41 protein-coding genes and 3 pseudogenes (1 of these 44 cut by a window edge) are annotated in these 40,540 nt (G+C 63.6%); 20 read left to right on the plus strand and 24 right to left on the minus strand.

The features are described from left to right. Both bchE and X744_RS147260 read right to left on the minus strand, forming a co-directional pair. Positions 1–681, minus strand: partial view of a magnesium-protoporphyrin IX monomethyl ester anaerobic oxidative cyclase gene (gene bchE, locus X744_RS147265; protein WP_023761372.1) — the 5' end (the start) only. 867 nt of this gene lie to the left of the window's left edge; 681 of the gene's 1,548 nt are visible here — the first part of the coding sequence; its start codon is at positions 679–681; the stop codon falls past the left edge of the window. A gap of 114 nt (positions 682–795) precedes the next feature. Beyond that, positions 796–1,272 carry an Lrp/AsnC family transcriptional regulator gene (locus tag X744_RS147260; RefSeq protein WP_023761373.1) on the minus strand — a complete coding sequence of 159 codons (477 nt, stop codon included), beginning with the start codon at positions 1,270–1,272 and terminating at the stop codon, positions 796–798. A 138-nt stretch (positions 1,273–1,410) separates the two neighbouring features. On the opposite strand from X744_RS147260, the gene phhA reads away from it, so the two are divergent. Further along, positions 1,411–2,247, plus strand: a complete 837-nt coding sequence (phhA, locus tag X744_RS147255; RefSeq protein WP_023761374.1) for a phenylalanine 4-monooxygenase — start codon at positions 1,411–1,413, stop codon at positions 2,245–2,247. Positions 2,248–2,353: 106 nt separating this feature from the next. Here phhA and X744_RS147250 read toward each other — a convergent pair whose 3' ends face one another. After that, complete coding sequence (locus X744_RS147250; RefSeq protein ID WP_023761375.1) at positions 2,354–3,115, minus strand: GGDEF domain-containing protein; 762 nt, start codon at positions 3,113–3,115, stop codon at positions 2,354–2,356. A gap of 160 nt (positions 3,116–3,275) precedes the next feature. Here X744_RS147250 and X744_RS147245 point away from each other — a divergent pair, with 160 nt between their 5' ends. Then, entirely contained in the window at positions 3,276–3,983 is a 708-nt protein-coding gene (locus X744_RS147245) for a pyrimidine 5'-nucleotidase (protein WP_023761376.1), read from the plus strand. A gap of 19 nt (positions 3,984–4,002) precedes the next feature. Here the strand turns inward: X744_RS147245 and X744_RS147240 are convergent, their stop codons facing one another. Further along, positions 4,003–4,842, minus strand: coding sequence for an LOG family protein (locus X744_RS147240; protein ID WP_023761377.1), 840 nt, complete (start codon positions 4,840–4,842; stop codon positions 4,003–4,005). 228 nt (positions 4,843–5,070) lie between these two features. On the opposite strand from X744_RS147240, the gene dapD reads away from it, so the two are divergent. The 4 genes from dapD (at position 5,071) to X744_RS147220 (ending at position 7,520) form a co-directional block, all read left to right on the plus strand. Next, the gene (gene dapD / locus X744_RS147235; RefSeq protein WP_023761378.1) at positions 5,071–5,925 is read left to right on the plus strand and encodes a 2,3,4,5-tetrahydropyridine-2,6-dicarboxylate N-succinyltransferase; all 855 of its coding nucleotides are present in this window, start codon (positions 5,071–5,073) and stop codon (positions 5,923–5,925) included. A 72-nt stretch (positions 5,926–5,997) separates the two neighbouring features. Beyond that, positions 5,998–6,360, plus strand: coding sequence for a DUF805 domain-containing protein (locus X744_RS147230; RefSeq protein ID WP_023761379.1), 363 nt, complete (start codon positions 5,998–6,000; stop codon positions 6,358–6,360). Further along, the gene (locus X744_RS147225) at positions 6,353–6,730 is read left to right on the plus strand and encodes a DUF805 domain-containing protein (RefSeq protein ID WP_023761380.1); all 378 of its coding nucleotides are present in this window, start codon (positions 6,353–6,355) and stop codon (positions 6,728–6,730) included. The genes X744_RS147230 and X744_RS147225 overlap by 8 nt, the downstream gene beginning before the upstream one ends. Before the next feature lie 13 nt (positions 6,731–6,743). Beyond that, a complete protein-coding gene (locus tag X744_RS147220) occupies positions 6,744–7,520 on the plus strand; it encodes a hypothetical protein (RefSeq protein ID WP_023761381.1) in 777 nt (258 codons plus the stop codon). Here X744_RS147220 and X744_RS1000000172470 read toward each other — a convergent pair. Then, positions 7,420–8,508, minus strand: a complete 1,089-nt coding sequence (locus X744_RS1000000172470; protein ID WP_348626175.1) for a 2-dehydropantoate 2-reductase — start codon at positions 8,506–8,508, stop codon at positions 7,420–7,422. The two genes, X744_RS147220 and X744_RS1000000172470, sit on opposite strands and share 101 nt — an antisense overlap. Before the next feature lie 59 nt (positions 8,509–8,567). Here X744_RS1000000172470 and dapE point away from each other — a divergent pair, with 59 nt between their 5' ends. From dapE to X744_RS01000000170105, 3 genes and pseudogenes are all read left to right on the plus strand, one after another. Continuing rightward, positions 8,568–9,761, plus strand: coding sequence for a succinyl-diaminopimelate desuccinylase (dapE, locus tag X744_RS147215; RefSeq protein WP_023761383.1), 1,194 nt, complete (start codon positions 8,568–8,570; stop codon positions 9,759–9,761). A 3-nt stretch (positions 9,762–9,764) separates the two neighbouring features. Continuing rightward, a pseudogene (locus tag X744_RS1000000175400) lies at positions 9,765–9,952 on the plus strand (transporter); the annotation flags it as partial. 2 nt (positions 9,953–9,954) lie between these two features. Further along, positions 9,955–10,473, plus strand: a pseudogene (locus X744_RS01000000170105) (transporter); the annotation flags it as partial. 56 nt (positions 10,474–10,529) lie between these two features. Here the strand turns inward: X744_RS01000000170105 and truA are convergent. The 4 genes from truA to def form a co-directional block, all read right to left on the minus strand. After that, positions 10,530–11,294: a tRNA pseudouridine(38-40) synthase TruA gene (gene truA, locus X744_RS147210; RefSeq protein ID WP_023761384.1), complete on the minus strand. Its 765-nt coding sequence runs from the start codon at positions 11,292–11,294 to the stop codon at positions 10,530–10,532. Positions 11,295–11,424: 130 nt separating this feature from the next. Beyond that, positions 11,425–11,934: an N-acetyltransferase gene (locus X744_RS147205; protein ID WP_023761385.1), complete on the minus strand. Its 510-nt coding sequence runs from the start codon at positions 11,932–11,934 to the stop codon at positions 11,425–11,427. Next, positions 11,931–12,884, minus strand: a complete 954-nt coding sequence (gene fmt, locus X744_RS147200; RefSeq protein WP_023761386.1) for a methionyl-tRNA formyltransferase — start codon at positions 12,882–12,884, stop codon at positions 11,931–11,933. The genes X744_RS147205 and fmt overlap by 4 nt, the downstream gene beginning before the upstream one ends. Positions 12,885–12,889: 5 nt before the next feature. After that, positions 12,890–13,420: a peptide deformylase gene (gene def, locus X744_RS147195; protein ID WP_023761387.1), complete on the minus strand. Its 531-nt coding sequence runs from the start codon at positions 13,418–13,420 to the stop codon at positions 12,890–12,892. Positions 13,421–13,523: 103 nt separating this feature from the next. Here def and X744_RS147190 point away from each other — a divergent pair, with 103 nt between their 5' ends. Next, positions 13,524–14,795 (plus strand): DNA recombination protein RmuC, encoded by a 1,272-nt coding sequence (locus tag X744_RS147190; RefSeq protein WP_023761388.1) that lies wholly within the window; start codon positions 13,524–13,526, stop codon positions 14,793–14,795. Between the two features lie 6 nt (positions 14,796–14,801). On the opposite strand, the gene X744_RS147185 is transcribed toward X744_RS147190, so the two are convergent. The 3 genes and pseudogenes from X744_RS147185 to X744_RS147180 all read right to left on the minus strand — a co-directional run bounded on the left by X744_RS147185 (position 14,802) and on the right by X744_RS147180 (position 17,118). Then, positions 14,802–15,206, minus strand: coding sequence for a GFA family protein (locus X744_RS147185; protein ID WP_023761389.1), 405 nt, complete (start codon positions 15,204–15,206; stop codon positions 14,802–14,804). Between the two features lie 62 nt (positions 15,207–15,268). Further along, positions 15,269–16,165: pseudogene (locus X744_RS01000000170110) on the minus strand (cation diffusion facilitator family transporter). A gap of 143 nt (positions 16,166–16,308) precedes the next feature. Continuing rightward, positions 16,309–17,118 (minus strand): transglutaminase family protein, encoded by an 810-nt coding sequence (locus X744_RS147180; protein WP_023761390.1) that lies wholly within the window; start codon positions 17,116–17,118, stop codon positions 16,309–16,311. Between the two features lie 211 nt (positions 17,119–17,329). Here X744_RS147180 and X744_RS1000000176055 point away from each other — a divergent pair, with 211 nt between their 5' ends. Both X744_RS1000000176055 and sugE read left to right on the plus strand, forming a co-directional pair. Next, positions 17,330–17,455, plus strand: a complete 126-nt coding sequence (locus X744_RS1000000176055) for a hypothetical protein (protein ID WP_013528464.1) — start codon at positions 17,330–17,332, stop codon at positions 17,453–17,455. A gap of 211 nt (positions 17,456–17,666) precedes the next feature. After that, positions 17,667–17,981 carry a quaternary ammonium compound efflux SMR transporter SugE gene (gene sugE, locus X744_RS147175; protein ID WP_023761391.1) on the plus strand — a complete coding sequence of 105 codons (315 nt, stop codon included), beginning with the start codon at positions 17,667–17,669 and terminating at the stop codon, positions 17,979–17,981. An 81-nt stretch (positions 17,982–18,062) separates the two neighbouring features. On the opposite strand, the gene X744_RS147170 is transcribed toward sugE, so the two are convergent. Further along, entirely contained in the window at positions 18,063–18,491 is a 429-nt protein-coding gene (locus X744_RS147170) for a DUF6481 family protein (protein ID WP_023761392.1), read from the minus strand. Positions 18,492–18,804: 313 nt separating this feature from the next. Here X744_RS147170 and X744_RS147165 point away from each other — a divergent pair, with 313 nt between their 5' ends. From X744_RS147165 to X744_RS147155, 3 genes are all read left to right on the plus strand, one after another. After that, a complete protein-coding gene (locus X744_RS147165; RefSeq protein WP_023761393.1) occupies positions 18,805–19,869 on the plus strand; it encodes an LLM class flavin-dependent oxidoreductase in 1,065 nt (354 codons plus the stop codon). Positions 19,870–20,122: 253 nt separating this feature from the next. Beyond that, positions 20,123–21,292: an AI-2E family transporter gene (locus X744_RS147160; protein ID WP_023761394.1), complete on the plus strand. Its 1,170-nt coding sequence runs from the start codon at positions 20,123–20,125 to the stop codon at positions 21,290–21,292. Positions 21,293–21,359: 67 nt separating this feature from the next. Then, positions 21,360–22,361, plus strand: coding sequence for an LLM class flavin-dependent oxidoreductase (locus tag X744_RS147155; protein ID WP_023761395.1), 1,002 nt, complete (start codon positions 21,360–21,362; stop codon positions 22,359–22,361). Positions 22,362–22,426: 65 nt separating this feature from the next. Here X744_RS147155 and X744_RS147150 read toward each other — a convergent pair whose 3' ends face one another. Further along, entirely contained in the window at positions 22,427–23,446 is a 1,020-nt protein-coding gene (locus X744_RS147150) for a LacI family DNA-binding transcriptional regulator (RefSeq protein ID WP_023761396.1), read from the minus strand. A gap of 221 nt (positions 23,447–23,667) precedes the next feature. Here X744_RS147150 and X744_RS147145 point away from each other — a divergent pair, with 221 nt between their 5' ends. From X744_RS147145 to X744_RS147135, 3 genes are read left to right on the plus strand one after another with little or no spacing between them, the layout of a single operon-like run. Beyond that, on the plus strand, positions 23,668–25,251 hold the full coding sequence (locus X744_RS147145; protein ID WP_023761397.1) for a sugar ABC transporter ATP-binding protein: 1,584 nt from the start codon (positions 23,668–23,670) through the stop codon (positions 25,249–25,251). Next, positions 25,248–26,564 carry an ABC transporter permease gene (locus tag X744_RS147140; RefSeq protein WP_023761398.1) on the plus strand — a complete coding sequence of 439 codons (1,317 nt, stop codon included), beginning with the start codon at positions 25,248–25,250 and terminating at the stop codon, positions 26,562–26,564. The genes X744_RS147145 and X744_RS147140 overlap by 4 nt, the downstream gene beginning before the upstream one ends. Further along, entirely contained in the window at positions 26,561–27,529 is a 969-nt protein-coding gene (locus X744_RS147135; protein ID WP_023761399.1) for a substrate-binding domain-containing protein, read from the plus strand. Before X744_RS147140 ends, X744_RS147135 begins: the two co-directional genes overlap by 4 nt. A gap of 42 nt (positions 27,530–27,571) precedes the next feature. Here the strand turns inward: X744_RS147135 and X744_RS147130 are convergent, their stop codons facing one another. From X744_RS147130 to X744_RS147105, 6 genes are read right to left on the minus strand one after another with little or no spacing between them, the layout of a single operon-like run. Then, positions 27,572–28,033, minus strand: a complete 462-nt coding sequence (locus tag X744_RS147130) for a MarR family transcriptional regulator (protein WP_023761400.1) — start codon at positions 28,031–28,033, stop codon at positions 27,572–27,574. Further along, a complete protein-coding gene (locus tag X744_RS147125; RefSeq protein ID WP_023761401.1) occupies positions 28,030–28,614 on the minus strand; it encodes an amino acid synthesis family protein in 585 nt (194 codons plus the stop codon). Before X744_RS147125 ends, X744_RS147130 begins: the two co-directional genes overlap by 4 nt. Further along, positions 28,607–29,488: a thiamine biosynthesis protein ApbE gene (locus X744_RS147120; RefSeq protein WP_023761402.1), complete on the minus strand. Its 882-nt coding sequence runs from the start codon at positions 29,486–29,488 to the stop codon at positions 28,607–28,609. The genes X744_RS147125 and X744_RS147120 overlap by 8 nt, the downstream gene beginning before the upstream one ends. Next, entirely contained in the window at positions 29,488–31,029 is a 1,542-nt protein-coding gene (locus tag X744_RS147115) for a hypothetical protein (RefSeq protein ID WP_023761403.1), read from the minus strand. The genes X744_RS147120 and X744_RS147115 overlap by 1 nt, the downstream gene beginning before the upstream one ends. Beyond that, positions 31,026–33,821: a molybdopterin-dependent oxidoreductase gene (locus X744_RS147110; RefSeq protein ID WP_050589577.1), complete on the minus strand. Its 2,796-nt coding sequence runs from the start codon at positions 33,819–33,821 to the stop codon at positions 31,026–31,028. The genes X744_RS147115 and X744_RS147110 overlap by 4 nt, the downstream gene beginning before the upstream one ends. Before the next feature lie 17 nt (positions 33,822–33,838). Further along, entirely contained in the window at positions 33,839–34,699 is an 861-nt protein-coding gene (locus X744_RS147105) for a xanthine dehydrogenase family protein subunit M (protein ID WP_023761405.1), read from the minus strand. A gap of 260 nt (positions 34,700–34,959) precedes the next feature. Between X744_RS147105 and pncA the strand changes: the two genes are divergently transcribed. Next, positions 34,960–35,574 (plus strand): bifunctional nicotinamidase/pyrazinamidase, encoded by a 615-nt coding sequence (gene pncA, locus X744_RS147100; protein WP_023761406.1) that lies wholly within the window; start codon positions 34,960–34,962, stop codon positions 35,572–35,574. A 49-nt stretch (positions 35,575–35,623) separates the two neighbouring features. Then, a complete protein-coding gene (locus X744_RS147095) occupies positions 35,624–37,033 on the plus strand; it encodes a sodium:proton antiporter (RefSeq protein ID WP_023761407.1) in 1,410 nt (469 codons plus the stop codon). Here the strand turns inward: X744_RS147095 and X744_RS147090 are convergent, their stop codons facing one another. The 4 genes from X744_RS147090 to X744_RS147075 are packed head-to-tail and all read right to left on the minus strand — an operon-like array spanning position 37,034 to position 40,312. Next, positions 37,034–37,753 (minus strand): ABC transporter ATP-binding protein, encoded by a 720-nt coding sequence (locus X744_RS147090; RefSeq protein ID WP_023761408.1) that lies wholly within the window; start codon positions 37,751–37,753, stop codon positions 37,034–37,036. Continuing rightward, positions 37,750–38,475 carry an ABC transporter ATP-binding protein gene (locus X744_RS147085; RefSeq protein WP_023761409.1) on the minus strand — a complete coding sequence of 242 codons (726 nt, stop codon included), beginning with the start codon at positions 38,473–38,475 and terminating at the stop codon, positions 37,750–37,752. Before X744_RS147085 ends, X744_RS147090 begins: the two co-directional genes overlap by 4 nt. Beyond that, complete coding sequence (locus tag X744_RS147080; RefSeq protein WP_023761410.1) at positions 38,472–39,434, minus strand: branched-chain amino acid ABC transporter permease; 963 nt, start codon at positions 39,432–39,434, stop codon at positions 38,472–38,474. The genes X744_RS147085 and X744_RS147080 overlap by 4 nt, the downstream gene beginning before the upstream one ends. Then, on the minus strand, positions 39,431–40,312 hold the full coding sequence (locus tag X744_RS147075) for a branched-chain amino acid ABC transporter permease (protein ID WP_023761411.1): 882 nt from the start codon (positions 40,310–40,312) through the stop codon (positions 39,431–39,433). The genes X744_RS147080 and X744_RS147075 overlap by 4 nt, the downstream gene beginning before the upstream one ends. Positions 40,313–40,540 lie beyond the last annotated feature (228 nt).

The following is a 40,540-nucleotide window of genomic DNA, read 5'->3' on the forward strand; positions in this document are numbered from 1 at the left end:
GAATTTAACCGGGTCGCGATGCCGCCAGCGGGTCCAGAAGCCGCGCTGGCCGCAATAGTTGCACAGATGCGGGCAGCCGCGCGAAAACTGCATGACCACGGCACGCTTGCCGCCCCAATAGCTGTAGCGCCCGTGATCGATCAGCTCCCAGCCGACACGGTAGGCGTCGAGTTCTGCGATGGTCATGGCCGGCTGCGTGGCGAAGGGACGGCGCAGATCGTCGCGATAAGCGATGCCGGCCACGCTCCCCGGCGGCTGGTGCATTTCAAGCGCCTCGACCAGCGCCACCACGGTCGCCTCGCCCTCGCCGCGCACGACGAAGTCGAAGACGTCCGTTTCAGCCAGTATGTCACGCCAGTGATAGGTCGGAAAAACGCCGCCATAGATGATGATGGTCGCCGGCTCGCGCTGCTTGATCATCTTGGCGAGTAGCAGGGCGGTCGGGTGCGCCGAGGTCGAGCCGGAATGGCCGATCAGGACGAAGTCGGGGCGATCCGTGAGCGCGTTGCGCACGACGATATCAAGTGGCATCGGTCCGAATTCGGCGTCGACAAGGCGCACCTCATGGCCGGCATCGATCAGCGGGCCGCCGAGCGCCAAAAGGCCGAGCGGCGGCAGGTGGTCGTCGGGCACGCGACTGCCGATGGCGGTGTGCGGCGGATTGATCAGGACGATGTTCATGGCGGACCTCCGGCTGTTGGTCCGCGCAAGCTGGCCGGCGATGTGGACACGGGCTTGGCCCGCTTCAGCAGTTTGCGTGCAGCTTTCCCGCAGGAATACTGAAGGCAGGCATTGTCATCGCCTCAGGTGGGCGAGCGGCACGTGGCCAGGCCCCTTGATGTTCTGCAGCACGAGTTGGGTATGAACGTCGCGCACGCCGTCGAGCCGCATCAGCCGGTGCATGACGAAGGCGTTGAGCTCGTCGACCGATGGCACCATGACATGCAGCAGGAAATCGTGGTCGCCGGTCATTGTCCAGCACGCAGACACCTCGTCCATGCGCTGGACCGCGGCGATGAAACTTTCGGGCGAGCCGTCGCTGTGGCTGACAAGGCGCACCTGGATGAACACCTCGACCATCAGCCCGACCGCGCGGCGGCCGATCACCGCGGCAAAACCCTTGATGATACCGGTCTCCTGCAGCGCCTCGAAACGCCGTGCGCAAGGCGTCGTCGACAGGCCGATCTCTTGTGCCAGCTCGGAGACAGGCTTACGCCCGTCGCGCTGCAGGACATCGAGCATCCTGATCTCGAAATCATCGAATTGAGGCATCTTCACTCCTCCAAAAGGGCTTCTGAGTAAATCTTACCTCGATTTCTCTCGTTGAGCCATCATCAAAACCGATTTACCTCGGCAAATCCGGTTATCTTTAACACGTCAGCCATCCATGATCTGTGAGGAGAAAAAGTCATGACGACGATGACAGTTGCGGAATACGCCCGCGATTGCGCGGCGCAAGGGTTGCGCGGCAACTATTCGGTCTGCCGTGCCGATTTCACCGTGGCGCAGGGTTACGACTACAGCGACGAAGAGCAGGCAGTGTGGCGCACGCTGTGCGACCGCCAGACCGAACTGACGCGCAAGCTCGCACACCACTCCTATCTAGACGGCGTCGAGAAGCTCGGCCTGCTCGACCGCATCCCTGATTTCGACGAGGTCAGCGCCAAGCTGCGCAAGCTGACCGGCTGGGAGATCGTTGCCGTGCCAGGTCTCATTCCCGCGGCTCCCTTCTTCGACCATCTCGCCAATCGCCGATTCCCGGTCACCAACTGGCTACGGACCAGGCAGGAGCTCGACTACATCGTCGAGCCGGACATGTTCCATGACTTCTTCGGCCACGTCCCGGTGTTGTCGCAGCCGGTGTTTGCCGATTTCATGCAAATGTATGGCCGCAAGGCCGGCGACATCATTGCGCTGGGCGGCGACGAGATGATCACCAGGCTCTACTGGTATACGGCAGAATACGGCCTGATGCAGGAGGCCGGCCAGCCGCTGAAGGCCTTTGGCGCCGGCCTGATGTCCTCGTTCACGGAATTGCAGTTCGCCGTCGACGGCAAGGATGCCCACCACGCGCCTTTCCACCTGGAGACGGTGATGCGGACCGGCTACGAGATCGACAAGTTCCAGCGCGTCTATTTCGTGCTGCCGTCGTTTGACGCCTTGCGCGATGCCTTCCGGACCGCCGACTTCGAGGCGATAGTCGCCCGCCGCAAGGGCCAGCCGGCACTCGACCCGGCGACGGTCTGACGCCTCAGTCGGTCTCGCTGGCCGCAGCCGCGGTGCTGGTGCGCATCGCCGTCTACGGCCTTTGAGCCATGCCCTGCATCTGCCGGCGCCCGCATCAGCGCCTTGATCAGGCCGCTTCGGAAATGTCCGTGCCGAGGATCGTCAGGTTGCGGCCCTGATGCTTGGCCTGGTAGAGGCGCCGGTCGGCGGCGCGCATCAGGTCCGACACGCTCATATCTTCGCCGCAGACGGTGCCGCCGATGCTGACGGTGAGTGGAATGGTCCGCTCGTCGACGGGCCGGAAGCGGATCAGCTCGACTTCGCGGCGAATGCGCTCGGCGACGCGCTTGGCCTCCTGCTCGGTGGCGCCGGTCAGGAAGGCGCCGAACTCCTCGCCGCCGATGCGGCCGAGCACATCGCCGCTGCGCACGCCGCGCTGAATCGCGCTGGCGATCAAACGCAGCGCGTCATCGCCGGTCAGGTGGCCAAAATTGTCGTTGATCCTCTTGAAGTGGTCAGCGTCGATGATCAGTAGCGCGCCGCGATCGGACTTGCGGCGCGAACCCTCCAGCGCGGCAAAGAAGCTTTCCCGGTTGAGCATGCCGGTCATGTCGTCGCGGCTTGCCTTTTCCGCCAGGCGGCGATGCGCGGCAGCGAGTTGGGCATGCGCGCGAGCGAGGTCGCGATGCGCGTTTTTCAGCCTGTCGCTTTGCCAGAAAGTACTTGCGCTGGCGGCCCATGTCAGCACCAGCGGACAGAGCGTTGAGGTCAGCCAGATCGTGCGGTTGACCGGAAATCCCATCGCCGGAACGATGATCAGCGTCAAAACGAGCGATGCCGCGACAGACGCGAAAGCGACGACGGCGGATCTCAGAATTATGCTGTTCATCGCTTGCTCCCACAAGACTGTCTCTGTGCCAGCAAGCCCTGAAGGGCACCTTTCCCGGATGACTAAAATTTGAACGGTGAGGTCATTTCTGCAATCATAGCGAGTAGAAGGTGTGGATAAAGTCTCTTTCAGGCCGCCCGTTTCATGCCATAAGGAGCAGATGACCACGCTCCCTGACCCCGCCCGCTTCGCCCATGTCACCGATTGGGTGTTCGACCTCGACAACACGCTCTATCCGCATCATTCGAATCTGTTCTCTCAGATCGACGTCAAGATGACCGCCTATGTCGGCGAACTCCTGGCGCTGCCGCGCGACGACGCGCGCAAATTGCAGAAGGAGCTCTACCGCGAATATGGCACGACGCTGAACGGGCTGATGACGCGCCACGGCATCGACCCCGACGATTTCCTCGAGAAGGTCCATGACATCGATTACTCATGGCTAGTGCCCGATCCCGTCCTCGGCACGGCCATCCGCCAGCTTCCGGGCCGCAAGTTCATCTTCACCAATGGCGACCGCAGGCATGCCGAACGCACCGCGCGCCAGCTCGGCATTCTCGAACATTTCGACGCTATCTTCGATATCGTCGCCGCAGGGCTCAATCCCAAGCCGGCGCGCCAGACCTATGAGAAGTTCGCCGAACTCCACTCCGTTATTGGCCACAATGCAGTGATGTTCGAAGACCTTGCCCGCAACCTTTCGGTGCCGAAGTCGCTGGGCATGACCACGGTGCTTGTCGTGCCGCGCAATTTCGAACCGACCTTTTCCGAGATCTGGGAGCGCGATCCAGCCAACGAGGATGACGTCGATTTCGTCACCGACGACCTTGCCAGCTTCCTGACGGCGGTAGTCGAGGTAACGGCCTGAAGCGTCCTGCCCGCCAGGTTCACAGACTGTAGAAGCGGCTGATGATCCCCCAGGCCTCGTCGGCGGTGTCGACGAAATCGATGATATCCTGGTCGCCGGGGCTGATCGTGCCCTGCTCGGCGAGGAAATCGAGATCGATCGCCCGTTTCCAGAAGGATTTGCCGAACAGGATCACCGGCACGCGCTCCATGCGCCCGGTCTGGATCAGGGTCAGCGTTTCGAAGAACTCGTCCATTGTTCCGAAGCCGCCGGGAAACACCGCGACGGCCTTGGCGCGCATGACGAAATGCATCTTGCGGATGGCGAAATAGTGGAAGTTGAAGCAGAGCTCCGGTGTCACATAGCTGTTCGGCGCCTGCTCGTGCGGCAGGACGATGTTGAGGCCGATCGACGGCGCGCCGACATCGTCGGCGCCGCGGTTTCCCGCTTCCATCACGCCGGGTCCGCCACCGGTCACCACGACATATTCGCGGTAGTATGACGTGGCCGACTGCTGCGAGCAGAGGCGGGCGAATTTGCGCGCCTCCTCGTAGTATTTGCTGTTTTTCTCGAGGTTCTTCTTCTGCGTCTCGTTCTTGGCCGCCCAGGCCTCGCCGCCGGGCTCGGGCAGGCGTGCGCCACCAAACAGGATGACCGTCGAACGGATGCCGCGTTCGGCCAGGATCATTTCAGGCTTCAAGAGTTCGAGCTGCAGCCTGACCGCGCGCAATTCGCGACGCGTCATGAAGTCGGGATCGTTCCAGGCCAGCCGATAGGTCTCGGCACGCGTCTGCGGCGTGTCCGGCACACTCTTCGACCGCTCCAGATCCTCGTCCGAATGCGGCAGCGGCGTCCACCCCGCCTTTTCCATAGGAGTCATAATTGCGCTACCCGTCCAAATTCTTCAGTTGCGCCGTCCCATGGCGCGGCCGCGATTGACCCTCACTGAGCCTTAACATAAGCAGGTTCCGCAAAAGTGTCCGACGGTTTTGCGACAAGAACCTGCTACATGCAAAGACCCAGGAAGGCAAAGCCTGCCAGCGGTCCGCGCGACTTTCAAAACAGGTTAAGGCGCAGCCCCTTAACAGCTTGGTAATGGAGCGAATTCATGTCGAAGCCAGATCTGGCGAGCCTCGAAAAGACCATTGAGAAGGCCTTCGAGGAACGCGACACGATTTCGACGATGACACGCGGCGAGACGCGCGACGCCATCCAGTCGGCACTCGACCTGCTCGACCGCGGCACCGCCCGTGTCGCCGAGCGGCAGGCGGACGGCAAATGGCATGTCAACCAGTGGCTGAAGAAAGCCGTGCTGTTGTCGTTCCGGCTCAATCCGATGGAGATCATCAAGGGCGGCCCGGGCCAGGCGGTGTGGTGGGACAAGGTGCCGTCGAAGTTCGATGGCTGGAGCGCCGTCGATTTCGAGAAGGCGGGATTCCGCGCCGTGCCGTCATCGATCGTGCGCCGTTCGGCGTATGTCGCGCCGGGCGCCGTGCTGATGCCGTCCTTCGTCAATGTCGGCGCCTATGTCGATACCGGCACCATGGTCGACACCTGGGCCTCGGTCGGCTCCTGTGCCCAGATAGGCAAGAACGTGCACCTGTCGGGCGGTGTCGGCATTGGCGGCGTGCTGGAGCCGATGCAGGCCGGCCCGACCATCATCGAGGACAATTGCTTCATCGGCGCGCGCTCGGAAGTGGTCGAGGGCTGCATCGTGCGCGAAGGCTCGGTGCTCGGCATGGGCGTCTTCATCGGCCAGTCGACGAAGATCGTCGACCGCGCCACCGGCGACATTTTCTATGGCGAGGTGCCCTCGAATTCCGTCGTCGTCGCCGGCTCGCTGCCTGGCAAGCCGTTGCCGAACGGCGAGCCGGGCCCAAGCCTCTACTGCGCCGTCATCGTCAAGCGCGTCGATGCCAAGACCCGGTCCAAGACCTCGATCAACGAATTGCTGCGCGATTGATCTTTGCGCAAAGCGGGCGCACCTTCCGCCGGCGCGACGATCGGTCGCGCTGGTTCAACATGGAGGGATGACATGGACTGGAAGTATCTTCTCACAAGTTTCGATGGCCGCATCAACCGTGGCAAGTTCTGGGCCGGCATCGGCGTATTCATCGTTATCGGCATCGTTGCTTTCATCCTCGACGCGATTCTGGGCACGCGATTCACCACGGCCAGCGGCGCCCAGGTCGGCATCATCGGCATCCTGTTCGCGCTGGCGTCGATCTATTTCGCCATTGCCCTCTATGCCAAACGCTGGCACGACCGCAACAAGTCGGGCTGGTGGACGCTGATCGGCCTCGTACCCATCATCGGCGGCATCTGGCTGCTGGTCGAGCTCGGCATCCTCGAAGGCTCCAGGGGTGCCAATCAATATGGACCGGACCCGCTTGCCTGACAAATCAGATCTCACCTGGCTTTTCTTCAAAACATCGGGCCGCGTCAGTCGCGCGGCCTATTTCCTTGGTGGATTGCTCGTCGCCATCATCCAGGCCTTCCCTCTCTATCGCTTCACGCTGGTGCCCGAGGGCTCGCCCGAGAGCAACATGTGGTCGTTCATCTTCTTTATCGCTTTCATCGCCTCGCTGTGGTCGAACATCGTGCTGACGGTGAAGCGGCTGCACGACTTGGACAAGCCGGGCATTGCCGCACTGATCCTGTTCGTCCCGGTGGTCTCGATTGTCGCCTTCCTTGTGTTGTGCCTGTTTCCAGGGCAGCCTGGGCCCAATCGCTATGGCCGGCGCACCAACGAGCCGGCACAATCCTGAGGGTCGATCGGACATGCGCTACCGCACGCTTGATCCGAAACTGATCGTCGACACCGCCGAGCGGCTCGAAGAGCGGATCGCCGACCGTTTTCCCGAAGCGGGATTGCGTGGCGTCGCCGCCGAACTGGTCTCGCTGTCGCGCGATTTGGCCAAGGCCGCCAAGGCGCTCGAGGCGCCGATCTGGTGGCTGCGCGGGCTCATCATTGCCGCCGTCGTCGCCGGCGCGCTGGTGTTCCTGTTCGTCGGCACCATCCTGCCGCTCATTCATATCTCACAGGCCGACGATGCGGTTCAGTCGGTGCAAGGTATCGAAGCCACGATCAACATGATGATCCTTGCCGTGCTTGGCTTCCTGGCGTTGACCCGAACCGAGGAGCGTATCAAGCGCAAACAGGTGTTCCGTCAATTGCACGGCCTGCGCTCGCTGATCCATGTCATCGACATGCATCAGCTGACCAAGGATCCGGCAGCTCTTTCGGCCGATTTCAGGCCGACCACGCATTCGCCTGCCCGCATCACCAATGCCGCCGACCTGGCGCGCTATCTCGACTATTGCTCCGAAATGCTGTCGATCACCGGCAAGATCGCAGCGCTGTTCGCGCAGTCGGTCAATGACGATGTCGTCATCGATGGCGTCAACGACATCGAGAACCTGGCGTCCAACCTGTCGCGGAAAATCTGGCAGAAGATCACGTTGATCGACGGCCGGCCGGCGCCGCAGCGATCTGCCCCGGCGACAGGCCCGGCGAGCCAACCCGCTCCGCTTCCGCCGCGCGCACCAGCGCAGTGATCCGCTGGACCATCGGCGCCGGCGTGCCGGCCTTATCCGCCAGCCGCAGGATGGCGCCCTGCAAGTCGTCGATTTCCGTCGGTCGGCCGCGCTGCAAATCGTCCCACATCGACGAGCGCGCTTGCGGGTCGATCGCCAGCATGCGCCGGGCCAGCAGTTTGAACAGGCAGTCGGGCATCCTGAGCACCTTCGACAGCAGGGATGGCCGCAGGCCGGCAATCCGCGCCGGCTCAATGCCGGACGCTTTCATCGCCGTGAGCGCCTCGTCGATCTGACCGGCCAGAATCAGCCGCCAGCGCCGATCGGCCAATTCGGTTGCCAGGGGCAGGTCCGACAGCGCCACCAGCGCGTTGTTCAAATTCATCAGCAGCTTGCCCCACAGCACGGCCTTCATGTCGCCACGGGCCTCGACCGCAAAACCTTCGACACCAAGCAGATGGATCAGGCCGGAATTGCCGTCTTCGACCATCACCTTGCTGTCGCTGGCGCGGTGAACGCGCAGCGGCAGTTCGCCATCCGGGGACTGCACGACATTGAACGGCACCATGCCGGCCAGCACTGTTTGCCCGGTAAGCCCGGCGCGCAGCCTTTCTGCATTTTCGATGCCATTCTGCAGGCTCACCACAACCGCATCCGGGCGGGCATGGACCTTGATGAGGCCTGCCATATCCTGCGTCGCGCCGCTCTTGACCGTGACCAGGATCACATCCGCCTCCGGCAGGGCGGCGGCCGGATCGGTGGTGACTGCAAGCGCCTCCGGCTTGATCGAGCGATCGCAGCCTTCAAGATCGGTAACCCGCAATCCGCCCTGCCGCAACGCCGCATCGATACGCGGCCGGGCCAGCAGAATCACCCGGCGCCCGGCGAGCGCCAGGCAGCCGCCGGCATAGCAATGACGATTCTTCTTTCCCGGTCTGCCATCCTGTCGCCCGCGCGGGTCGCAGCTATACGACATGAAAACCATAATATCGGCGGTATCGCCAGCCATGAGGCTGGCCCCCATGTCTGGCCGTGACAGGCCTTCCGCTTTCGACTATCGCTTTTGCCATGACGCTGCCGACCGATCCCGCCGAAAACCTCGCTGCCCTTATCCGCTGTGCATCCGTGACGCCCGCTGAGGGCGGCGCGTTGGGCGCGCTGGAGACGATGCTGAAGCCGCTCGACTTCCTGGTCGATCGGCCGGTGTTTTCCGAAAACGGCACGCCCGATATCGAGAACCTCTATGCGCGACGGTCCGGCAACGGCCCGCACCTGATGTTTGCGGGCCATACCGACGTGGTGCCGGTCGGTGACGAAGCCGCCTGGACGCATCCGCCCTTCGCTGCCGAGATTGCCAATGGCGAGATGTATGGCCGCGGCGCGGTCGACATGAAGGGCGGCATCGCCTGTTTCATCGCCGCCGTGGCACGCCATGTCGAGACCAAGGGCGGCCCGAAAGGGTCGGTCTCGCTGCTGATCACAGGCGACGAGGAAGGGCCGGCCATCAACGGCACGGTCAAGCTGCTCGAATGGGCGGCTGCCAGGGGTGAGAAATGGGATGCCTCCCTTGTCGGCGAGCCGACCAACCCCGATACGCTCGGCGACATGATCAAGATCGGCCGGCGCGGCTCGATGTCCGGAGCCATAACGGTCAATGGCCGTCAGGGCCATGTCGCCTATCCTCAGCTTGCCGATAATCCGGTGCGTGGGCTGATGAGCCTGGTCGACGCCTTGATGCACCCGGACTTCGACAAGGGCACCAGGGATTTCCAGCCGACCAATCTGGAGATCACCTCCATCGATGTCGGCAATCCGGCCACCAATGTCATCGCGGCCAAGGCGACCGCGACCTTCAACATCCGCTTCAACGACAGCTGGACGGCCGAGACCCTGCAGGCCGAGATCCACAACCGGCTCGACCAGGCGGCAAGACGCAAGAAGTACCGGCAGGCCAAGAAGACGCCGGTCGACTATGAGCTCGTCTGGCGCGACCGGCCGAGCCATGTCTTCCTGACCCGCGATGACAGACTGGTCGAGACGCTTCGCGGCTCGATCAAGTCGACGGTCGGCAAGGAGCCGACGCTGTCGACTTCCGGCGGCACGTCCGACGCGCGTTTCATCAAGGACTATTGCCCGGTGGTCGAGTTCGGGCTTGTCGGCAAGACCATGCATATGGTCGACGAGCGTGTCGCCATTGCCGATCTCGAAACGCTGACGCAAATCTATCAACGCTTCATCGAAGACTGGTTCGGGCAGGGCTAGGGCATGCTTTCGGCTGATGAAACCCAAGCTTCGCTGACGGGCGCCTGGCGGCTCATGCTCGGCAAGGCTGACGGCTTGCGCCTGCTCGACCTGTCGGCCGACGGCTTCTGGAATTCCTTTTTCGCCATTGTCGTTGCAGCACCGGCCCTGATAGTCGGCTGGGTCGGCATCGCCAACGAGATCGGCGATCCNCTTTTTCGCCATTGTCGTTGCAGCACCGGCCCTGATAGTCGGCTGGGTCGGCATCGCCAACGAGATCGGCGATCCAGACGCTTTCGCGGGGCGCTTCAGCATGCTGGTGCGTCTGGCGACCGTCGACATCGGCTCCTGGGTGCTGCCGCTGGTCGTTCTGGCCCTGGTCGCGCCGCGCGCCGGCATTGGCGGCCGCTTCGTCCACTATGTCGTCGCCAGCAACTGGGCCTCGGCCATTACTGCCTGGCTGATGCTGCCCTCGGCGCTGATCCGGCTTTTTCTATCGTCAGCGAGCCAGGTTTCAAGCCTTGTGTCGCTGTTGTTGTTTGCCCTGTCGATGGTGCTGACCTGGCGAATGACCAACGCCACAATTGGCAAGGGGCCCGCCATTGGCACCGCCGTTTTCGTCGGTATGTTCCTCGCGTCGCTGTTGGTGCTGTTCGGCCTGCAGACGCTACTCGGCATCGCCGTGCCGGATGATGTCGGGTCCCAGAGCCTTTCCGGGTTCGTCCCCGGGTAGAGCCTTCCGGACTCTACCCCAGACAGAGCCCTTCGGGCCTCTATCCCGGAGAGCCCCTATCCTGCATAGTCGATCTCAGGATAATCGACACCCACCAGAAACAGCCCGTCGGGCGGCGCCACCTGGCCGCAGGCGGCGCGGTCGTGCGCCTCGAGCGCTGTTTTCAGGTCGGCCGCGGTCCAGCTGCCTTCGCCGACTCGCTTGAGGGAACCGACCATCGAACGCACCTGATTGTGCAGGAAGGAGCGCGCCGAAGCCCTTACCTCGATCACGTCATCTTGCCTGCTCACGTCGAGCCGCTCCAGCGTCCTGATCGGGCTGTTGGCCTGGCACTGGGTCGAGCGGAAGGTGGTGAAGTCATGCCGTCCGACCAGGACCTTTGCCGCTTCGTGCATGGCGCCCGCGTCAAGCCGTTTCGGCACCCACCACACTTTGCCCTTGTCGAGTGCGGCCGGCGCGCGGCGGTTGAGGATACGGTAGAGGTAGTGGCGGCCGGTGGCCGAGAATCGCGCGTCGAAGCTGTCGGAGACGACCGTTGCCTTGAGCACGGCGACGCGCGCGCCGGCCGCCTGCAGATGGGCGTTGACGGCATCGCGCACCTTGTCGTTGGGCCACGCCTTGACGAGGTCGACATGCGCAACCTGGGCGGTGGCATGCACGCCGGCATCGGTGCGGCCGGCGGCGCGCAGCCGGGCCGCTTCGCCGCAGAATTTTTCGATCGCCTGCTCGATCGCCTGCTGCACCGAAGGCTGGTCCGCCTGGTGCTGCCAGCCGGCAAACAGGCTGCCGTCATATTCGATGTCGAGGCGAAAACGCGGCATGCTAGGGCAAGACGCCGAAAAGTGTGAAGCGGTTTTCGGACGACATCATGCTCGATCTCTTGGATTAGAGACGGATTCAGATTTCAGGTGGATTCGACCTGAAATCATCCGGCTCTAGGGCTGTTGCCGCCTACGCGGCGAGTGCCGAGCCGAAGGCCGACGCGTAGACCAGTTTGCCGGCTTCCGGAGCATCGCCCCAGGCCAATGCCTGCAGAGCCTCGCTTTGATACTCGCTCTCGAACTTTTCGGCGCGGGCGTGACTGTAGCCGAAACGGCTGTAATAGGCCGGATCGCCCAACACCACGGCCAGTGTCTCGCCGGTGTCCTTGAGGCGGATATGCGCCTCGCGGATCAGCGCGCCGCCGATACCGCTGCCATGGAACGAAGGCTCCACCGCCAACGGCGCCAGCGCCACGGCCGCGAAGTTCTTGCCGCCGCTTTCGACGAACAGCCGGGAAAACAGGATGTGGCCGACCACCTGGCCGTCTTCTTCCGCCACCAGTTCGGCGACGACGTCGCCGCCGGTCACCAGCGCGTCGACCAGCCCGGCCTCCGCCTGCTGGCCAAAAGCGTGCTCTTCGACGAGGCGAATGGCCTCGCGATCCCGCGGCGTCGCCGCGCGTATCGACATCATGCTCATGAGAATTTCATTCCTTTTTCGATCTTGGCCCCGCGCAGGAACTCCTGCGCGGCAGCAGGCCTTCCGCCCGCCCGTTGAACTTCGACCAGCCTGATCGCGCCTGCCCCGCAGGCGACAGTCAGCCGGTCATCGAGAATTCCTCCCGACTCGCCCAAATCTTCCGAAAGCGACAGGCCTTGCGATAGCGTCGAGCGAAGCAGTTTCAGCCGTTCCGGGCGGCCGCCAATTTCTATCTCCGACCAGGCGCCGGGAAAGGGCGACAAGCCACGAATATGATTGTGGACCTCGCTCGCCGGGCGAGTCCAGTCCACGCGCGTCTCGGATTTATCGACTTTCTTGGCGTAGGTCACCCCTTCCACCGCCTGGTCGGCAAATGTCAGCGTGTTCCTTTCCAGTCGGGCCAGCGCTTCCACCATCAGGGTTGCGCCGACGCTCATCAATCGATCGTGCAGATCGCCGGCTGTCATATCGGGCTCGATGGCGCATTTTTCAACCAATCCGACCGGACCGGTGTCCAGACCCTCTTCCATGCGCATCACCATCATGCCGGTTTCGCTGTCGCCGGACATGATGGCGCGCTGGATTGGTGCAGCCCCCCGCCAGCGCGGCAAAAGCGAGGCATGGCCGTTGATGCAGCCAAGCCGGGGCGCCTCCAGAACCGCCTTCGGCAGCAGCAGGCCGTAGGCGACCACCACGGCTACATCGGCCCGCAAGGCCCGGAAAGCGGCCTGCTCGGCCTCACCTTTGAGCGAAGTCGGTGTACGCGCCTCGATGCCCAGCCGCTCCGCTTCGCGCTGCACCGGCGACGGCGTCAGTTCCAGCCCGCGCCGTCCGGCGGCGCGCGGCGGCTGGGTGTAGACGGCTGCGACTTCATGTCCGGCCTCGGCGATGGCGCGCAACGTCGGCACCGAAAACTCCGGCGTGCCCATGAAGATGACGCGAAGGGGCATTTCCCCTATCCCACCAGCTTGCCCGGCGCCTTGTCTCTGGCGAGCTTCTTGAATTTCTTCACAACCATGTCGCGCTTCAGCTTCGAGATATGGTCGATAAACAAGACACCATTGAGGTGGTCGATCTCATGCTGCAGGCAGGTCGCCATCAGGCCCTCGGCCTCCATCTCCTGCAATTTGCCGTCACGGTCGAGATACTTGACCCGCACGGCGGCCGGGCGCTCGACCTCGGCATAATAGTCCGGGATCGACAGGCAGCCTTCCTCGTAGACGGACCGCGCATCGGCGCTCTCCAGGATTTCCGGGTTGATGAAGACGTGCGGCGCCGGCTCCTCGTCTTCCTTGGCGAGATCGATCACCAGCATGCGCAGCGGCTCGCCGATCTGGATTGCGGCCAGCCCGATGCCGGGCGCGTCATACATGGTCGCCAGCATGTCGTCGGCTAAATTGCGCAAAGGCGCGTCGACACGCTCCACCGGCTTGGAAACCTGGCGCAGGATGGGATCGGGAAGGATGATGAGCGGCTTGATCGGCATGGCGCTCCACCTAAGACCTCCAGCGAAAAGCGTCAACCGTTGCGCGCGAAGCTCGTTCACGTTTTGATCTGTGCGATCAGGGCGAATCGTTTATGCTGTCCACATGAATGATCTGAGCACCATCCTTTCGGAACCTGTCGCCCGGCTTGGCGCCACCACGATCACACTCGGCCATGCGCTGGCCTTCGGCGCCTTGCTGGTTCTCGGCCTGTTCGTGGCGCTCGTTGTCGCGCTGTGGCGGTCGGCCAAAGCGCGCGCAGTCGCTGCCGCCGAAGCCGCCGATCATGCCCGCGACGCCGAGGCGCGAATGGCCGGCATTCTGCAAAGCCAGGCCGAGATGCAGGGCCGCATGGGCGCCATCGCCGAAGTGTTCGGGGCGCGGCAAGCGGAATTGACGCAGTCGATCGGCCAGCGTCTCGATGCCATGACCGGCAGGCTCGGCCAGACCATGACCGAGCAGACGAAATCGACGCATGAAAGCCTGGCCAAATTGCAGGAGCGGCTGGCGATCATCGATGTCGCGCAAGGTAACATCCAGTCGCTCGCCGGCCAGGTCGTGCAGTTGCAGGCGATACTCTCCAACAAGCAGACGCGCGGCGCCTTCGGTCAGTCGCGCATGGAGGCGATCGTCGCCGACGGCCTGCCGCACGGCGCCTACGAATTCCAGGCGACGCTGTCGAACGGCAGCCGGCCCGACTGCCTGGTGAAGATGCCGAACGGCGCGCCGTCGCTTGCCATCGACGCCAAGTTTCCGCTGGAAGCCTGGAACGCCATCCGCGCCGCCGATGGCGCCGACCTGCAGAAGGTCGCCTCGCAGGCATTCCGCCGCGACATCGAGATCCATGTCCGCGATATCTCGGAAAAATACCTGATCCAGGGCGAGACCCAGGACACCGCCTTCATGTTCGTGCCTTCGGAATCGGTGTTCGCCGAGATCCATGAGAATTTCGAGGCGATCGTCCACAAGGCGCATCGCGCCCGTGTCGTCATCGTCTCGCCGTCGCTGCTGATGCTGTCGATCCAGGTTATTCAGGCGATCCTCAAGGACGCCCGCATGCGCGAACAGGCGCACCTGATCCAGGGCGAGGTCATCCGGCTGATGGAGGATGTTGCGCGTGTCGATGAGCGGGTGCGCAAGCTGCAGGTCCATTTCGGCCAGTCCGCCAAGGACATCGACGACATCCTGGTTTCTACTTCGAAGGTCACCAAGCGCGGCCAGAAGATCGAGGCGCTGGAGTTCGGCGCGCAGGCCGACGGCGAAGCCGCGGCGGACGCCGCGTCGCGGCCTCCCGCTGCAAAGGCTGACACGGGCGCTCGCGTTGCCGATTCGAAGACCGGGCAGCTCAGGCTGAGGGTCGTCGAAGGCGACGATTGAACAGCGCTACTGCTCCTCGACGGTGGTCATGTCCTGAAATTCCGGCAGCCAGTGCAATGCCGAGCGGTGCCAGTATTGCATCCGGGGAACCAGTTCATCGCGCTGCCTCGCCGTGCCGACCCGGATGCCATAGACTTTCGGCCCGTCGCCAACCGATGTGGCGTATAGATGCGAGCCGCACTCGCCGCAAAAGGCCTGCGCGCGCTTGGCGCCGCTCGATCCTGTCTTGATGTAGATTTTCGGCGTACCCTTGGTGATGCGGTAGTTGCTTTCGAGCGCCGGAACCGTCACGCGAAAAGCCGTGCCGGTCAGTTGCTGGCAGTCCGTGCAGTGGCAGATGTTCGTCTTTTCAGGATCGACCTCCGCCTCGTAGGTGATGGCGCCACAATGGCAGCCGCCGTCGATTTTCATCTTCGTTCCTCCAAAGTGTTGTTAATCTTAGCGAGGCAAGACCGTGAGGCAATGGCGCAACGCTAATCCGGCGCCGGATTGGATGCGGTCTCGATCAGCTTGCGCCGCTTTTCCCAGGTGCCGGTGGTCTGCGGCTTGACGAACNAGACGTGTGCTCTTCCGATCTACTCGATGCTCAGCCCGGCAACGATCTCTGCCGGCCCCATATGGACGGTCAGAACGCCGTTCGCCCGCTGCACCGCCGGATCTTGTTGGGCGATCGCCAGCACCTGTCTCTGCACCTCGGGCGAGGCCGGCTCCCCGATCAGTAGGCCCTTGCTTTCGCGGGCCAGGAAAATTGCCGTCGCGCCAAGGATCAGCCCAATGCCGATCGAGGCGGCGCCGTCGAGTTCCGGCATCCCCAGCAGTTCCGCCGCCAGGATGCCGGCGAAGGCGACGATCAGGCCGAGAAGGGCCGCACTGTCCTCGAACAGCACGGTGTAGACGCTCGGATCCTTGCTCGACTGCACGGCCCGCAGCCAGCCTTCCTTGCCCTTCTGATTGCGGAACTCCTTCAGCGCCACCAGCCAGGAGCTGCCTTCGAACAGGAAGGAAAGGCCCAGGACGAGATAGTTCACCTTGACGTTGGCGACCGGTTCCGGCGCCATGATGTGGATCACGCCCTCGTAGAACGATACCCCGGCGCCCACGGCAAAGACGAGAAGTGCGACGATGAAACTCCAGAAATACAGTTCGCGGCCGTGACCGAGCGGATGCGTGTGGTCAGCCGGACGGGCGGCGCGATGCATGCCGTAGAGCAGCAGGCTGCCATTGCCGGTATCGACCAGCGAGTGCACGCCTTCCGACAGCATCGCCGAACTGCCGGTGAAGAAGGCGGCGGCGAACTTGGTCAGCGCGATGGCGAGATTGCCGGCCAGCGCCGTGTAGATCACCCGTTTTGAGCCGCCATGCGCAGCCATGGTGTGTGGTCCCGTTAGATGCGCACCCAGCCTAAGGCCAGAGGCAGAAGCTCCACAGACATCACAATGCACGAACCGCAGGCTCGTTCAAAGCTGGCGTGCGTCAAAGACAGTGCTGGACAGATTGGCCGGCAGGAAGCGGGCTAGTCGACGATCTCGCTGGTCCACACCTTGAACCCGGCGAGCGTGCCCGGCCCGAAAATATGGGTCAGCGGCACATCGGCGGCGTCACGGCCGGAGGCGATCAGGATGCGGCCGATGCGCGGTGCGTTGTTGCGCGGATCGAAGGCATGCCAACGGCCGCCGAGATAGACTTCCATCCAGGCGCAGAAATCCATGCTCGCCCATGGCTTTGGCATGCCGATGTCGCTGATGTAGCCGGTGCAGTAGCGCGTCGGGATGTTGAGTGCCCGGCAGAATGTGACGGCGAGATGCGCATAGTCTCGGCAGACACCGCTCTGTTCGCGGTAGGCCTCCGCAGCGCTACGTGTCGGCCGAGCATTGCCGTAGTTGAAGACGAGATGATTGTGGACGAAGTCGCAGACCGCCTGGACGCGTGGAACGCCGAGCGGCGTTTGCCCAAACAGCCGCCACGCTTCATCAGCCAGAAGGTCGCTCTCGCAAAATCGGCTGGGCAGCAGGAACAGCAGCGTGTCCGCCGGCAGGTCGCGCACCTCGTGCTGCCAGGCCATCAGGTCGCCCTTCTCGAAGGTGCCGGGATCGCGGATCACCGCGTCTGTGCCGAAGGTGAAACGCCCAGGCGGCGCGACGAACCGGTTGCACCAGTTGCCGAAACTGTCGCGGTAGCTCTGGATAGGCACCGGCGGGTTGGAGACCAGGAAATCCGGCCGCTCGAGATCGGAGGCACGGGAATAGTGGACATTCAGCATCGCGATGAGCGGCGTTTCCTGCGGAAAGTCGAAGCTCATTTCGCAGCCGATGTGGATTCGCATTTTCGTCCTGACCGGCCTGCCTGACGATCACCCGGCGACGGCACGGTTGATGCTGCAGTGCGAAAATAACCATGGCACGGACGGCCAGGGTTTACGAGCAAATTAGAAACCGGTTGAAAGCGATCCGCTGACGGCGGCAGCAGTCGCTAACCCCTTGCAGTCGGGCGGTTCTCTTGTTTCACTTCGCTTCCCGCAATCGGAGGAACGAATCATGGCTAAAGGTGCGATGAAGGCAGGCAAGGAAGCCCGCAAGCCGAAGAAGGACGCCAAGAAACCCGCTCCCGCTCCGGCCCTGAAGGCGCCGCCTGTCAAGGCGATGAAGCTTAAGGACAAGTAGGTCCGGGCCATCCGCATTGGAATAGGATTACGATCGGCAACGCCGTTGCCGATCGTTGGTGATCGAGCGCCCGAAATTCCAATGTTGGCACGGCGGGGACGACCTCGCGCTTCCCCAAATCCGGACGGGACGACCCGTCATTGCTTGATTGATTGATCGTCGGGCACCCGAAGATCACTTTTCGGTCCGATGCTCTGATGGAGCGTTGTCGATGTCTTGGATTCTTCTCTTTGTTGCCGGCCTGTTCGAGATCGGCTGGGCAATCGGCCTCAAATACACTGATGGCTTTTCGAAGCTGGTGCCGACCATGCTGACCGTTGCCTCGATGATCGTCAGCCTCGCCTTGCTCGGCCTGGCGCTGAAGACGCTGCCGGTGGGTACCGCCTATGCGGTGTGGACCGGCATCGGCACCGTCGGTACGGCACTGCTCGGCGGCTGGCTGCTCGGCGAGCCGGCCACGGCGATCAGGCTGGCCTTCATCGCGCTCATCGTCTGCGGCATCATGGGACTGAAGTTCGCCGCCTGACCGCAACGGCGGACAAACGCGTTCAGGGTCGCTGCAAGGCGACCCTGATTCTTGAAGCTGATTGCTTCGGCAGTTTTGAGGCTAGCGGGCGGAGAAGCCCGGAGGCGTCCTGCCGGTACGCTGCTTGCGCGCCGCATAACGCGCGTCGCGCTTGGCCTTGCGTTCGGCTTCGTCGGCCAGAAAACGGGCGATGCGCTCGTTCTCTTCGGATTCCCGAATCTTGGCCTCGGCCTGTGCGGCTTCCTCGGCGGCGATACGTGCTGCCTCGGCTGCTGCCTCGCGCTCGGCCTTCTCAACCGCTTCGCGTGCCAGCTTTTCCTGCTTCAGCCGGGCCTTTTCAGCCTCGCGGATTTCGCGGGCCGCTAGGATCGCCTTGCGTTCGGCCTGCCGCGCCAGCACTGCGGGATCATCCGCAGCCGGCTTTGCCTTGAAGCGCTCGAGGAGCGCCTTCTTTGCCTCGTTTGCGGCGTTGCGCCGCTCGAAAACGTCTTTTTCCCTGTAGATAGCCAAGTCCACTTCCCTGGAGTCAATTCGCGACGCTTACATACGCGCGAAAACCGAGAGTTCAAGCGCCAAAACGGCATGGCAGCCATGAAATTATTGGCTGTTGCAGCCGGGAGACGTCTTTTCGGCCGAAACCGGCATGCACTGTTCACCGTCCGCCCCTCTGGCGGCGCGGCGGGTCGGTCGCTACGTCTAGAGCGATTCACCAGAAACGGTGAACCGCGCTTTATCTCTGTGTTGACGCAATTCCGGGCGGAAATCCGCCTCACACTTTTCCTGGGATTGCTACGCGACCAACCCAACAGCAGGATGACACTTAATGGAACTCGGTCTCTACACCTTCGCCGACGTCAGCCCGCAGCCGGGTCCGGGCGCCATCGGCCCGCATGAGCGGCTGCGCAACCTGATCGAGGAGGTCGAACTGGCCGATCAGGTCGGTCTCGACGTCTTTGGCCTCGGCGAGCACCACCGGCCCGATTATGCGGCCTCAGCGCCGGTCGTAGCCCTGGCCGCAGCCGCCGAGCGCTCGAAGCGTATCAAGCTGACCAGCGCGGTCACCGTCCTGTCTTCCGATGACCCGGTGCGCGTCTTCCAGCAGTTCGCCACGCTCGATCTTCTGTCGGGCGGCCGCGCCGAGATCATGGCCGGACGCGGCTCGTTCATCGAATCCTTCCCGCTGTTCGGCTACAACCTCGAGGACTATGACGAGCTGTTCGCCGAAAAGCTCGACCTGCTGCTCGCCATCCGCGATAGCGTGAAGGTCACCTGGTCCGGCAATCTGCGCGCGTCGATCAACGATCGCGGCGTTTATCCCCGGCCCTTCCAGGACAGGCTGCCGGTCTGGATCGCCATTGGTGGGACGCCACAGTCTGCCGCCCGCGCTGGCGCACTCGGCCTGCCGCTGGCGCTCGCCATCATTGGCGGCGAGCCGGCACGGTTCGCGCCGCTGTTCGATCTCTACCACGAGGCCGCCAGGCGCGCCGGCAGCGAATCGGCTGATCTCGCCACCAGCATCAACGTGCATGGCTTTATCGGCGAAACGACCGAGCAGGCGGCCGACGATTTCTATGGACCCCAGGCGGAAGTGATGAACCGCATCGGCCGCGAGCGCGGCTGGGGTCCGACATCGCGGGCGCATTTCGACCAGTCGCGCGGTCCCAACGGCGCACTGTTCGTCGGCAGCCCCGAGCAGGTGGCCGAGAAGATCGTCGCCCAGCACAAGATCTTCGGCAACGACCGTTTCCTGCTGCAGATGGCGATCGGCACCATGCCGCATGCCAAGATCATGAAGGCGATCGAACTCTACGGCACCAGGGTGGCGCCGATCGTGCGCAAGGAAACGGCGAAATCCGCGCCGGCGCTGGCGGTGCCCGTCGAAAAGTAGGTCGGCCCCGATCTCCCCTGACGAAACCAGGTGGAATGGCGGGCATGAAGCCGATCGCCACGGGGTACGTTCCAATATCCATGACCATGGCCGGAAACGGCTCGTGCTGTCGCGACATGCGCTTAAAGGCAATGGTCATACCAGCCATCTCGGTGGAGCCCGGTTCACCTAACCCTGGAACCTGACCCCGTCACTCTGCGTTTCATGCAGGCAATCGCCGATCGCCGAGGGGCGCCCGGCTCAAGGGGCGAGCATGAAGACCGAACCCACTGCCTTGGGCGCAGGCGTTGCCGATGAACTGGATTCGCGCGTCGCGGCTCGTGCCGACATGCATCTGACGCGCTCGCTGCTCGTCGGCATCTTCCTATTCATGGCCATCTATGCGCTCTACTTCGCCCGCGCGTTCTTCATGCCGGTCATCCTGGCTTTTCTGCTGACGCTGACGCTGACGCCGATCGTCCGGCTGCTGCGCAAGCGCGGCATCCCCGACGTGGTTTCGGCAACCGTGCTGGTGCTGCTGTCGCTTTTCGTTTTCGCCAGTGCCGGCTATCTGCTCAGCGGTCCAGTCATCGAACTCATCAACAACACCTCGTCGATCGGCCAGCGGCTCACCGAACGGCTGGCGCAATTGCGGCGTCCGCTCGAGAAGATCATGCAGATTTCGCATCAGATCGAACAGCTGACCGAGACCTCGCAGGAGCCGGGCGTCCAGAAGGTGGCGGTGGCGCAATCCGGCATTCTGTCTGCAGCGGCCAGCAACATCCTGTCGGCGGGAACAAGCCTCACCATAATCTTCGTACTGTCGCTGTTCCTGCTCGCCTCCGGCACGATGTTCTACGAGAAGATCATCCAGTCCTTCGCGCGTCTCAGCGAAAAGAAGCGGGCGCTGCGCGTCGTCTATGACGTGGAGCGGGAAATCTCGCACTATCTGCTCACTGTCACCATCATCAATGCCGGTCTCGGCGCCGTCATCGGCCTTGGCCTGTGGGCACTCGGCGTGCCCAACCCGCAAGTCTGGGGCATCACTGCCGCCATGCTCAACTTCCTGCCCTATGTCGGCGCGCTGTTGACCATCATGCTTGTCACGATCATGTCGCTGATCAGCTTCGACACCGTCTCCTACGCGCTACTGGCTCCGGCCTTCGTGTTGTTGTGCGATATCATCGAAGGCCAGTTCGTGACCCCGACGGTGGTCGGCCGCCGCCTCGAGATCAATGCCGTGGCGATCCTCATCGCCATCGCCTTCTGGTCGTGGCTGTGGGGCTTCGTCGGTGCCTTGATGGCGGTGCCGCTGCTGGTCGTCATCAAAGTGTTCTGCGATCATTTCGACGGCCTCAGCCATGTCGGCAATTTTCTCGCCGCACAACACACGGCTGTCATCGAGGACGAGGACGTCGCCGACACTGAAATTGCAAAAGGCTGATCAATATTTTTGAATTTGCAGGTCGCAGGGCGCTTCCTACATGCGGTCCTGACACAGGAAACCGTTCATGACCGACCTTTCCGTTCTCGACCTGTCGCCGATCGTCGAAGGCAGCGATGCCTCGCAATCGCTGGCCAATTCGCTTGATCTTGCCCGTCATGCCGAGCGGCTGGGCTACAAGCGCTTCTGGCTGGCCGAGCATCACAACATGCCAGGCATCGCCAGTGCGGCAACCGCGGTCGTCATTGCCCATGTTGCCGGCGGCACCAAGGCCATTCGTGTCGGCGCCGGCGGCATCATGCTGCCCAACCACGCGCCGCTGGTGATTGCCGAGCAGTTTGGCACGCTGGCCGCTTTGCATCCGGGCCGCATCGACCTCGGCCTCGGCCGGGCGCCCGGCACCGACATGGCCACGGCCCGCGCCTTGCGCCGCAATCTCGAGGCCGGGGTCGACAATTTCCCGCAGGATGTCATCGAGCTGATGCGCTATTTCCAGCCGGCCGAGGAAGGTCAGCGCATCCGCGCCGTGCCTGGCGAGGGCCAGAACGTGCCAGTCTGGATCCTCGGATCCAGCCTCTATGGTGCGCAGCTCGCTGCCATGCTCGGCCTGCCCTATGCCTTCGCCTCGCATTTCGCGCCGGCGGAACTCGATCACGCGCTGGACGTCTACCGCTCGCGCTTCCAGCCATCGGAGCAGCTCGACAAGCCGCATGTCATGCTTGGCCTCAACGTCTTTGCCGCGCCCACCGACGCCGAGGCATGGTTGCTGTTCACGTCATTGCAACAGGCCTTTGTCAACCTGCGCACCGGTCGGGCCGGCCGACTGCCGCCACCTGTCGAGAACTATGAGCGCGATCTCGAGCCGATGGCCAGGACCATGCTCGGCCAGGCTTTGTCCTGCGCCGTCGTCGGCTCCCCGGATACGGTCCGGCAAGGCATCGACGCCTTCGTGCGCCGCACCGGTGCCGACGAGCTGATGGTCACCGCGCAGATCTTCGATCATGCGTCGCGAGTGCGGTCGTTCGAGATCCTGGCCGAGGCGCATAAATCGCTATCGCAAGCTGCCTGACAGTCCGGCTCGGCTAAAGGCGGCACACCTTTCGCAACGTCGAGCGCCCGCCGACGCGCGAAAAACTAAGCGCTCACGCTCTGCGCCATCGCTCCCAGCGGGCGGCATGAATTGCGGATCATCAGCCGGCCTTTGAGCACCAGCTTGCGCGGCGGCGCGTCCCTGTTGCCGGCGAGACGGTCGAGCAAGAGGTTGGCCGCCTGTTCGCCGATCGCCTGGACCGGCTGCGCCACCGTGGTCAGCTGCGGCTGGAACACATCGGACCATGGAAAATCGTCGAAACAGGCGACCGAAATGTCTTCAGGGCAGGACAGGCCGATGTCGCGGATCGCCTTCATGGTGCCGATCACCATCGGGTTGTTGGCCGAGAAGATCGCGCTTGGCCGATCATGCGAGGAAAGCATCTGCATGGTGGCATTGTAGCCGTCGATCTCGTGGAAATTGCCGAAACGGATCAACTCCTCGGCGATAGGCAGGCCGGCGGCGTGAAGCGCCTCGCGATATCCCGTCATGCGGTCATGCATCGGCGAAATGTCCGACGTGCCGGTGATGTAGCCAATGCGCCGATGGCCGAGATTGATCAGGTAGGTGATGGCGTCGAACACCGCGCGCTGGTTGTCGAGCACCACGGCATCGGTATCGACGCCTTTGCAGAGACGGTCGAGCAGCACGACCGGCACATTGGCGTCGTCGACGATCCGCTTGAGGATCGCGCCGTCGCCGACGCGCGCCACGATCAGCCCGTCGACCATGCGGTCGAGCAGCAGCCTGATCTGCTCGTCCTGGGTGTTCAGGTCCTCGTCCGTGCAGCAAAGCATGACGGCATAGCCGGCCCGGTCGAAGGCCTGCTGGATGACCGAGACGACATCGGTGAAGAACGGGTTGGTGATGTGCGGTACGGTCAAGCCGATGGTGCGGGTCGTGCCCATCTTCAGGCTGCGGGCGATCGCGTTGCGCTTGTAGCCGATATCGCGGATCGCCTGTTCGATGCGCTGGCTGAGCTCCGGGCTGACCGTTGCCGTGCCGTTGATCAGCGCCGATACCGTGGCGACCGATACACGCGCCGCTTCGGCAACGTGGAGCATGGTCGGCGCCGTGGATTTTCGCTTCCTAGTCCGCTTGAATGCTGTCATTTCGAAACGTTTCGCCACCCCTCTATGTGCTATATCTACGGAATTTTGCATTTTTTCGCAAGAATTGAAATATGTCGGCTCAGCATCATCAGATATCGGCTTGACATGATCGAAACGTTTAGATTAGCGTTTGGGTGAGATTTGACGAGGACGGAAGGGAGGCCGCCATTGTCATGGAGCATGCGAATTCCCTATCCCCGGAGCACAGTGCGGCGGATCGTTCGAACGTCGTTCTGAGCGCCGAGCATATTTCCAAGAGCTTCGGCGGCATCGCCGCCTTGGTCGATGTCCGCTTCGAACTGCGGCGCGGCGAAGTCCATGCCCTGATGGGCGAGAACGGCGCCGGCAAATCGACGCTGATGAAGATCCTCTCCGGCGTCTACACCGGCTATGAAGGTACCGTCAGCGTCGATGGCCGTCCCGTCAGCTTCTCCGGCGTGCGCGACGCCGAGGATGCCGGCATCGCCATCATCCACCAGGAACTCAACCTGGTGCCGGAACTCAGCGTCGCCGACAACATCTTCCTCGGGCGCGAGAAGCTGATCGCCGGGCTGATCGTCGACCGCAAGGCGAGCAGCCGCGCCGCAGATGCTTTGTTGCGGCGGCTCGGCATCGAACTCGATCCGCAAGCCCGCGTCGGTGCCTTGCGCGTCGGCGAGCAACAGCTGGTCGAGATCGCCAAGGCGCTGTCGATGTCGGCACGTATCCTGATCATGGACGAGCCGACTTCGGCGCTGTCGCCGGCCGAATGCCAGCGGCTGTTCCGCATCATTCGCCAGCTCGCCGACAGCGGTGTCGCCATTGTCTACATCTCGCACCGCATTGACGAGGTCATGCATCTGGCCAGCCGTATTACCGTGTTTCGCGATGGGCGCCACGTACTGACCGAGCCAATGGGCAAGCTCGACGAAGACGCGATCATTTCCGCGATGGTCGGCCGCAACCTGCTCGCGTCCCCTGAGGGGGAGCGCGGCCCCAGTGGCAGGATCGTGCTCTCGGTCGAGAACCTGTCGCTGTCGAAGCCCGATGCCCATGGCTGGCGCACGGTGATCGACGGCGTCGGATTCGATCTTGCCGCTGGAGAAATCCTCGGCATTGGCGGGCTGCTCGGCTCTGGCCGCACCGAGATACTGGAAGCGATCTTCGGCTCGAGCGATGGCCGCACCGGTGGCGAAATCCAGGTCGATGGCCGGCCGGTGGATATCCGTTCGCCCCGCGACGCGCGGCGGCTGGGCATTGCGCTGGTGACCGAGGACCGCAAGACGCAAGGCCTGCATCTGCAGGCCTCGATATCAGACAATGTCGCGTTGCCGCTGGTCGGGTCGCTGGCGCGCTTCGGCATCCGGTCGCTGGCCGGCGAACAGGGGCTGGCGCGGCAGGCGGTCAAGTCGCTCGGCATCCGCTGCCGGGACATCGACCAGCCCGCCGGCACGCTGTCGGGAGGCAACCAGCAGAAGGTCGTCATCGGCAAATGGCTGGCGACCAGGCCAAGGGTGCTGTTGCTGGACGAGCCGACGCGCGGCATCGACGTCGGCGCCAAGCGCGAGATCTACGACCTGATCTTCAAACTGGCGCGCGACGGCCTCGCCATCGCGGTCATCAGTTCGGAACTGCCCGAGCTGCTGCATCTCTCCGACCGCATCCTGGTGATGGCCGATGGCCGCCAGACAGGCATCCTTTCCCGCGATGCGGCCAGCGAGGAGGCCATCATGCGCCTCGCCGCACCGCGCCGGACCATATCGAGACCAGCCGCATGACTGTCCTGAAAGTCCTGTCCCAAACCAAGCTCTATTGGGGCCTGATCGCCATCTTCCTGATCGGCGTGCTGGGCTCGCCGATGAGTTCGAAGGGCAACAACATCTTCCTCTCCTACGGCAATCTGCTCGACGTGCTGCGCCAGGTCTCGACCACCGGGCTGATCGCCACCGGCATGACGGCGGTCATCATCACCGGCGGCATCGATCTCTCCGTCGGCTCGCTGATGGCCATTTGCTCGGTAGTCTGCGCCATGCTGCTGACCGTTCCAGGCGTGACGCCGGGCGTCGTGCTGGGCGTGCCGACCGTCGCCTTGGTGGCGCTTTGCCTTGGCTTCGTCGTCACCCGCTTCATCTTCCAGAACCTTGCAAAATCCCGTGCCGGTGCCGATCTCGTCCGTGAAATCAGGCTCGACGGAATTCGCGGCCTGGTGACGCCCGCCGTCGTCGGCGTGGTCCTGTGCAGCCTGTCGCTATGGTACCTGCTGCCGCAGATCGAGCCGAAATTCGGTGTGCTCGGCGTGTTGCTGGTCGCGCCGTGCGTCGGGTTGCTGTTCGGCGCGCTCAACGGCTTCATCATCGTTGCCGGACGGCTGCAGCCTTTCATCGTCACTCTGGCGATGATGGTGACGGCGCTCGGCATCGCCCGCCTGACCGCCGGCCAGAACAATGCGGTTCTGCCGGTCTATACCGGCTCGAACGCCACCGCCGATTTCGAGATGCTGCGCTCGCTGGTGTTCGGCGTCATCCCGATGCCCGGCCTGTTCTTCCTCGGCGCCATCCTGATCTATGGTGCAGTGCTGCGCTTCACGCCGTTCGGCCGCTATGTCTATGCCATCGGCGGCAATGAGGAGGCGGCGCGCCTCTCCGGCATCGCCGCCGGCCGCGTCAAGATCGCCACCTATGCCATTTCCGGCCTGCTCGCCGGCATCGCCGCCGTGCTCTACGTCGCGCAATACCGGCAAGGCAAGCCCGATGCCGGCGCCGGGCTGGAGCTGGACGCCATCGCCGCCGTCGTCATCGGCGGCACCAGCCTGATGGGCGGGCGCGGCAGCCTCACCGGCACGTTCTGCGGTGTGCTGATCTTCGGGCTGCTCTCCAACATCCTGCAGCTCCACAACATCAATTCGAACCTTCAGCTGGTGCTGAAGGGGATGATCATCATCGGCACCGTGCTCGTGCAGGAGCGCAATGCCGGCGATCTCCTGGCCTATCTGCGCCTGCCAGGCGGGCAAACGGCGCGCAAGGAAACGGCCGCGGCAAAGCGGCCGTCACAAGAGACATCGTCTCTCAATCTCGGAGGAAACAAAAAATGAAACGACGTGACATGCTGAAACTTGCCGCCATGACCGCGGCACTGCTGACCACCACCGCGCTCATGACCAGCGGCAATGCCTTCGCCCAGGACAAGAAGTGGAAGATCGGCTTCTCCCAGGTGACGACCATCGAGCCCTGGCGCGCGCAGTTCAACAAGGACATCCTGGCCGAAGCCGCCAAGCATCCCGAGGTCGAGCTGATCATCACCGACGGCGAGGACAAGACCGAAAAGCAGGTCGCCGATGTCGAGAACCTGATCCGTCAGGAGGTCGACGCGCTGTTGGTGTCGCCGAAGGAATCCGCCGGCCTTACCGGCGTCGTGCAGCAGGCGATCGACGCCAAGATCCCGGTCTTCGTGCTCGACCGCAATGTCGACACCAAGGACTACACCCAGTTCGTCGGCGGCGACAACGCGCTGATCGGCCGCGCGGCCGGCGAATATGCCGTCGAACTGCTCGGCGGCAAGGGCAAGGCATCAGGCAATGTCGTCGAAATCTGGGGCGGCATGGGCACCCAGCCGGCGCATGATCGCCATGACGGCTTCCATGAGTTCACCGACAAGGAACCGGGCATCAAATATCTGCTCGACCAGCAGTCGGGCGACTGGAAGCAGGACCAGGCCTACAATTTGATGGCCAACGCGCTGAAGAGCAACGAGAAGATCGATCTCGTCTATGGCCACAATGATCCGATGGCCTATGGCGCCTATCTCGCAGCCAAGGATGTCGGCCGCGAGAAGGACATCAAGTTCATCGGCATCGACGGTCTGCCCAATGAAGGTGTGCAGATGGTGAACAAGGGCGAACTGACGGCGACGTTCACCTATGTCACTCCCGGCGCCGAAGGCCTGCGCCAGGCGATCAAGTTCCTCAACGGCGAGAAGGTCGAAAAGACCATCACCTTGCCGACCGAGAAGATCACCAAGGAAAACGCCGCCAAGGTGCTGAAGGACAACGGCCTCTGATCTAAACTTCCTGCCGGGTGCTTTTGCGCCCGGCAGATCCGCCTAAGCCAGCTTCGCCAGCAGTTTCATGAAGGTGGCGATCTCCTTGGCCGAGAGCGGCGCCAGTGTTTCCCTTGTGATCTCACGGGCCAGCGGGATCAGGCGCTCGATGGCGTCGCGGCCCTCCGCGGTCAGGTTGACCAGCAGCCGCCTTTTGTCGACCTCATGCTTGGAAAGCTCGACAAGGCCGCGCGCCTTCAGCCGGTCGATGACACCCTTCACCGTCGCCGCATCCATGGCGATCAGCGTGCCGAGCTGGTTCTGCGAGGTCTCGCCGACGTCGCGCAGCTTGGCGAGAGCCGCGAATTGCGGTGGCGTCAGGTCGCCGATATGCGCGGCAAAGATCGAGACATGGCGCTGATGCGCCTTGCGCAGGATGAAGCCGACCTGCTCCTGCAAATGGTAATCCTGGTCGTCAGGCTCTTCGGACTCGACCAGCTTCAGCAGATTTTCCTCAGCACTCACCGCAGCCCGTCCCAGGCCTTGATATCCTTGGCGGCCAGGCCGCCCATGCGGTCGTGCACGCGCGGGCCACAGGTCATGGCGAGGCAAAACAGGATCTCGTCGGGGCGCGGCCCGTCGCTGATGCCGACTTCCATGGCGTCGAAATGGCTGCGCACATAGGCGGCGTTGATGTGGCCGAGCGGCACGTCGAGCTTTGAACCGAAAGCGCCGACCTTCTTCGCCGACGGCACGATCGCCTTGGCGTCGCCGAGCCGTTCGCGCATGGCGTAGCCGCCGGGCACATGCCAGAGCGCGCCGTGCTCGAGTTCGCCTGCTGTGCCGACAATGGCGCCCTTGCCGTAACCGTCGATCTGTTTGACGTCGCCGCCGAGTGCGGCGATCAGCCGGTCGGCGAGCAGCAGGCCGAGCGGCTTCAGATCATCCATGGCGCTCTGCAAATCCTCGACATAGCGCCCGGCGAACGGGTTTTTCACCAGCGCCATGGCGGCGGCGCGGCGGCGCGGCACTTTTGCGACCGGCCCGCCCTCGTGAAAGATCTCTTCGGTCAGAACCGCGATCTTGCGGATCGGAAACTCAGGCATGGGCAACTTCCTTCCCTGGACTTTTGTTGGGCGCGGCAAGCGCCATGGAACCACCTATGCGGGTCTGGCCGGCAAGGAAGAGCGCCGATGCGGCGATCAATCCCCTGCGGCGGAAATCTTCGGCGACGGCAAGCCCGCTGTCCAGCGCCATGGCGATCTCCGCTGGAGAAAGCCGGCCGACCTCTTGCGTGACAAGCCTGTCGCCAAGGTCGCTGTCCGGCGCCAGATCGCGCGCCGGCACACGCCGGATAGCCGGATGATTGGCCAAGTCGACGGCGTTGGCGATCAGCGTCGCGGCGGCATCGGCTTCTGCTCCCGTGCGCGCCAGCACGGTCACCGCATCGGCAATGCCCAACGAAAAGGAACGTCCGCGCCAGCCGCTGGTGGCAACGCCGCGCACGCCATCCTCGACATGGACGACGATGCGATCGGCGAGGCCGTGCCCGGTGCCGGCAATGGCAAGTGTCATCGACTGGCCGCCACCAAGATGGATCGCGCTGTCGCCGCCATTGTTGACATAGGCACGGTCGAGCCTGCGTCCGACAAGCAGCGCATCAAGCATTTCGTCGGCTACCGAGCCGGCGACGGCGGCCATCGGCGTGATGAAGCTTTCGGCCAACGGCACCACAGCCGCTTCCATGCGCCGCGCTGTCGGACCGACGAAAGCGCGGGCCCGCAACGCGGCTGGGCGGCGCAGTTCGGGCAATTCCTCCACCAGCTCGGGCAGGATGGTCTGGAACCGCGCTACGGCTTGCTCATAGGCCAGGCGGCATTCGTGCGCCTCGCCAAAGGCTTCGACGATCAGGTCGATCGGCCCGTGGTTCAGATGCAGCCGCTTGCCGTCCTGCAGCCAATGCGTTTGCGGACCGTCCATCATCCAATCTCGTTCGACACAGCGCGCCGCAATTGCGCCAGCGGCGGCCATGGATTGCTGGCCGGCGCGCCGGTGCCGCGTCGCGGATTGAGGTATTCGCCGCCCTTGGCGACGATGTCCTCGACGCTGCGAATCTCGGCCTCATAACCGCCGAGCCTGACATAATCGTCGCGGCGCAGGGTGAATTCGATCGGCGCCACCAGGGCCGGCGTCGGCACATAGCCGAAGGCGCCCTCCGGCACCCGCGTGACATCGACCATCAGCGTGATGCCGCCGCCCGGCCAGACATAGACCGGCGCGCCGCCGACCGTCACATAGGTAGTCAAGCCCTGCACGGAACGGGTCAGGTTGACCGGGTTTTCGGTGACGCCGGCCCGCAGCGAACCACCGGCGCCGCCGATGAACAGCACGGTACACAGCGCCGGCTCGCAATTGTCCTCGATCAGTTCGACCGATTTCTGCAGCCGTTCGGGAAATGGCTTCTGCACCGGCTTCAGCTCGTCGTCGAGCTCGTAATAGGCGAACTGCTCGCCGGTGGTCGAAACCATCAGCAGCGACAGGCCCGGCCGCGCGCCCTTCTTGGCATTCCATTCGCCGAGGATCGACAGCGGGTCGGATATGCTGGTGCCGCCCCAGCCGAGGCCGGGTTCGGAAACCTTGAAATAGCGGCCCGGCGTCGAGCGGCGGCCGATGATTTTTATGCCGGTGTCCTGCCAGCCCAACACCTTGCCGGCCTGATGCTCGGAAACGACACCGGTTATGTGGTCGTCGACCACCACCACCTCGTCGACCAGGCCGCGCCATTGCGTGGCGAACATGCCGATGGTGGCCGAGCCGCACCCGACACGCATGCGGTGTTCCTGCTTGCCGTCGATGACGGGTGGCTTGCCGGCTTCGACTGTGATGATGGCGCCGCCGTCGATGGCCAGTTCGACAGGCTTGCGGTTGCACAGATTGAGCAGCGCGTCGCAAGTGGCGCGGCCTTCAGCCTTGGAGCCGCCGGTCAGATGGTGCACGCCGCCAAGCGACAGCATCTGAGAGCCATATTCGCCTGTCGTGACATGGCCGATCGCTTCGCCCTGCGACCGCACCACAGCTGTTTCGGGTCCGATATGACGGTCGGTGTCGATCTTCACCTTGACGCCGCAATAGGAGAAGATGCCCTCGGTAACGACCGTGACGAGATCGACCCCCTCGACCTCCTGGCTGACGATGAACGGCGCCGGCTTGTAGTCGGGGTAGGTGGTTCCGGCACCAATGGCAGTGACGAAGCGGCGGCCGGTGTTGATCAGTTCGCCGTCCCACGCCTCGCCCTCGGCAACGAACGGCACGATTGCCACGCCGGTTTCCGCCGCATGGTCGAGGATGGTCAGCGGGTCCATCCGCACGATCCTGCCACCGACATTGCCGTAGCGGTCGCAGGCGCCGGTGCGCCCATCGGCGATGTAGCACATCACCGGACAGGCATCGCAGCGGATCTTCTCCGCCACCAGCTTCTCGCCGGGATCGTGGGTTTCGAAGCGTTCGGCAAGCTCGCTCATCGGCGTGCCTCCTTTTCGCGAATAGCGGCGCGGATACGCGTCGGCGTCGCCGGAACCTTGGTGACCAGGACGCCGGTGGCGTGGCGGATGGCGTTGAGGATCGCCGGCGCCGTCGGGATCAGCACATGCTCGCCCAACCCCTTGGCGCCAAAGGGTCCTTCCGGATCCGGAACTTCTATCAGGATGGTCTCGATCGGCGGAACGTCGCCGATGGTCGGAATGAGATAGTCGTGCAGATTCTCGGTGCGGCCGGGGATATACTCCTCCATCAGCGCCATGCCGATGCCTTGCGCGATGCCGCCTTCGATCTGGCCCTCGACCAGCAGCGGGTTGATCGCCTTGCCGACGTCGTGCGCTGCGGTGATCTTGATCAGCTTCACCGTGCCGAGCTTGAGGTCGACCTCGAGTTCAGCAATCTGCGCGCCATAGCCATAGACCGCATAGGGCTTGCCCTGGCCCTTGGCGTCGAGCGGCAGCGTCGGCGGGTCGTAGGTCTCCTCGGCGCGGAAGACGAAGCCTTCGGCATCTACGTCGAGCGAGGTGAGATCGATACGGCGAGTGGCTTCACCTTCGCGGATGGCGATCGCCGGGCCGTCGAGTTGCAGCGATGCCTTTTCGGACACATTGGCGAAACGCAGGATCTTTTCGCGCAAGGCGCGGCCGGCCTTCTCTGCCGCCTTGCCGGTGACGAAGGTCTGGCGCGAGGCCGATGTCTTGCCGGCATCGGGAGTGATAGCCGTATCGCCGCTCTTCAGCTGGAATTTTTCCAACGGCAGGCCGAGCGCGTCGGCGCAGATCTGGGTGATGACCGTGTTCGAGCCTTGGCCGATGTCGATGGCGCCCTGGTGCAGGATGACCGCGCCGTCTGCAGCGATGCCGACGCGAATGGTCGACGGATTGGGCAGCGAAGTGTTGCCGCAGCCGTACCAGCAGGACGCGATGCCAACGCCGCGCCTTCTATCCCTGTTGGCACTGTTGAACGCATCCGCGTCGGCTTTCGCGCGTGCCCAATGCGGCCGCAGCGATTCGAGGCATTCGGCGATGCCGACGCCTGAGTCCAGCCGCTGCCCGGTAACCGTTTCGGACCCGTTCCGAAGGCAGTTTTTCAGCCGAAAGTCGAGCCTATCCATGCCGAGCTTGCCGGCCAGCTCGTCATAGAGCGTCTCCTGCATGATCGTCGCCTGCGGCACACCGAAGCCGCGGAAGGCGCCCGAAATCGGCCCATGCGTGTGAATGGCCCGACCCTCGGCCCGATAGTTCGGCGTCGCATAGGGTCCGGACGCATGCACCGGGACGCGGTTGGCGACCGTCGGCCCCCAGCTTGCATAGGCGCCGGTGTTGAAATCGCCTTCGAAGATCATGCCGGTGACATGACCATCGGCATCGGCGCCGATGGTCGCTTTCATCTCGGCTGGATGGCGCTTGGTGGTCGAAATCATCGATTCGGTGCGGGTGTAGGCGAGTGCCGCCGGCCGCCCCGTCTTCAGCGCTACAAGACCGATCAGCGGCTGCAGCGAGACATCGAGTTTCGAGCCGAAACCGCCGCCCGTCGCCGTCGGCACGATGCGCACCTTGTCGACGGCAAGGCCGAGCACCTTCGCCGTCTCGTCGCGGTCCATATAGGGCGCCTGCGTGCAGGCGACGACGACCAGAGTATCACCGTCCAGATACGCATAGCCGGCTTCCGGTTCGATATAGGCGTGCTCGACATAGGAGGTGTCGATGGCGCCGGACACCGTGAACGCCGCGCCGGCGAGAGCTGTCTCGGGGTCACCGTGTTCGACGAAGCCGGCAGTAAGCAGGTTTGCCGGCCGGTTGTCATGAATGAGCTTGGCACCGCCGGCTCTCGCTTCGCGCGGCTGCAGAAAATGCGGCAATTCGGTCCAGCGAACCGGAAAATCCGACATGTCTAGATCGAGGATCGCCTCGCGCTCGCCGGCAACGAGCGCCACCGCCTCGCCACGCAGGCGGGCGAACCCTTCGGCCAGCGCCGGCTGGTCGGCGAACGGCCCGATGACGCCGAAACAATTCTTGCCGGGAATGTCGGCGGCGGTGAAGACAGCGGCGATGCCGGGATGTGCCTTCGCCCAGCCGTCGAGGTCGCCGAAGGCGAAGCCGGCGTGATAATGCGGCGAGCGGACCACCAGCACGGCCAGCGCGTCGGCAGGGAAAGAATCGCCGCCGAATTTCTCACCGCCGGTGACTTTTGGCACGCCATCGAGCCTGACGGGGGAGGAGCCGATCGCTTGGCCGGATTGAGGCAAGCGGAAATCGAGGCTTGCTGCTTGCAGCGACGCGTCCATCACCGCCGCGATGATCTTCCGGTAGCCGGTACAGCGGCACAGAATCCCGCCCAGCGCGTCCTGCACCTCGGTCTCGGTCGGGTTAGGCTGCTTGTCCAGCAATGCCGTTGCCGCGACCAGCAGCGCTGGCGTGCAGATGCCGCACTGCGCCGCGCCATGGGCAAGGAACGAGGCTTGCAGGGCCGACAGCCGGCCATTGGCGAGGCCTTCAATGGTTGTAACCGACGTTCCGGCAGCGGACGCAACCGACATCAGGCAGGCGCAGACGGGATCGCCGTCGACCAGCACCGTGCAGGCACCGCAATCGCCGGCATCGCAGCCGACCTTGGTGCCGGTCAGCAGCAGTTCGTCGCGCAATACCGACGATAGCCGGCGCAGCGGCGGTACGTTGACCGAGATGGCGTCGCCATTGACCTCGAAAGTGATATCGGCCCGTGCAGCGCCGAAGCCAGGCAGGGCGTTGCCCAGATCGGGCAGGGCTTCATTCATTTCAGGCTGAACTTGGCTCACGCCGCCACCTCGTCGCCAGTCATCCGTCCCACAGCCGCAAGCACGACACGGGCAACGATCTCGCGGACCGCATCGATCCGGTACTCTGCACTGCCGCGCACATCGGCGATCGGCGACAGTTCGCCCATCGGGGCGGACAGGATCGCATCGGCGAGTCCGTCGTCCGATGGGAGCCCGCGCAACGCAGCCTCGACGCCAACAAGCCGCTTGGCCACCACCGAGCAGGAGCCGGCGGCGACCATGGCATCCGCGACAATGCCATTCTCGACAACCAGACGCGCCGCCACCATGGCAATGGAGATCACAAGGTAGCGCCGCGCGCCGAGCTTGACGAAAGCCGACGTGCCAGTGGTAGCGCCCTTCGGCACGCGAATGGCCGTCACCATCTCGCCTGGGAGCAAGGCTGTGCGGCGGTTGCCGAGAATGAAATCGTGCAGCGGCAGACGGCGTGTCGCAGCCACGGAACGCAGCTCGACTTCGGCATCGAGAACCAGCAAAGCCGGCACACCATCGGCGGCAGGCGACGCGTTGGAGAGGTTGCCGGCGACCGAGGCGACGTTCTGGATCTGCGCCGAGCCGACCTCTCGCGCCGCCTGTTTCAGCGCATCGAAGGCCGGCGGCAAGGGATGGCGAATGATATCGGTCCAGGTCGTACGCGCGCCGATGACGAAATGGCTGCCCGTCTCTGCAATGCCGCGCAGCGCCGCCAGGCCGTTGATGTCGAGGACATCGTCCCGGAACGGTTTGCTGCCCTGCGCCGGATAAAAATCGGTGCCGCCGGCAAGAATGCGCCAGGCGCCCTCGCCAAGCAAAGCGAGCGCTTCGTCGACCGAGGTGGGTTTCGCGTAACGGATCACGCCTTGCCTTCCAGAAAAGAGGTCTTCCAGAACCGGAATTTCGAAAGATCCTTCCGGCATCGGCAACCGGGGGAATTCATTCGTATGCAAATGATATCAAGACGGCAGGAATTGTCAAAGCCGGAGTTTGCGACCACTCGGTCGGCACGCATTTCTTATGCCTTGAGAGGTTGACGCCGCGGCCCTTCTGGTCAAGTTTCTGCGTCCGGTCGCGTCAGCGGCATTTTCCACTGGAGCCTGCATACGGAAGAGGAAAGCCCATGGCCGACGAAGCGCTTGTCGTCATCGACCTGCAAAACGACTTTTGTCCGGGCGGCGCGCTGGCGGTTGCCGGCGGCGACGAGATCGTGCCGCTGGTCAACGACCTGATCCGGCACGCCGATCACGTCGTGCTGACGCAGGACTGGCACCCCGCCGGCCATTCCAGCTTTGCTTCCAGCCATCCGGGCGCGCAGCCTTTCACGATGATCGAAATGCCGTACGGCCAGCAGACGCTGTGGCCGGACCATTGCATCCAGGGCAGCCTGGGCTCTGATTTCCATTCCGGCCTCGCCTGGACCAAGGCCGAGCTCGTCATCCGCAAGGGATTTCGGCCTGATATCGACAGCTACTCGGCCTTCTTCGAGAACGACCGCACGACGCAGACCGGCCTTGCCGGCTATCTCCGGGAACGCGGCATCGACACGCTGACCCTGGTCGGGCTGGCGACCGATTTCTGCGTTGCCTTCTCGGCGCTGGATGCCGTTAGCCAGGGCTTCAAGACCACCGTCAGGCTCGATGCCTGCCGTGGCATCGATCTCAACGGTTCGCTCGATACAATGCTGCACCGCATGCGCGATGCCGGAGTGACGCTCGAAGATCCCTTGTCGGATTGATCGGATCGTGGGGCGCAAGAGGGGCTTCTTACCGACCGCAACGGGTGTGATGGCGGGTGCCGCAATCGCTGTCGCCATGCTCTTCCCGGCACAGGCGCTGGCTGCGGAAGCGCACGGCCTGCCCGGCGCGGTGATGTCGCTATGGTGGGCGCTGCCCTTCACCGGACTGCTTTTGTCGATCGCCACCGGCCCGCTGCTGTTCCCTCATGCCTGGGAGCATCACTACGGCAAGATCGCAGCCCTGTGGGCAGCGCTGGTGATCGTGCCGCTGGCCCTTGCCTTCGGCGTCCCCTCGGGGACCGAGGCGGTGTTGCATGCGCTGCTTACCGAATACATGTCGTTCATCATCCTGCTGTTCGCGCTGTTCACCATTTCAGGCGGCATTCTGGTCGCCGGCAACATTCACGGCACGCCGCTGGTCAATGCCGGGCTGTTGCTGGTCGGTGCACTGCTCGCCTCGGTCATCGGCACGACCGGCGCCTCGATGATCCTGATCCGGCCGATCCTGCGCGCCAACGATAACCGGCCGTTCAACGCCCACGTCGTGATCTTCTTCATCTTCCTGGTCTCCAACATCGGCGGTTCGCTGACGCCTTTGGGAGACCCGCCACTGTTCGTCGGCTTCCTGCGCGGTGTCGACTTCTTCTGGACGACTGCCAATCTCTATCGCGAAACGCTGTTCGTCGGCGGTCTCGTGCTGGCCGTCTTCTTAGGCATCGATATCGTTCTGCACCGGCGCGAGGCTGGCGCGCCAAAGATCAAGGATCCGACACCGGATACGGAGGTGCGTCTGCGCGGCCTGGCCAATCTTCCACTGCTGGCCGGCGTGATCGGTGCCATCCTGCTGTCGGCGGCCTGGAAGCCGGGTGTGAGCTTTTCCGTCCTCGGGGTGAGTCTCGAGCTGCAGAACCTGGTGCGCGACGCCATCATCCTTGCGCTGGCCTTGCTGTCGCTTCCCCTCTCCTACAAGAGCCACCGCGAGGCGAACGGCTTCAATTGGGGGCCGATCGCTGAAGTCGCAAAGCTGTTTGCCGGCATCTTCATCTGCATCGTGCCGGTCGTCGCCATCCTGAGAGCCGGCCATGACGGCGCGCTGGCGCCATTGGTCGCCCTCGTCACTTCTCCCTCGGGCGCGCCCGACGACCTCGCTTATTTCTGGCTGACCGGCTCGCTGTCGTCCTTCCTCGACAACGCGCCGACCTATCTGGTGTTCTTCGAGCTTGCCGGTGGCGACCCACGGCACCTGATGACGGAATTCGCCTCGACTCTGGCGGCGATCTCGGCCGGCGCGGTGTTCATGGGCGCGAACACCTATATCGGCAATGCGCCGAACTTCATGGTCTACGCCATAGCCCGACATCGAGGCGTGAAGATGCCGGGCTTTTTCGGCTATATGGCATGGTCCGGCCTGGTACTGATCCCGATATTCCTGATCGCGGGTTTTCTGTTTTTCGGCTGATCACCCGACGCCGACATAGCGGCGCACGGCCGACGGGTCGGCGCGCAGATCCTCGACATCGACCGTCTCGCGATTGCGGCCGTTTTCGATGAAGGCAACGCGGTCGGCGACCGAAAGCACCGCGTCGACACGCTGTTCGACCAGAATGGTCGAGACGCCCATCTCGCGCAGTTGCGACACCGTCTCGCGGATCTTGGCGATCATCGACGGCATCAGCCCTTCCGTCGGCTCATCGAGCAGCAGCACCTGCGGTTCGAGGCACAGCGCACGGGCCATCGCCAGCATCTGCTGTTCGCCGCCGGACAGCGTACCGGAGCGTTGTCTCAGCCGCTGGCGCAGCAATGGAAAAAGGTCGAGGACGTTTTCCCGCACGGCCTTGCCCTTGCCGCGCGCCATCAGGCCGATCTCGAGGTTTTCGGCTACCGTCATCTCGGCGAACAGCCGCCTTCCCTGCGGCACATAGGCGACCCCGGCTTTGGGTACCTCGTGCGCCGGCAGTCCGGTCAATTCCTTGCCATCGAGCCTGATCGAGCCGGCGCTTGACGGGACCAGCCCCATGATGGCCTTGAGCGTCGTCGTCTTGCCGGCGCCGTTGCGGCCGAACAGGCACAGCACCTCGCCCTTGTTCAGCACCAGGTCTAGTCCATAGAGCACCTGGACCTCGCCATAGAAGCAATCGAGCCCCGCGATTGCCAATGCTTCGGACTTCGTCTCCGTCATGGGGCGGTCCCCAGATAGGCTTCCTGCACCGCCGCATTCTCGCGGATCGCTTCCGGCGTGCCTTCGGCGAGAATCCTGCCAGCGTTGAAGACGGTGATGCGGTCGGCCAGTTGCATGACGACAGGCATGTTGTGCTCGATCAACAGCACGGTGGCGTTTTTGGCGATCTCGCGCACCAGCTCAATGAAATTGTCGATCTCACTGTCGGCAAGGCCTTGCGTCGGTTCGTCGAGGATCAGCAGGCGCGGCTTCAGCGCCAGGCCCATCGCCACTTCCAGCAGGCGCTGGTGGCCGTAGGACAACTGCCCGGCCGGCATGTCGGCACGGTCGGCGAGGCCGGTGCGTTCGAGCGCCGACATGACGCCTGCCCGCACCGCACCCTTCGAGCGGCCATCGCTCAGGGTCCGCTGCACCGGCAGCGCGACATTGTCGTAGGCGGAAAGATTGGCAAAGACGCTGGTGATCTGGAACGTGTAGGCGATGCCCTGGCGAACTCTGATATAGGCCGGCTCGCTGGTGATGTCGGCACCGTCGAAGATTATCATGCCGGAAGATGGCTGGATGCGGCCGCTGACCAGGCTGACGAAAGTCGTCTTCCCCGCCCCGTTCGGGCCGATGACGGCGCGGATTTCGCCCGGCATCAGTTCGAAATCGACGCCGTCGACGGCGCGCAGGCCGCCGAAGTTTCGCGACAGGCCCTTGGTGGTCAAAAGCGGCATCATGGCAGCCACCCAAGCCAGCGCTGCCGGATGCTGCCCAGAATGCCCTTGGGGAAAAACAGCACCAAAAGGATCAGCGCGATGCCGACGATCAGCAGATAGGCCGAGGTGTAGCCGCTGGTGATGTCGATGACATAATACATGAACAGCGTGCCGATCAGCGGCCCGAGTGTCGTGGCCGCACCCCCGAGCAGCACCCAGAGCAGCGGCAGGATCGAATACTGCACCGAAGCGAAGCTCGACCCGACATAGCCGAACAGCAGGGCATAGGCGGCGCCCGAAGCAGCGCAGATAGTGCCGGAGATGACGACCGCGGCGAGTTTGTTGGAGAAGGTGTCGTAGCCGAGCATCTTCGTCCGCTCCTCGTTCTCGCGGATGGCGACCAGCACGCGGCCATATCTGGAGCGGACGATCGCCAATGTGACAAGCAGCACGAGCGAGAACAGCGCCAGCGCCGTCATATAGCGCACGGTCGGATTGGTGAGATCGAGCGATGTCGAGCCGAAAGCAAGCACCCGTGCCGGTTGCGGCACGACCATGCCCTGGTCGCCACCGGTCCATGTCGCGAAGTAGAGAATGAGGAGGTAGAAGACCTGGGCGAACATCATGGTGACGATCATAAAGGCGACACCCGTGGTGCGCAGCGCCAACAGGCCTATCGCCAGCGCCAGCACTGCCCCGCAGGCGATCCCGCCAAGGAAGGCCAGTGGCACGCTCCAGCCGAGATGGATGACGGCAAGGCCGGCGCCATAGAGCCCGGCGGCGAAGAACATGGCATGGCCGAGGCTGAGCAGGCCGACATAGCCGAACAGCATGTTGTAGCCCATGGCAAAGACCGCCAGCACCATAATGCGAGCGAGCAGGCCGTGATAATAGTCCGGCAGCAGGAAGCTCAGCACGAAGAGCAGGGCGATGACGCCGAGATGCAGGGCATAGGCTTTTGCCGGCGAAGCTTCGCTCATCGCGACGCCGTCCCGAACAAGCCTTGCGGCCGGAACACCAGCACCATGGCAACGAGCAGGGTGGCGATGATCTTGGCCAGCGTCGGCGAGAAGAACATCGAGATGATGCCGTCGGACAGGCCGATCAGCACGGCGGCGACGACGGTTCCGCGCAGCGAGCCGAGGCCACCGATGATGACGACGATGAAGGACAGCAGCAGCGGGTCCTGTCCCATCAGATAATGCGCCTGGCTGATCGGCACGATCAGCACCGCGGCAACGGCCGCCAGCATGGCGCCGAGCGCGAAGACGCCGCCATAGACGCGACCGACGGGAATGCCGAAGGCCTGCGCCGTCTCGCTGTCATACTGCGTGGCGCGCATGATGAGGCCGATCTTGGTCCGCGTCAGCACCAGCCATGTCGCGACCAGAAGTAGCGCGGAAGCGGCGATAATGGACAGCTTGTAGCCGGAGTAGCCGAACCACGGCAAAAGGATGCGATAGCTGAATGGCGGCTCCACCGGCCGCGCCTCCGGACCGTAGAAGGTCAGCGCCAACTGCTGGATGATGTAGAGCATGCCGATGGTGGCAACGATGGTGGCTTCCGGATTGTAGTTGAGCCGGCGCAGCACCAAGCGTTCGGCGACCAGCGCGATAGCGCCGACGATCAGCGGCGCAATCACCAATGCAGCCAGGAAGCCGAGTGCCGGGTGGCCGCCGATCGCCGTGGTGATCGCCCAGGCGAGCACGGCACCCAGCATGAAGAACTCGCCATGCGCGACATTGACGACGCGCATGACGCCGAACACCAGCGACAAACCAAGCGCAGTCAGCGCCAGCACGGCGGAGGTGACGAGGCCTTCGAGGGCGGCGAGGAGGAGGTGCGGACCGAAGTGCATCGGCTATGCACCGGCAGGCGCCAAGTGCACCCCCCTCTGGCCTGCTGGCCATCTCCCCCGCAAGGGGGGAGATTGGATGTCGTCGCCGGTTTCGCCAATCGCCAACGCCGGCAGATAAGTGCCGCCGCAAGAACCGCCGATCTCCCCCCTTGCGGCAGGGCTATCGCATATGAGTAAAGAGGCTAAGCAGGTTTTGATCGGCCCATCGTGCCTTGAGTCGTTTGTGGC

The sequence above is a fragment of the Mesorhizobium sp. LNHC252B00 genome (assembly GCF_000502955.1).
In the GTDB taxonomy this organism is placed as follows: domain Bacteria; phylum Pseudomonadota; class Alphaproteobacteria; order Rhizobiales; family Rhizobiaceae; genus Mesorhizobium.

Coding starts and splice junctions, on each gene's coding strand:
- X744_RS147095 (WP_023761407.1), top strand. CDS start 35,624: ATGGCGGGTGCCGCAATCGCTGTCGCCATGCTCTTCCCGGCACAGGCG.
- X744_RS147220 (WP_023761381.1), top strand. CDS start 6,744: ATGCGCTACCGCACGCTTGATCCGAAACTGATCGTCGACACCGCCGAG.
- X744_RS147085 (WP_023761409.1), bottom strand. CDS start 38,475: ATGATGCCGCTTTTGACCACCAAGGGCCTGTCGCGAAACTTCGGCGGC.
- X744_RS147125 (WP_023761401.1), bottom strand. CDS start 28,614: ATGCCTGAGTTTCCGATCCGCAAGATCGCGGTTCTGACCGAAGAGATC.
- X744_RS147080 (WP_023761410.1), bottom strand. CDS start 39,434: ATGAGCGAAGCTTCGCCGGCAAAAGCCTATGCCCTGCATCTCGGCGTC.
- X744_RS147140 (WP_023761398.1), top strand. CDS start 25,248: ATGACTGTCCTGAAAGTCCTGTCCCAAACCAAGCTCTATTGGGGCCTG.
- X744_RS147075 (WP_023761411.1), bottom strand. CDS start 40,312: ATGCACTTCGGTCCGCACCTCCTCCTCGCCGCCCTCGAAGGCCTCGTC.
- X744_RS1000000172470 (WP_348626175.1), bottom strand. CDS start 8,508: ATGGCTGGCGATACCGCCGATATTATGGTTTTCATGTCGTATAGCTGC.
- X744_RS147155 (WP_023761395.1), top strand. CDS start 21,360: ATGACCGACCTTTCCGTTCTCGACCTGTCGCCGATCGTCGAAGGCAGC.
- X744_RS147120 (WP_023761402.1), bottom strand. CDS start 29,488: ATGGACGGTCCGCAAACGCATTGGCTGCAGGACGGCAAGCGGCTGCAT.
- X744_RS147150 (WP_023761396.1), bottom strand. CDS start 23,446: ATGCTCCACGTTGCCGAAGCGGCGCGTGTATCGGTCGCCACGGTATCG.
- X744_RS147245 (WP_023761376.1), top strand. CDS start 3,276: ATGACCACGCTCCCTGACCCCGCCCGCTTCGCCCATGTCACCGATTGG.
- X744_RS147205 (WP_023761385.1), bottom strand. CDS start 11,934: ATGAGCATGATGTCGATACGCGCGGCGACGCCGCGGGATCGCGAGGCC.
- X744_RS147180 (WP_023761390.1), bottom strand. CDS start 17,118: ATGCGAATCCACATCGGCTGCGAAATGAGCTTCGACTTTCCGCAGGAA.
- X744_RS147240 (WP_023761377.1), bottom strand. CDS start 4,842: ATGACTCCTATGGAAAAGGCGGGGTGGACGCCGCTGCCGCATTCGGAC.
- X744_RS147260 (WP_023761373.1), bottom strand. CDS start 1,272: ATGCCTCAATTCGATGATTTCGAGATCAGGATGCTCGATGTCCTGCAG.
- X744_RS147190 (WP_023761388.1), top strand. CDS start 13,524: ATGAATGATCTGAGCACCATCCTTTCGGAACCTGTCGCCCGGCTTGGC.
- fmt (WP_023761386.1), bottom strand. CDS start 12,884: ATGCCCCTTCGCGTCATCTTCATGGGCACGCCGGAGTTTTCGGTGCCG.
- X744_RS1000000176055 (WP_013528464.1), top strand. CDS start 17,330: ATGGCTAAAGGTGCGATGAAGGCAGGCAAGGAAGCCCGCAAGCCGAAG.
- X744_RS147110 (WP_050589577.1), bottom strand. CDS start 33,821: ATGAATGAAGCCCTGCCCGATCTGGGCAACGCCCTGCCTGGCTTCGGC.
- X744_RS147145 (WP_023761397.1), top strand. CDS start 23,668: ATGGAGCATGCGAATTCCCTATCCCCGGAGCACAGTGCGGCGGATCGT.
- X744_RS147135 (WP_023761399.1), top strand. CDS start 26,561: ATGAAACGACGTGACATGCTGAAACTTGCCGCCATGACCGCGGCACTG.
- X744_RS147160 (WP_023761394.1), top strand. CDS start 20,123: ATGAAGACCGAACCCACTGCCTTGGGCGCAGGCGTTGCCGATGAACTG.
- X744_RS147090 (WP_023761408.1), bottom strand. CDS start 37,753: ATGACGGAGACGAAGTCCGAAGCATTGGCAATCGCGGGGCTCGATTGC.
- X744_RS147165 (WP_023761393.1), top strand. CDS start 18,805: ATGGAACTCGGTCTCTACACCTTCGCCGACGTCAGCCCGCAGCCGGGT.
- X744_RS147115 (WP_023761403.1), bottom strand. CDS start 31,029: ATGAGCGAGCTTGCCGAACGCTTCGAAACCCACGATCCCGGCGAGAAG.
- X744_RS147185 (WP_023761389.1), bottom strand. CDS start 15,206: ATGAAAATCGACGGCGGCTGCCATTGTGGCGCCATCACCTACGAGGCG.
- dapD (WP_023761378.1), top strand. CDS start 5,071: ATGTCGAAGCCAGATCTGGCGAGCCTCGAAAAGACCATTGAGAAGGCC.
- pncA (WP_023761406.1), top strand. CDS start 34,960: ATGGCCGACGAAGCGCTTGTCGTCATCGACCTGCAAAACGACTTTTGT.
- dapE (WP_023761383.1), top strand. CDS start 8,568: ATGACGCTGCCGACCGATCCCGCCGAAAACCTCGCTGCCCTTATCCGC.
- def (WP_023761387.1), bottom strand. CDS start 13,420: ATGCCGATCAAGCCGCTCATCATCCTTCCCGATCCCATCCTGCGCCAG.
- X744_RS147250 (WP_023761375.1), bottom strand. CDS start 3,115: ATGAACAGCATAATTCTGAGATCCGCCGTCGTCGCTTTCGCGTCTGTC.
- truA (WP_023761384.1), bottom strand. CDS start 11,294: ATGCCGCGTTTTCGCCTCGACATCGAATATGACGGCAGCCTGTTTGCC.
- sugE (WP_023761391.1), top strand. CDS start 17,667: ATGTCTTGGATTCTTCTCTTTGTTGCCGGCCTGTTCGAGATCGGCTGG.
- phhA (WP_023761374.1), top strand. CDS start 1,411: ATGACGACGATGACAGTTGCGGAATACGCCCGCGATTGCGCGGCGCAA.
- X744_RS147230 (WP_023761379.1), top strand. CDS start 5,998: ATGGACTGGAAGTATCTTCTCACAAGTTTCGATGGCCGCATCAACCGT.